Source organism: Streptomyces sp. 130 (assembly GCF_007096885.1).
GTDB lineage: Bacteria > Actinomycetota > Actinomycetes > Streptomycetales > Streptomycetaceae > Streptomyces.
The window spans coordinates 1-57,671 of sequence record NZ_VJNO01000018.1; the positions used below are offsets into that span (position 1 = coordinate 1).

General features: G+C 69.8%; 46 protein-coding genes and 1 pseudogene (1 of these 47 running past the window's edge). 22 read left to right on the forward strand and 25 right to left on the reverse strand.

Annotated elements, in window-relative coordinates; genetic code table 11:
• The 4 genes from FKN01_RS17210 to FKN01_RS17225 form a co-directional block, all read left to right on the forward strand.
• Positions 1–1,635 (forward strand): thioesterase domain-containing protein (locus FKN01_RS17210; protein ID WP_143621397.1); only part of this gene is annotated, 1,635 nt, incomplete at its 5' end.
• Positions 1,636–1,708: 73 nt separating this feature from the next.
• Positions 1,709–2,641 (forward strand): proline iminopeptidase-family hydrolase, encoded by a 933-nt coding sequence (locus tag FKN01_RS17215; RefSeq protein WP_143621399.1) that lies wholly within the window; start codon positions 1,709–1,711, stop codon positions 2,639–2,641.
• Positions 2,642–2,795: 154 nt separating this feature from the next.
• The gene (locus tag FKN01_RS17220; protein WP_143621402.1) at positions 2,796–3,239 is read left to right on the forward strand and encodes a cold-shock protein; all 444 of its coding nucleotides are present in this window, start codon (positions 2,796–2,798) and stop codon (positions 3,237–3,239) included.
• A gap of 433 nt (positions 3,240–3,672) precedes the next feature.
• The gene (locus FKN01_RS17225) at positions 3,673–4,299 is read left to right on the forward strand and encodes a TetR/AcrR family transcriptional regulator (protein WP_143621405.1); all 627 of its coding nucleotides are present in this window, start codon (positions 3,673–3,675) and stop codon (positions 4,297–4,299) included.
• Positions 4,300–4,333: 34 nt separating this feature from the next.
• Here the strand turns inward: FKN01_RS17225 and FKN01_RS17230 are convergent, their stop codons facing one another.
• The 5 genes from FKN01_RS17230 to FKN01_RS17255 form a co-directional block, all read right to left on the reverse strand.
• Complete coding sequence (locus FKN01_RS17230; RefSeq protein WP_260696923.1) at positions 4,334–5,188, reverse strand: hypothetical protein; 855 nt, start codon at positions 5,186–5,188, stop codon at positions 4,334–4,336.
• Between the two features lie 467 nt (positions 5,189–5,655).
• On the reverse strand, positions 5,656–6,321 hold the full coding sequence (locus tag FKN01_RS17235) for a 4'-phosphopantetheinyl transferase (protein WP_143621411.1): 666 nt from the start codon (positions 6,319–6,321) through the stop codon (positions 5,656–5,658).
• Positions 6,318–7,166 carry a metallophosphoesterase gene (locus FKN01_RS17240; RefSeq protein ID WP_143621414.1) on the reverse strand — a complete coding sequence of 283 codons (849 nt, stop codon included), beginning with the start codon at positions 7,164–7,166 and terminating at the stop codon, positions 6,318–6,320. The genes FKN01_RS17235 and FKN01_RS17240 overlap by 4 nt, the downstream gene beginning before the upstream one ends.
• Positions 7,167–7,254: 88 nt before the next feature.
• Positions 7,255–9,963: an AAA family ATPase gene (locus tag FKN01_RS17245; RefSeq protein WP_143621416.1), complete on the reverse strand. Its 2,709-nt coding sequence runs from the start codon at positions 9,961–9,963 to the stop codon at positions 7,255–7,257.
• A gap of 503 nt (positions 9,964–10,466) precedes the next feature.
• On the reverse strand, positions 10,467–11,126 hold the full coding sequence (locus tag FKN01_RS17255; protein ID WP_185992872.1) for a TetR family transcriptional regulator: 660 nt from the start codon (positions 11,124–11,126) through the stop codon (positions 10,467–10,469).
• Positions 11,127–11,302: 176 nt separating this feature from the next.
• Between FKN01_RS17255 and FKN01_RS17260 the strand changes: the two genes are divergently transcribed.
• The 3 genes from FKN01_RS17260 to FKN01_RS17270 all read left to right on the forward strand — a co-directional run bounded on the left by FKN01_RS17260 (position 11,303) and on the right by FKN01_RS17270 (position 13,753).
• Complete coding sequence (locus tag FKN01_RS17260) at positions 11,303–12,106, forward strand: SDR family NAD(P)-dependent oxidoreductase (protein WP_143621421.1); 804 nt, start codon at positions 11,303–11,305, stop codon at positions 12,104–12,106.
• A gap of 37 nt (positions 12,107–12,143) precedes the next feature.
• Positions 12,144–12,923, forward strand: coding sequence for a glucose 1-dehydrogenase (locus tag FKN01_RS17265; RefSeq protein ID WP_143621424.1), 780 nt, complete (start codon positions 12,144–12,146; stop codon positions 12,921–12,923).
• A 305-nt stretch (positions 12,924–13,228) separates the two neighbouring features.
• Positions 13,229–13,753 carry a hypothetical protein gene (locus tag FKN01_RS17270; protein ID WP_143621427.1) on the forward strand — a complete coding sequence of 175 codons (525 nt, stop codon included), beginning with the start codon at positions 13,229–13,231 and terminating at the stop codon, positions 13,751–13,753.
• 436 nt (positions 13,754–14,189) lie between these two features.
• On the opposite strand, the pseudogene FKN01_RS33230 reads toward FKN01_RS17270, so the two are convergent.
• Positions 14,190–14,297 (reverse strand): annotated as a pseudogene (locus FKN01_RS33230) (DUF4440 domain-containing protein); the annotation flags it as partial.
• A 95-nt stretch (positions 14,298–14,392) separates the two neighbouring features.
• On the opposite strand from FKN01_RS33230, the gene FKN01_RS32570 reads away from it, so the two are divergent.
• The 3 genes from FKN01_RS32570 to FKN01_RS17290 all read left to right on the forward strand — a co-directional run bounded on the left by FKN01_RS32570 (position 14,393) and on the right by FKN01_RS17290 (position 16,624).
• Positions 14,393–14,563, forward strand: a complete 171-nt coding sequence (locus FKN01_RS32570) for a hypothetical protein (protein ID WP_185992873.1) — start codon at positions 14,393–14,395, stop codon at positions 14,561–14,563.
• Between the two features lie 257 nt (positions 14,564–14,820).
• Positions 14,821–15,162, forward strand: a complete 342-nt coding sequence (locus tag FKN01_RS17285; protein WP_143621430.1) for a hypothetical protein — start codon at positions 14,821–14,823, stop codon at positions 15,160–15,162.
• Between the two features lie 511 nt (positions 15,163–15,673).
• A complete protein-coding gene (locus FKN01_RS17290) occupies positions 15,674–16,624 on the forward strand; it encodes an immunity 49 family protein (protein ID WP_143621433.1) in 951 nt (316 codons plus the stop codon).
• Between the two features lie 172 nt (positions 16,625–16,796).
• Here the strand turns inward: FKN01_RS17290 and FKN01_RS17295 are convergent, their stop codons facing one another.
• From FKN01_RS17295 to FKN01_RS17305, 3 genes are all read right to left on the reverse strand, one after another.
• Positions 16,797–17,366 (reverse strand): hypothetical protein, encoded by a 570-nt coding sequence (locus FKN01_RS17295; RefSeq protein ID WP_143621435.1) that lies wholly within the window; start codon positions 17,364–17,366, stop codon positions 16,797–16,799.
• Positions 17,367–17,661: 295 nt separating this feature from the next.
• The gene (locus FKN01_RS17300; protein ID WP_143621438.1) at positions 17,662–20,034 is read right to left on the reverse strand and encodes a glycoside hydrolase family 65 protein; all 2,373 of its coding nucleotides are present in this window, start codon (positions 20,032–20,034) and stop codon (positions 17,662–17,664) included.
• The gene (locus FKN01_RS17305) at positions 20,031–20,771 is read right to left on the reverse strand and encodes a beta-phosphoglucomutase family hydrolase (protein WP_143621441.1); all 741 of its coding nucleotides are present in this window, start codon (positions 20,769–20,771) and stop codon (positions 20,031–20,033) included. The genes FKN01_RS17300 and FKN01_RS17305 overlap by 4 nt, the downstream gene beginning before the upstream one ends.
• A gap of 233 nt (positions 20,772–21,004) precedes the next feature.
• Here FKN01_RS17305 and FKN01_RS17310 point away from each other — a divergent pair, with 233 nt between their 5' ends.
• The 3 genes from FKN01_RS17310 to FKN01_RS17320 all read left to right on the forward strand — a co-directional run bounded on the left by FKN01_RS17310 (position 21,005) and on the right by FKN01_RS17320 (position 23,778).
• The gene (locus tag FKN01_RS17310; protein ID WP_143621444.1) at positions 21,005–22,108 is read left to right on the forward strand and encodes a P1 family peptidase; all 1,104 of its coding nucleotides are present in this window, start codon (positions 21,005–21,007) and stop codon (positions 22,106–22,108) included.
• Positions 22,109–22,328: 220 nt separating this feature from the next.
• Complete coding sequence (locus FKN01_RS17315; RefSeq protein WP_143621447.1) at positions 22,329–22,712, forward strand: hypothetical protein; 384 nt, start codon at positions 22,329–22,331, stop codon at positions 22,710–22,712.
• A 565-nt stretch (positions 22,713–23,277) separates the two neighbouring features.
• Positions 23,278–23,778, forward strand: coding sequence for a metallophosphoesterase (locus tag FKN01_RS17320; RefSeq protein ID WP_143621638.1), 501 nt, complete (start codon positions 23,278–23,280; stop codon positions 23,776–23,778).
• Between the two features lie 261 nt (positions 23,779–24,039).
• Here FKN01_RS17320 and FKN01_RS17325 read toward each other — a convergent pair whose 3' ends face one another.
• Positions 24,040–25,788, reverse strand: coding sequence for a choice-of-anchor P family protein (locus tag FKN01_RS17325; protein ID WP_185992874.1), 1,749 nt, complete (start codon positions 25,786–25,788; stop codon positions 24,040–24,042).
• Between the two features lie 625 nt (positions 25,789–26,413).
• Here FKN01_RS17325 and FKN01_RS17330 point away from each other — a divergent pair.
• The gene (locus FKN01_RS17330) at positions 26,414–26,617 is read left to right on the forward strand and encodes a hypothetical protein (RefSeq protein ID WP_260696924.1); all 204 of its coding nucleotides are present in this window, start codon (positions 26,414–26,416) and stop codon (positions 26,615–26,617) included.
• 151 nt (positions 26,618–26,768) lie between these two features.
• Here FKN01_RS17330 and FKN01_RS17335 read toward each other — a convergent pair whose 3' ends face one another.
• Complete coding sequence (locus FKN01_RS17335) at positions 26,769–28,148, reverse strand: Fic family protein (RefSeq protein WP_143621454.1); 1,380 nt, start codon at positions 28,146–28,148, stop codon at positions 26,769–26,771.
• 782 nt (positions 28,149–28,930) lie between these two features.
• Between FKN01_RS17335 and FKN01_RS17340 the strand changes: the two genes are divergently transcribed.
• From FKN01_RS17340 to FKN01_RS17350, 3 genes are all read left to right on the forward strand, one after another.
• Positions 28,931–29,794 (forward strand): oxaloacetate decarboxylase, encoded by an 864-nt coding sequence (locus FKN01_RS17340; RefSeq protein ID WP_143621456.1) that lies wholly within the window; start codon positions 28,931–28,933, stop codon positions 29,792–29,794.
• Positions 29,791–30,108, forward strand: a complete 318-nt coding sequence (locus FKN01_RS17345) for a hypothetical protein (protein ID WP_260696925.1) — start codon at positions 29,791–29,793, stop codon at positions 30,106–30,108. The genes FKN01_RS17340 and FKN01_RS17345 overlap by 4 nt, the downstream gene beginning before the upstream one ends.
• 125 nt (positions 30,109–30,233) lie before the next feature.
• Complete coding sequence (locus FKN01_RS17350) at positions 30,234–31,217, forward strand: bile acid:sodium symporter family protein (protein WP_260696937.1); 984 nt, start codon at positions 30,234–30,236, stop codon at positions 31,215–31,217.
• Between the two features lie 41 nt (positions 31,218–31,258).
• Here the strand turns inward: FKN01_RS17350 and FKN01_RS32840 are convergent, their stop codons facing one another.
• Both FKN01_RS32840 and FKN01_RS17355 read right to left on the reverse strand, forming a co-directional pair.
• Positions 31,259–31,444, reverse strand: a complete 186-nt coding sequence (locus FKN01_RS32840) for a DUF6221 family protein (protein ID WP_313906156.1) — start codon at positions 31,442–31,444, stop codon at positions 31,259–31,261.
• A gap of 104 nt (positions 31,445–31,548) precedes the next feature.
• The gene (locus FKN01_RS17355; protein ID WP_143621459.1) at positions 31,549–33,078 is read right to left on the reverse strand and encodes a UDP-N-acetylglucosamine 1-carboxyvinyltransferase; all 1,530 of its coding nucleotides are present in this window, start codon (positions 33,076–33,078) and stop codon (positions 31,549–31,551) included.
• 148 nt (positions 33,079–33,226) lie between these two features.
• Between FKN01_RS17355 and FKN01_RS17360 the strand changes: the two genes are divergently transcribed.
• Positions 33,227–33,904: an MOSC domain-containing protein gene (locus FKN01_RS17360; protein WP_143621461.1), complete on the forward strand. Its 678-nt coding sequence runs from the start codon at positions 33,227–33,229 to the stop codon at positions 33,902–33,904.
• A 197-nt stretch (positions 33,905–34,101) separates the two neighbouring features.
• Entirely contained in the window at positions 34,102–36,816 is a 2,715-nt protein-coding gene (gene acnA / locus FKN01_RS17365; RefSeq protein WP_143621463.1) for an aconitate hydratase AcnA, read from the forward strand.
• Between the two features lie 200 nt (positions 36,817–37,016).
• Here acnA and FKN01_RS33580 read toward each other — a convergent pair whose 3' ends face one another.
• From FKN01_RS33580 to FKN01_RS17395, 6 genes are all read right to left on the reverse strand, one after another.
• Positions 37,017–41,042 (reverse strand): polymorphic toxin-type HINT domain-containing protein, encoded by a 4,026-nt coding sequence (locus FKN01_RS33580; RefSeq protein WP_143621466.1) that lies wholly within the window; start codon positions 41,040–41,042, stop codon positions 37,017–37,019.
• A gap of 166 nt (positions 41,043–41,208) precedes the next feature.
• Entirely contained in the window at positions 41,209–41,943 is a 735-nt protein-coding gene (locus FKN01_RS32575) for a DUF6193 family natural product biosynthesis protein (RefSeq protein WP_185992876.1), read from the reverse strand.
• A 154-nt stretch (positions 41,944–42,097) separates the two neighbouring features.
• The gene (locus FKN01_RS17380) at positions 42,098–43,681 is read right to left on the reverse strand and encodes a trypsin-like serine protease (RefSeq protein ID WP_143621472.1); all 1,584 of its coding nucleotides are present in this window, start codon (positions 43,679–43,681) and stop codon (positions 42,098–42,100) included.
• A 34-nt stretch (positions 43,682–43,715) separates the two neighbouring features.
• Positions 43,716–44,210 (reverse strand): hypothetical protein, encoded by a 495-nt coding sequence (locus FKN01_RS33250; RefSeq protein WP_260696926.1) that lies wholly within the window; start codon positions 44,208–44,210, stop codon positions 43,716–43,718.
• 288 nt (positions 44,211–44,498) lie between these two features.
• A complete protein-coding gene (locus tag FKN01_RS17390) occupies positions 44,499–45,407 on the reverse strand; it encodes a VCBS repeat-containing protein (protein ID WP_143621475.1) in 909 nt (302 codons plus the stop codon).
• A 142-nt stretch (positions 45,408–45,549) separates the two neighbouring features.
• Positions 45,550–46,404, reverse strand: coding sequence for a VCBS repeat-containing protein (locus FKN01_RS17395; RefSeq protein WP_260696927.1), 855 nt, complete (start codon positions 46,402–46,404; stop codon positions 45,550–45,552).
• A gap of 268 nt (positions 46,405–46,672) precedes the next feature.
• On the opposite strand from FKN01_RS17395, the gene FKN01_RS17400 reads away from it, so the two are divergent.
• Positions 46,673–46,933: a GlsB/YeaQ/YmgE family stress response membrane protein gene (locus tag FKN01_RS17400; protein WP_073966161.1), complete on the forward strand. Its 261-nt coding sequence runs from the start codon at positions 46,673–46,675 to the stop codon at positions 46,931–46,933.
• A gap of 76 nt (positions 46,934–47,009) precedes the next feature.
• Here the strand turns inward: FKN01_RS17400 and FKN01_RS17405 are convergent, their stop codons facing one another.
• From FKN01_RS17405 to FKN01_RS17420, 4 genes are read right to left on the reverse strand one after another with little or no spacing between them, the layout of a single operon-like run.
• Positions 47,010–48,389, reverse strand: coding sequence for a GH1 family beta-glucosidase (locus FKN01_RS17405; protein ID WP_143621480.1), 1,380 nt, complete (start codon positions 48,387–48,389; stop codon positions 47,010–47,012).
• 8 nt (positions 48,390–48,397) lie between these two features.
• The gene (locus FKN01_RS17410; protein WP_143621483.1) at positions 48,398–49,252 is read right to left on the reverse strand and encodes a carbohydrate ABC transporter permease; all 855 of its coding nucleotides are present in this window, start codon (positions 49,250–49,252) and stop codon (positions 48,398–48,400) included.
• 5 nt (positions 49,253–49,257) lie between these two features.
• The gene (locus FKN01_RS17415; protein ID WP_143621486.1) at positions 49,258–50,205 is read right to left on the reverse strand and encodes a carbohydrate ABC transporter permease; all 948 of its coding nucleotides are present in this window, start codon (positions 50,203–50,205) and stop codon (positions 49,258–49,260) included.
• Positions 50,206–50,217: 12 nt separating this feature from the next.
• Positions 50,218–51,447 carry a sugar ABC transporter substrate-binding protein gene (locus tag FKN01_RS17420; protein ID WP_143621488.1) on the reverse strand — a complete coding sequence of 410 codons (1,230 nt, stop codon included), beginning with the start codon at positions 51,445–51,447 and terminating at the stop codon, positions 50,218–50,220.
• Between the two features lie 270 nt (positions 51,448–51,717).
• On the opposite strand from FKN01_RS17420, the gene yicI reads away from it, so the two are divergent.
• The gene (gene yicI, locus FKN01_RS17425; protein WP_143621491.1) at positions 51,718–53,967 is read left to right on the forward strand and encodes an alpha-xylosidase; all 2,250 of its coding nucleotides are present in this window, start codon (positions 51,718–51,720) and stop codon (positions 53,965–53,967) included.
• Here the strand turns inward: yicI and FKN01_RS17430 are convergent.
• Entirely contained in the window at positions 53,936–54,349 is a 414-nt protein-coding gene (locus FKN01_RS17430; protein WP_260696928.1) for a S9 family peptidase, read from the reverse strand. The two genes, yicI and FKN01_RS17430, sit on opposite strands and share 32 nt — an antisense overlap.
• A 107-nt stretch (positions 54,350–54,456) precedes the next feature.
• On the opposite strand from FKN01_RS17430, the gene FKN01_RS17440 reads away from it, so the two are divergent.
• Positions 54,457–55,104 (forward strand): histidine phosphatase family protein, encoded by a 648-nt coding sequence (locus FKN01_RS17440; protein WP_143621497.1) that lies wholly within the window; start codon positions 54,457–54,459, stop codon positions 55,102–55,104.
• Between the two features lie 277 nt (positions 55,105–55,381).
• Here the strand turns inward: FKN01_RS17440 and FKN01_RS17445 are convergent, their stop codons facing one another.
• Positions 55,382–57,671, reverse strand: partial view of a GH92 family glycosyl hydrolase gene (locus FKN01_RS17445; protein WP_260696929.1) — the 3' portion only. 1,556 nt of this gene lie beyond the right edge of the window; the window shows 2,290 of its 3,846 coding nt (coding positions 1,557–3,846); the start codon falls outside the window, past its right edge; it ends in the stop codon at positions 55,382–55,384.

Genomic DNA, 57,671 nt, shown 5'->3' on the forward strand with positions numbered 1-57,671 from the left:
CTGGCGGCGGGGCAGGCGAACTATGCGGCGGCGAATGTGTTCCTGGACGCGCTCGCGGTGCAGCGCCGGGCGGAGGGTTTGCCGGCCACCTCACTCGCGTACGGGTTGTGGGCGGGTGCGGGGATGGGGCAGTGGCTGGGTGAGGCGGATCTGGAGCGGATGAGGCGGCAGGGGCTTCCGGCGTTGCAGCCGGATCAGGGCCTGGCGTTGTTCGACGCGGGTCTGGCGTCCGGGCGGGCGGCTCTGGTCCCGCTGCCGATCGACGTCACCGCGCTGCGGGCCCGTACCGACACCATCCCCGCACTCCTCCGCGACCTCGCACCCACCACCACCAAACGACGCAGCTCTGTCTCCAAGACCGACGCGACGTCTCTCCGGCTGCGGTTCGCGCAGGCCGATGAGGCCGGGCAGGAAGCGCTCCTCATGGAACTCGTCCTGGAGCGGGCAGCCACGCTCCTCGGGCACAGCAGCGCCGACGCCCTCGACGCACAACGCGACTTCCTGGAATCCGGATTCGACTCGCTGAGTGCGATGGAGCTCCGCAACGCACTGATGAAGGACACCGGGCTGAGGCTGCCCCCCATGGTGGTCTTCGACAGCAAGAGCCCGACGGAGCTCGCCCGGCTGCTGCGTACCGAGCTCCTGGCGGCCGGCCCCCTCGCGACCGGCGACAGCGCCGGACCAGGGGCATCAGCGGGTTCATCCGAGGGACTCGGCGGGACGCAGAGCGCGACCGGCACCGGTGATGCCCCGGCTGCCCCCGTCGACAGACAGCCGGAGACGCTCCGCGACATGTTCCACGCCGCCGTCGTCTCCGGCCGGGCGGACAAGGGATTCGCGCTCCTCCAGGCTGCCGCTGACGTGCGGCCGGGCTTCGGCTCGGTGGACGAGATCGACCGGCTCCCCGCGGCCGTCCGTCTCGCGGACGCCTCCGAGGGCCCGCATCTCATCTGCCTCAGCACCCCCATGGCCACCGGCGGTGTCCACCAGCACGCGCGACTGGTATCCCACTTCGGAGGCCGCCACAAGATATCCGCGCTGCCAGTCCCCGGATTCCTCGCCGGCGAGAGTCTGCCCACGTCCTCCGACGCGGCGGTTCAGGCCCTCGCCCGCAGCGTCCTGGACACGGCGGACGGGGAGCCGTTCGTACTGCTCGGCTACTCCTCCGGAGGCACCCTCGCCTACGCCACCGCCGGCCATCTGGAGCGGGAATGCGGGGTGCGCCCGGCGGGCGTCATCCTGTTGGACACGTTCAAGGTGCACGACGGAGGCAGCGAGGGCGTGCCCCTCGACGGCCTCGCACTCGGCATGTTCGACAAGGAGGCCGTCTTCGGACGGTTCGACAGCAGCAGGCTCTCCGCGATGGGGCGTTGGGTGGAACTGGTCCCGCAGCTCCCGCTCCATCCGGTCGAGGCCCCCGTGCTCTTCGTCCAGTGCACGCAGTCCTTCGTCCCGGACGGGGACGACATGTCCCCCGACCTGGTCAGCGGCCGGGCCGAGCCCTGGGAGGCGGCCCACACCCTGCGGACTGTCCGCGCCAACCACTTCACCCTCGTCGAGGATTGCGCCGATCAGACGGCGCAGGTCATCGACGCGTGGCTGGCATCGCGGGAATCGGCGCCTGCCTCCGAGTGACTGACCGGGTGCGGCCGTATCCAGACGGTCCGGACCGAATCGAAGCGATCGAAGCGAAGCGAGGCGAATTGACGTGACCGTGGCACCCAGCGCCAAGGGAACCCTGCCGTTCGGCGAATACGAGACCTGGTACCGGGTGACGGGCGACCTCCGCTCCGACCGGCCCACGCTCGTCGTCGTGCACGGAGGTCCGGGATCCACCCACGACTATCTGCAGAACCTCTCCGACCTGGCCGAGGACGGCTGGTCCGTCGTGCACTACGACCAGATCGGAAACGGCGGATCGACGCATCTGCCCGACCGGGGAGCGGACTTCTGGACGGTGGACCTGTTCGCCGCCGAACTCGACAACCTGCTCACAGGTCTCGGCATCGCCGACAACTACGTACTGTTCGGGCAGTCTTGGGGCGGCATGCTCATCACGCACCACGCCGCCGCACGCCCCACCGGTCTGCGCGGGCTCGTCATCGCCAACTCGCCCGCCTCCTATCCGCTCTGGCTCCAGGAGGCCAAGGTCCTCCGGGACCAGTTGCCGCCCGGTGTCAACGAAACGCTGCTCCGGCACGAGGCCGCCGGCACCACCGAGACGGACGAATACCACATGGCCATGCGCACGTTCTACGAGCGACACGTGTGCCGGCTCAAGCCGTGGCCCCGCGACTATCTGGCCTCGTTCTACGAGGTGTACAACGACCCCACCGTGTACTACGCGATGAACGGCCCCAGCGAGTTCCACGTGAACGGGACGCTGCGCGACTGGTCGGTCATCGACCTCTGCCCCGAAGTCGCCGTGCCCACGCTCCTGATATCCGGCCGCCACGACGAAGCCACCCCCGCGACCGTCCAGCCGTTCCAGGACCTCATTCCGGGAGCGCGCTGGGAGGTGTTCGAGGAGTCCAGCCACCTTCCGCACCTCGAGGAGCCGGAACACTTCCGTCAGGTCATGCGGACGTTCCTCGACGAGGTGGACCCGCCGGTGCGACAGCCGGGCACCGACGAAGCGTAGGTCCTGGATGCGCCTCCGGAGGGCGATGGCATCTGGGAGGCTGGTGGGCAGGTAGTGGCGAGGAGCGTCCGGAGTGGGTTGGTGAGGTCCGGGCGGCCTGCTGCGACAGGGTTGTCCCGGACACGGGTCCGGGACTCGTTGAGAGGTTTCTGCGATGGTCATTGGTCGTGTGGTGCGTTTCGACAGCGCGAAGGGTTACGGGTTCATCACCCCTGACCATGGAGGTGAGGACGTCTTCCTGCATGTGAACGACCTCCGCATGGCAGAGGAGACGCTCCGGCCCGGCCTGATGGTCGAGTTCGAGATCGAGCAGGGTGACCGGGGTCTGAAGGCGTCGTCCGTGCGGCTGGCCCCCGGCAGTGGCGTCGCTGCCCCGCCGGTGGCGCAGGCCGTCTTCACGCAGCGCTCCGAGCCGTTGACCAGGCAGGCCACGGACGGCGACGACGTGTTGTGTGACGTGCTCAACGCGGAGGAGTACGTACGGGAGGTCACGGAGACGCTGCTGAAATCGGCCCCCGAGCTCACCGCGGCACACATCCTCCAAGTGCGCCAGGGAATGCTGCAGTTGGCCAGGGCCCACGGCTGGATCGAGAGCTGAACGGTTGGCCAACCCCGTGGGCCCGGACCTCGGTGCCGGGCCCACGGGCCCCCGGGCCGTCGATCGGATGACCGGGGACGCCGCCTCCGGCACGCCGGCCCTGCCCAGGCGCCGCCAGGACGTGACCGCCGCCATGGGTGAGCACCACGCGGGCCGGAGCTCACCGATTCACATGGTTGCGCCGCGGTTCCGGCACCGGCCCGGCGTGATGGGCGCGGTCGGGTAGAATTCGCGGTGGAGCACCGGTCGTCTTCCGCGACGACAGCGTCCGTGCGCCGACGCTGACCATGCGCCGGTGCTCACCAGGACAGGCGCGGTCTCCGCCCCCGGTGAACTCCGACCGGCCGGGTCCTCCCGCAGTCTCCGCCTCCGCCTCCGGCGCCTTACACGTACGTCTTACACGTCCGTCTGCATGCCGGGTAGGCTTTCTGTCATGGGACATCGTGAGGATCTGCTCGAAGGTGCCAAACGCTGCCTGTTGGAGAAGGGATACGCCCGGACGACGGCACGTGACATCGTGGCCGCCTCCGGGACCAACCTCGCCTCCATCGGCTACCACTACGGCTCCAAGGAGGCCCTGCTCAACCTCGCCTTCATCAAGGTGACGGAGGACTGGGGCGACCTGCTGACCAATCAGTCCGAGAGTGACCTCGGCGGCGAGGACGGCGCCCAGGCCCCGCTCGACCAGTTCCTCAAGACCTGGGAACGAGTGATCGGCAGCTACGAGCGGACCCGGTCGGTATGGCAGCTCCAGATGGAGGTCATCTCCAGGATCGACACCGACCCCGAACTGCAGAAGGCTCTGGTCGGCCCGCAGCGCGAGGGCCGGAACGGCCTCGCGGAGAACATGCTGGGCATCGATCCCGAGAAGGAACCCGAGAGGGCGCGGGTGGCCGGGCTGTTCTGTCAGGCACTGCTCGCAGGGGTCATGGTCCAGTGGATGATGGACCGCGCCTCGGCGCCGTCGGCGCAGGATCTGACGGAAGGGCTGAAAGCGGTTCTCGCGGGGCGGGAGGGCTCCACGGGCCCGAATGACGGGTCGGGGCGGGACTGCTCGTAGCGGGCGGGACCGCTCGCAGCGAGCGTCCTGTTCGCTACGCGGGTGGGTTACCGGGAGTCTCTGCGGAGGGCATCGGACCGTCCGCGTCCCGGGGGTTCTCCGACGAGGCGGAATCGCTCCCCGCCCGGGGCACTTCGACAGGTTCGTCGACCAGCCCCGCCCGGGTCAGAACGACCCCGGCCTGGAAACGGCTGATGGCGCCCTGTTCATCCATGATCTGAGCAATATGCCTACGGCAAGTGCGGACCGATATGCCGAGCCGGCGGGCCACCATTTCATCCTTATGACCCATTGCCATAAGGTGAACAATCGATTTCTTGAGCGCATCGATCGTGTGGGTGGTGTCCTTCGTGTCTGGAATGAGCGGGCATGCGGTGTTCCACAGGTTTTCAAAAGCGGCGCAGGCGAACGCCACCATTGCCGGGTCCCGCACCGCGACCGTCCCCGTCGTGTCGTCGTCCCCGGAGAAGTCCGGGGAGTGGGGCAGGACGAGCGTTTCGCGGTCGAAGGCGACGAGCGGATCGATCAGCTCGGCGCTGGTCCTGATCTCGGCCCCGTGCTGGGTCAGCTCTCGCACCAGTGCCCGGGTGACCAGGTCGCCCCTTATGGCGTGCTGGTAGATGAGCCGTGCCCGCACCCCGCGGGCCAGCAGGTCCAGGGTGATGGTCCGGGCGGCTGGGAACGACCGGCAGGGGCGGGCGCCGCTGGGCAGGACCAGGAGGAACTCGCGCCGGCAGCGGGCGCTCATCTCGCTGACCAGTGTGTGCAAGGCCGTGACGCCCGAGGAGCCGGCTGCCGTCGAGGCTGGGGCCGCCGAGCCGTGCGTACACCCGTCGAGGCCGAACGGCGACTCGCCGCCGTCGGTACGTGGCGCGCCGCCACCGTCCATCGGTGCGCGCTTCCCGACGGAGTGGGACCCTCTGGCTGCCGGCATTCGCTGCTCCCCCTTGCGCCCGCAGGTCGTTTCAGGCGTCAACTCTAAGATATCCAAAGATGGAGCATAAATTCGCTCATGAGTGATCTGAGAGTGGAGCCGTGCGGGAGAGGGAATCGGCAAGCTTCGAAATGGCGTCGGAAATGAACACAGGGATACCGGCGGAGGTGGTTTCCGGTGTTGTCGGTCCGGAAAAGCCGCCTCGGCCGGGATTCGCGGTCGGCAAATCTGATTCTGCTTGCCCGGTCATGGATCGTAGTCGAAGGGATTGGTCACCGAGTTTCATTTACTGAATTAATGCACGTCATTTACTTCACCTTTACTTGGGTTGCGTTGTGGCGCACTTTGGGTGTTTCCTCCGGAAACGGGCAGGGGAGTGCCTCGGCGGTTGCTCGGGGCGGACGGCTGCCGGCCGGGCCGCCTCAGCCCGGCAGGACGACCGCGGTGAGGACGAAGCCGCGCCCCGCGGTCCAGCGCCCCGAGAACGTTCCGTGACGGCGTCCGGCGACTACCGGCCCGGGTGTCAGGAGCCGCGCGGAGAACGTGCCCGCCCCGAGGTCGAACTGGAGCTCCGCCTCTGTGAAGTCGAGCTCGCGACGGGTCAGCGGATACCAGGTCTTGAACACCGACTCCTTGGCGCTGAACAGCAGCCGGTCCCAGTGCACGTCGGGGCGTTGACGTGCGAGTGTGGCGATGGCGGCCCTCTCGCGCGGCAGGGCGACGACCTCCAGGACGCCTTCGGGCAGGGGCTCGTTCGGCTCCGCGTCGATGCCCAGGGACGCGGCGACCTCAAAGCGGGCGACCGCCGCCGCACGGAAGCCGGTGCAGTGGGTCATGCTGCCGGTCACACCGGCCGGCCACTCGACGGCGCCCCGCTGCCCCGGTACCAGGGGTACCGGAGGCAGGCCGAGCCTGCCCAGCGCGCGGCGTGCGCACAGCCGGACGGTGGTGAACTCGGCGCGGCGGCGCGGCACCGACTGGGCGATCTTGGCCTCCTCCGCCGGGAAGAGCCCATGGCCGTCCAGGGTCGACAGGTCACCGAACACGCTCACGGCGGCCACCTCCGGAGGCAGCACGGAGTCGATCATGCCGGACGCTCCGACGCGGGGTCCGGCAGGATCTGACGCAGCGGCGCCCGGGGCGGCCGGGAGCGCCACTCCCGCGGGTACCCGATCGACACCTCTTCGAAGCGGACGCTGTCGTGCCAGGTGACCCGGGGGATGTGGAGGTGGCCGTAGACGACGACGGCCGCCCGGAAGCGGAGATGCCAGTCGGCCGTCAGCTGTGTGCCGCACCACTGGGCGAACTCGGGATACCTGAGGATGCGCGTGGGGTCCCGCACCAGCGGATAGTGGTTGACCAGGACGGTGCGGTGCGCCGGATCGATGGCCGAGAGCCGCTCCTCGGTGAAGGCGACCCGGGCGCGGCACCAGGCATCGCGCGACGGGTACGGGTCGGGGTGGAGCAGGTACTCGTCCGTGCACACCACCCCCGACTGATGGGCCACCCGCAAGGACTCCTCCTTCGTACGGGTCCCGGGAGCGCGGAAGGAGTAGTCGTACAGCACGAACAACGGGGCGACGGTGACGGGTCCCTCGTCGCCCTGCCAGACCGGATACGGATCCTCCGGCGTCGACACGCCCAGCTCCCGGCAGAGTGCGACCAGGGATTCGTAGCGGGCCACGCCGCGCAGAGTGACAGGGTCGGCGGGATGGGTCCAGAGTTCGTGGTTGCCGGGGGCCCAGACGACCCGGCGGAACCGCCCCGAGAGCAGCTTCAGCGCCCACGCGATGTCCTCGAACTTCTCGCCGACGTCCCCGGCGATGAGCAGCCAGTCCTCGTCGGACTCCGGCCTGACCGACTCGGTGATGCGCCGGTTCTCCGCATGGCTGACGTGCTGGTCGCTGAGCGCGAACAGCTTTCCGTGAGGCACGGAGGTCAGTCCTTCCCTAGGAGCGAACGTGTGTGACCGGACCTGCCCGGCCGCTCGGGCCGGGCAGGTCCGGCAGGACCGTTCGGCCTCATCGGACCGCTTCGGCCGTCGAGACCGCGAGGTGGAGGTCCACGGGAAGATCCTGTCGGCGCGTGATGTTGAGCTTGCGGTAGACGCGCGTCAGGTGCTGCTCGACCGTGCTGACGGTGATGTGCAGCTTCAGGGATATCTCCCGGTTGGTGTACCCGCTCGCCGCGAGCGTGGCCACCCGGCGCTCGGAGTCGCTCAGCTTCGTGTCGAGATCCGAGCAGAACTCCTCCGGGGCGCCGCGTCTGCGCATCCGGTCCTCAGGGCCGAGTTCCGGGCTGAACTCCTCGCACAGCGCCTCCGCGCCGCACTCCCGCGCCAGGTTCCACGCCTTGCGGATCACCGCGTCCGCCCGGGCGGGCTCGGAGAGCGCCCGCAGGGCGCGGCTCAGCTCGGCGAGCGTACGCGCCAGCTCCACCCGGTCGCCGGACCGGCCGAGCTCGTCGGCGGACTGGTTGAGCAGGGCGAGCCGCTGGCGCGGGTCCGAAGTCATCGCGCGTAGACGCAGGCTGATTCCGCGCACCCACGGCCGGCGCGCGTCCGGATCGGCGAACTGCTGGTCCACGAGAGCCCGGGCCCGCTGCGTCTCACCGAGCCGGAACAGTACGTCGGCCGCGTCCGTCCGCCAGGGGAGCACCGCCGGCCGGTCCAGGCCCCAGCTCGCGGCGAGCCGCCCCGCTTCGAGGAAGTCGCCCAGTGCGGCGTGCAGTTGATGGGTCGCCATGAGGTAATGGCCGCGTGCGCGCAGATAGGAGAGTCCGTGTGTGCTCTTGAACAGGGTGCCGGCGACGGGCTGGTGAAGCTGACGGGCGGCAGCCGCGTGGTCGCCCATGAGGGTGCGTGCGCGGATCAGGGTGGCGGCCGGGCTTCCGACGAACGCGCTGCTGCTCTGCTCCGGCAGGCAGTCCAGTGCCCTTCGGGCGTAGTCCTCGGCGGCGGACAGATCGCTCAGGCGCAGCAGCACTGCCGCGAGAGCCGAGGAGAACAGCGCCTGCCAGGCGGGGGCCTTCTGCCGCTCGGCCTCGGCGATCAGCTCGCGGCAGCAGGCGGCGCCTCGTTCGGGGTCACCGAAGTAGGTGAGGGACCTCAGGGCGCGCATCACCGGTTCGAGCGTGTCGTCGGTGAGGACGACCGTACGCAGGAAGCGTTCGGCGGCCGACGTCTCCGCGCTGCTCCCGGCCTCCTGCTCGGGTGCCCCTCCGCCCGGCCCTCGGGAATTCCCGCCCCGGACCCCGGGCGTGTCCGCGGTCCGGTCCGGACGGCTTTCGAATCCGGTCCGGTCCCGGCTCCCCGCGCTGCCCGCCACGGTCTCCCGGAGAATCCTGGACGTCACCTCGCCCGCCTCGGCGACCCGGCCCTGGCAGGTGAGGAGTCCGGCCAGCGGGGCCAGGTGCTCGGCGGCCAGGCGGCCGGCGCGCAGCAGCGCGAGCGGGGCGGACAGGTGCTTCTCCGCCCGCCCGGGGTTGACCCGCCAGGTGACGGCCGCGAGCCGGGTCTTGATGTCGACCCGCTGCTGCTCGTCACCGCTCAGTTCATGGGCGAGTTCGAGTGCCTGGGTGGCCCGGGTGAGATCGCTCTGTGTCAGCAGTTCCTCGGTGGCCTCCCGCAGTACGTCCACCGTCCAGGGGAAGACGGTGAGCGAGCCGCCCAGTCGCGCGGCGTCGAGCAGGTGCCCGGCGACACTCGTGACGGATTCGCCCTCCAGGTGGAGGAGTTCGGCGGTACGCAGGTGCAGGCCGGCGAGCACCTTGGCCGGAACCTGGTCCAGGACGGCCGTCTGGGTGTGCGGGTGCGGAAAGCGGTGTCCTCTGAGGATGCCGGAGGCGGACAGGGAGGCGACCGACTGTGCCGCGCTGAAGGCCGGGACGCCCAGGAGCGTGCCCGCCCGCTCCGGCGTGTAGGCATCGCCCAGCACGGCCAGCGCCGCGCCCACGTCCAGCATGCGGGGGCCGCTGTGGCGCAGGCAGGTCAGCACCGCCTGTCCGAAAAGTCCGCCCTGCTCGGGGCGGAAGCCATCGGCGGTGGCGGGCGCGGAGCGGTGTTCCTCCAAGAGGGCGCGCAGCAGCAACGGGTTGCCCCCGCTGATGGCGTGCAACTCGCCCGAGACCGCCTCGCCCGATGCGGGGCCGGGGGCGGAGGCCGCGACGCGTCGGCAGCCCTCGGGGGTGAGCCGCCGCAGCCGGATGCGCCGTACGTTGCGGCTGCGCAGCAGCTCCGTACCGAAGGAGGCGTCCTGGGTGCCCTGGTGCAGGGGCATCGTGAGCGCCAGCAGCATCCGGGTGGAGCGGCTGTGCCGGACGATGTGCAGCAGGTAGCTCAGGGAGGCGCTGTCCGCGTGGTGCACGTCGTCGACGGTGATCACGACCGGCCTCGTGGCGCTCAGCCCCTCCAACGCCGCCTGGAACCCGCGCATCGCGCTCACCTGCGGTGCCCCGTCCGGTGGCGCGGAGACCTCGGGGAAGGCGCCGGCCGGTGCGTCCCCGGTCAACTGCCGCATCAGCCCCAGGGGGAGATCCCGCTCGGTCGGTGAACCGAACGCCCGCAGGACCAGATCGTCCTCGTCGGCCCATTCGGTGAGGGAGTCGATGAGCTCGCTCTTGCCGCATCCTGCGGCACCCTCGATGACGACTACGCGGGCCGCGCCGCCCCGGCACTCATCGAGCGCAGTGCGCAATGTGCATATTTCAAGGTCTCTTTCGACATAGTCCATGATGTCCCCCGAGGTGAGCTAAGTCGTTGCTTGTACCGGCATCGGGAAAATGCCCTGGTGCTACGTGCGGCGTATATGGAACGCGTGTGCGTACGTTGCACGCCATGAGTGTGGCGCACGCTCAGCTCATCCTCTAGTGGTCACAAGCTGCACCCTCGGCGAGGCGACCGCCGACGGCCCGGAGACCCGGACACACCGCCGCACCCCGTCCCGCCCCGCTCCGTAGCGGGTCAGGCGGGGTGCGGCGGCATCCTGGTACCCAATGTCCCGGAAAGGACCCGCGAGCTCCCTGAACGCCGCGCCGTCGTACGCGTACTCCATCCTCCCCACGAAGCCGTCCCGCTGCGCGCAGCTCTCTGCCGGCATCCCGTCCACACCCGTGACGACGCGCACATCCGGCCGCGCGAAACCGCGGCCAGGGGTGGCCGGCGGATCGCCGACTCGGACGGACGAGCGCCGCCGGTCACCGCTGTGACCGGCCCTTGCCCGCCCCGCCCCCCTGATCAGTGCCGCGGGGAGGCGTCATCCTCGTCCTCCGCCGTGACCGTGCCGCTCAAGAGGCGCCGCAGGCAGCACACAGCCAGGTCGGCGGGGGAGCCGGGGCCCTCGGTCGCTGCCTCGGTGCCGGACCAGACCTCCAGGGCGATCCGGATGGCGTCGGTGGCCGCGGCGGCGACCAGGCGCACGTCCAGCAGGTCGCGGCGGCCGTCCGCCAGCCGGGCGACGACCGGGACGAGCAACTCCTCCGACTCCTGGTTCACGCGGTACCAGACGGCGCGCAACGCGGGGTCGTCCGCCGCGGCGCGCAGCAGGCCCCGTGTGCGCAGGAGCGCCTCCCTGGCCTGGGGGTCCGGCGCGGCCAGCGCCTGTTCGACCGCGTCGCGCAGGGCCGGTCCCAGCGCGGTGCCCGGCGGCTTGTCGGCCAGCAGCGCGCGCCAATGGCCCGCGCCGACCGTGAGCAGTGGGCCGACGGCGTCCTGCTTGGAGCGGAAGTACCGGTAGAAGGTCCGCAGCGCGACCCCCGCCCGCCGGGCGATGTCCTCCGCCGTCGTGGCCTCCGGGCCCCGGGTGGCGAAGAGCTCGGCCGCCGCGTGCGCGATGTCGAGCTGCGTGGCGGCCTTCCGGCGTTCGGTCAGCGACGTGGGTGGCGGTTCGGTACTCACCCCAGAAGCGTACGGCCTGCGATCGCCCGGAGGCACGTCGTGACGCGATGGCAAAACGTGCCACTTGGGCGTACAGTGACATGGAAGGCAAGGGCGCCGCGGGCCGGGACAGGCCGAGGCGGGCGCCGGATAAGGGCCGGGCCGACGTCGTCGGCGGGCCGAGTAGGAGAGCGCACATGACCCACGAGAACCACTCCCTCCGCTACGACGGCCGTCGCGCCCTGGTCACCGGCGGCGGCTCGGGCATAGGCCAGGCCACCGTGCTGCGCCTGCTCGCGGAGGGCGGCACCGTCGTCGCGGCGGACGTCAGCGAGACGGGCCTGAAGGACACCCTGGACAAGGCCGGCGCCCACGCGGACCGGCTCACCACGCTCGTCGTCGACATCGCGGACGAGACATCGGTGCGCGAGGGCGTCCGGGCCGCGACCGACGCGCTCGGCGGGCTGGACGTCCTCGTCAACGCGGCCGGCATCCTGCGCTCCTCGCACACCGAGGAGACCAGCCTGGCGGACTTCACCCGTGTCCTGACGGTGAACCTCGTCGGCACGTTCCTGGTGATCCGCGAGGCGATCCCGGCGCTCCTGAAGGGCGAGGGCGCGGCCGTCGTCAACTTCAGCTCGACCTCGGCGGCCTTCGCGCACCCCTACATGGCGGCGTACGCCGCGAGCAAGGGCGGCATCCAGTCGATGACCCATGCGCTGGCCTCCGAGTACGCGAGCCGCGGCATCCGCTTCACCGCCGTGCAGCCCGGCTCCATCTCCTCCGGCATGACGGACGGCAGCGGGGCCAGTGGCCAGAGTGTCGGCCCTGGTCTGCCCGAGGACGCCGACATGAGCCTGTTCGCGAAGCTCTCCCCGGCGCTCGGCCAAGGATTCGCCGGTCCGGAGACGGTGGCGTCGGTCGTCGCGATGCTGGCGTCGGAGGACGGCCGGTTCATCACCGGTACCGAGGTCCGCGTCGACGGCGGCACCCACTTCTGATCCTGCGATCCCGCCCGCCCTTGGAAGGAAGCACACCATGCACGAGTCCCCCCATCACGACCTGACCGGCAAGAACCTGATCATCACCGGCGGCGCCCGGGGCCTGGGCGCGGAGGCTGCCCGGCAGGCGGTGGCCGCCGGGGCCCACGTCCTGATCACTGACGTCCTGGACGAGGACGGCGAGCGCACGGCCCGCGAACTCGGCGCCCGCGCCCGCTTCATGCACCACGACGTGACCTCGCAGGAGGAGTGGCGGCGGGCCGCCGACTTCGCCGTCACCGAGTTCGGGTCGCTGCACGGCCTGGTGAACAACGCCGGCATCTCGACCGGCAGCCTGCTGGAATCCGAGTCCGTCGAGCACTTCCGCAAGGTGCTCGACATCAACCTCACGGGCGTCTTCATCGGCATGAAGACCGTGATTCCCGCACTGAAGGAGGCCGGCGGCGGATCGATAGTCAACATCTCGTCCGCGGCGGGCCTGATGGGCCTCGCCCTCACGGCCGGCTACGGCGCCTCCAAGTGGGGCGTCCGCGGGCTCACGAAGATCGGCGCCGTGGAACTGGGCACCGCCCGCATCCGCGTGAACTCCGTCCACCCCGGGATGACGTACACCCCGATGACCGCGGCCACCGGCATCGAGCGGGGCGAGGGCAAGTACCCCAACACGCCGATGGGCCGGGTCGGCGAGGCCGACGAGATCGCCGGCGCCGTGGTTTTCCTGCTCTCGGACGCCGCGTCCTACGTCACGGGGGCTGAACTCGCAGTCGACGGCGGCTGGACCACGGGTCCGACCGTCGCGTACGTCATGGGGCAGTGAGCACGGACACCGGACGAGCACCGCACGGCCACGGCCACGGCCAGGGCCAGGGTGCGCCCGGTCATCGCCGTCCTGTGCGCGGCATGGGCCGCGCACCCGGAAGACCGCGAATTGAACGGCGTCGTCGACGAGTTCGTCACCCAGGACGAGGACTTCGCCTCATGTGGCCGCAGCGGCAGGTCGTGTCAGCGGTCGCGGCCGGAAGTCGCTGCGTCATCCGGTCGCCGATCCATGAGACAGGCCCCGAGGTGATGAGATCGCTGTGTCAGGGACGCCGCGGTCGTACCTGTGCTACCTATCTGGACATGAACACGTCTGGCAGAGGCGGCAGTTCGAGTACGTTCCACGAGTGGATCAACACGGTGGGTGTGGTACTCGCTGTCGGGCTATCCCTTTTCTCTCTGTACCGCGATCAGACGCAGCGGGCCGACGATGAAGTGCGGGAGGCGATGAAGGTCAGCCTCTACTGGACTGGGACCGGGGAGGCGCCTACAGGGGTGTTGGTGGAGAACCAGCAGTCGCTCCGCATATTGGATGTGGTGGTCCGGCTAGAGGTGGGCGACGCGACCGTGCAGCACGTCCGGTTCGGCGAGGTGCATTCATGCACGCAGGACTCGTTCTCGTTCGGCGCCCACCAACCACAGGTGCGCACGGACGCGTTGTTCGTGCTCCAGTTCCGCGACGCGGCGGGCCATTGGTGGCAGATGAAGCCGGGCGCGGTCCTGGACCGGATTGACTCCGACGAGGCATCCCAGCCGGGCGGGGACGACCTCGTCACGGCATGGGGCCTCAAGCGCGAGACCGGCCCAGCCAGCGGTTGTGACCAGTGACCTGAGTCGGAGACCTGCCGTTGTCGGTCACTGAGGCCCGTTGTCGGTCACTGAGGCGCAGCGGGCGTGCTGGAGGGCGGGTTTCCGCCGCATGACGGCGCGGGCCGGACGGCCCCGGGCTCACGCAGGTCGAGGGAGCCGCCCCGGGCGTACCCCACGTCGCCGGACCCGAAAGGTGCCCCACCCGGTACGTACCGACCGGCCGGGCCCCTCGTTGAAGACGATGCGCGGCGGCCCACCGGTACCCGAGGGGTGCGGGGCAGCGTAAGCGTCTCGCGGCACAGCCGACCGCTGTCCGTCACACCGTGGCTGTGACGCAGCATCCACATGTACACGCGCCCGCCGACGACCAACCGCCGGGGCTTCCTCGGGCCTCGGAGCACGCAACTGAGCGTACGGGGATGCCGGCCCCGGCCCGCCGCGGCGACCGCGAACGTCAGCGACTGGGCGGGACGGACTCCGGCTGGACCAGCAGCCGCAGCCAGCTCCCGTCCGCCTGGCGCCTGACGACCTGAGCCCGCGCGCCGGCCCCGTCCTTGGGCGGCCTTCGCGGACAGCCCGGCGATGCGAGGCCGGGAGGCCGCCTGAGTATCCGGTGAGGGGGTACAGGGAATGCACTTTCGATGAGAGGGGTCCTTCATGCTCGGCATAGTCGCGGCAGTGCTGTTCTTCATCTCGTTCCTGATCAACGCGGCGGATCTCAGCACCAACGATGTGTTCTCCTCGACGAACGTGATGCTGCTGGGGCTCACGGCGCTGGCCCTGCACGTGGCGGGCGTGGGCAACGGCTGGGCATCCCGCAGGCGGTGACCTCCCTCCGGGTTCTGTGAGAGGCCGTCACAGAACCCGGAAGGCTCGCTGCCGGAACAGAGAGTTCACACGGTGTCAACTCCGGGCGGTATCACCCGATTGGAACGTTTCTTCCGGCCGTAAGGGTCGTTGGGGAGTCTGCAATCCCTTAACGGTCACGAGTGAACAACGCACCGCCGTCGCTGTACAGCCCAGGCTCCCTCTGCCGTTTCTGCACGCTGGGAGCCGACGGCCGGCGTGGTTGCAGGAGGTATGGAATGCGCTCTCTGCTGGAGAGCTTCTTCGACGCGATGGACGAGCTGCACGTCGACTTCAGCCGACGCCTGGAGGACATCGAACGGGAGGCCTGGCCCGCCCCGGTTCCGAACGCGGGCCCCGAGGACGGGCACACTTCGCACTGGGACAAGTTCGAGGAGATTCGGTACCCGCTCGGGCTGCGACCGCTCTGGACCGACGAGCACCCGTCGGCCGAGCCCGTCAAGGCCTCGGTAGTGAAGGCGCTTTGCGGCCCCGTCGCTCCGGTCTTCGATGCGCCACCGCCCGCAGAAACGATCGTCCGCGTCATGAAGAGGCAGGCAGGAACGATCCGCCGCGCCTAGACCAGACGGTCAGCTTTCCCGTCCGTCATGAGGAATACAGAGACTTTGACGAAGCTCATTGCAACGGTTCTGTTCACCACGGCATTTGTTCTGGGTACGGCGATGACCGCCCCCTCGGATCTGACCGATTCCGCCGCCCACTTCCTGAAGGGCGAGGCCCCGTAAGCCAGTGACGGAAGGGCGGCCCGCGGCGGGTGCTGCCGGGCCGCACCGGCTCGGCAGGACCCGTGCCCACGACCGTGGCAGGCTGCGGCTCAACTACCGTGCCAACTAGGCGAGTACGGGTGCGCGGCGGCCCACGCCCCGCCGCCCGCACTTCGTCGCCCACGGCGGCCGGCTGCGTGACCGCTTCCCCGCCGCCCTCCCCGGCTTGACCGCCTCCCACCTCGTGGAGGGCCGCGGCCACCGGCCCACCCGCGCCACCGGGCCCGGCAGCGGCACCCGACAGCACTGTCAGTGCCCGTTGGTAGCGTGCGCCGTCCAGCCGTGAAACACACGAAAGGACGGCAACGTGCGAGACGTGGCAGTGCATCAGGTCGGCGAGCAGCGGTTGGCCGAGGCGCTCGACGACATCGACGGGCGGACGTACAAGCGGTGGCACTCGCTGCGGTACGACAGCATCTCGCCGGCGCTGATCCGGGCCATGGCGGACGAACTGCTCGACCACGTCGCGGCACGGACGGTGACGGAGCCGGGGCTCGACGCCGCGGCCCGCACGGTCGCCGTCACCGCCGCGGAGTGCGTGCACGGAGTGCTGAGCATCATGTGCTTCCCGGACGGGGACCAGGAACTCCGGTTCCCCCTCATCGGGGAGCGGATCAGCACCGACCCGTACGACGACGAGTTCGGCGACGGGCCCGTCACCTTCCAGGACGTGGTCAAGGAGGCGCCCACCGCGCGGACATGGCTCGACATGTTCGACGTGTGCGTCGTCAGCGGGCACGTGTGGGACTGGGAGCGCGTCACCGGTCTCCTGCTGCGTGACGACTACGCGCCCGCCATACGCGACGGTGCGCCGTACAACCGGTACGCCTCCGTCTCCGCTCCCGCCGACCTCGCCGCCATGGATGCCCTGTGCCCCTACCTCACCGAGGCGGCCGGGCATCTGCCCCGTGACTGGCCCACGGTTCCGCTGCGCAAGCCGGACGCCGGGGAGCGGGCGGTGGCCGCCCGGCGGCTCGACGAGGCCGGCGACGCGCTGAGCGCGGATCAGCGGCTGCTCCGCGTACTCCTCGACGACGACCAGCAGGCCTTTGAGGACGCCCTCGCCGCCCGGCTGGTCACGTACCGGGAGAGCATCGAGGCCGATGCGGCCGACCCCGCGCCCCGGTCCCTCCTTCCCCTCGGCGTCCTCGCGACGGCCTGCCTCGCGGTCCAGGTGCACGGATGGGAACTCGGTGTCCGCTCCGGCTACCTGCCGTACGGCCTGCTCGCGAAGCCGACGCCGGGCCAGGTGGACTGACCACGAGCGTTGCCGACGTCAGGCGTGCGGGGCCGATGGCAGGCGGCAGGGGGCAACTCCGTCGCCGGCGTGGCGGCGCTGGACCCCTTCACCACGCTCACCGGGCTGTCGGTGTTCTGAACCCGACAGGCTGGAGGCGGGCCCGAGACTCCGAGGCTCTCGTCCTTGCGCGCTACAGCGCTGCCGACTGCCGGACGCGTGTCGTCTGGAGCTCGGCAAGATCGGCGTAGGGCACGGTCTGCGGAAGATCCTCGCTCGTGACACGGACCAGCGTTGCGCCGAGGCGGGTGACGATCATGGTGTCCGGTCCGGTGAACGCATCGGTCTCGTCCGTCTCCAGCCGCACGTCCAACGGGCGCGCCCTGCTGCCGGCCTTGCCGCGCTCCGCGGCGGCCAGCCCGTCCATCGCCGATTCGGCGTCGCCGGGCGTGCCGAAGGCGTAGATACGGAAGACGACCTGACCGCCGGAAGCCGGTTGCCGGATGAAAGACGTGCCCAGAGCGACGAGTCCCTCGCACTGGGTGCCCGAGTCCTCCCGGCAGGTCTTCAGGGACTCCTGCGGCAGGCCGATCTCGGCGCCGAATCCTTCCCACCCGTCCGGAGCGCTGTCCGTGTCGATCAGCGCTTGGCGCACTTGCTCCTGGGTCAGTACGACCGGTGTCTCCGCTCCCCGGGCTCCGCCGGCGGCCCGCTCGTCCACCGGGCCCGCGTCGGCGGACGCCGTGCCGTCGGCAGGGGCCACGGATTGCCCGCCACCACCGCAAGCGGTGAGCCCCGCCAGCATCACCGCACCGACCGCCGACCCCCAAGTCCTCCGGAACACCTGCAACCCCCTTGCCAAGTCCATTCCGCACCCACCGGCCGCCCTGCGCACCGGGAGCGGTTGCGGAAACCCTACTGAAGGGGCGGCTGGGCGGCCGACCGGCCCATCGAGCTTCGTTGCCGCGAAGAGGCAGCCGCTTGGGAACGGGGTGGCTGGGCTCACCGGACCGCTCGCGCAGCTGTCCGGTGAGCCCGACCGGTGGCCCGCCCCACCTCTACTCGGGGACCGGCCGGTCGGTGGTGCCGGGGCTGCGGTGCAGGGGCTGTTTGGGCGTGGGCCGCCGCTTCGGCGGGGAGATCGCGAGGGTGACGGGCCCCTCGCCGTTCACGTGCACCTCCCTACCGTGGTGGTGGATCGTCAGGGATTCGCCGAGCAGCAGCGAGTACGTCGCCTTGTCCGGCTTGATCTCCACCTGGAGGCACCGGCCGCGGAACTGGAGCCGGAAGGCCAGACGGCTGAACTTCTCGGGCAGCCGGGGCGCGAAGCGCAGGCTGTCGCCGTCCCGTCGGGTGCCGCCGAATCCGGCGACCAGTGCCATCCACGTACCGGCCAGGGAGGCGATGTGCAGTCCGTCGCGGGTGTTGTGCTCCAGGTCGGCCAGGTCCATCAGCGCGGCCTCGGCGGTGTAGTCGTAAGCAAGTCGCAGATGCCCGGTCCGGGCGGCGACGACGGCCTGGCAGCACGCCGACAGGGAGGAGTCCCGTACGGTCAGCGGCTCGTAGTAGGCGAAGTTCGCGGCCAGCTGGTCGTCGTCGCAATGGGCTTCGAACCAGCTGCCGCACGTGTACATGGCCAGCACGAGGTCGGACTGCTTGATCACCTGCTTGCGGTAGATGTCGAAGTAGGGGAAATGCAGCATCAGCGGGTACTGGTCGGCGCGTGTGCGCGCGAAATCCCAGCGCTGGTGATGGGTGAAACCGGCGTGCTGCTCGTGCACGCCGATCTCCTCGTTGTACGGGATGTGCACCGCATCGGCGGCGTCTCTCCAGGCGGCGCTCTCCTCCTCGTCCACACCCAGTCGGGCGGCCTCTTCCGGATGGCGTTCGCACACGTCGGCCGCGGCGAGGAGGTTGGAGCGGGCCATGAGGTTGGTGTACGTGTTGTCGTCCACCACGGCGCTGTACTCGTCCGGCCCCGTGACGCCGTCGATGTGGAACACGCCGTGCGGGTCGTGATGGCCCAGGGAGCGCCACAACCGTGCCGTTTCCACCAGGAGTTCCAGGGCGGTCTCGCGTTCGAAGTCGGCGTCGCCGGTCACCGCCGTGTGGCGCACCGCTGCGTGCGCGATGTCGGCGGCCACGTGGAAGGCGGCGGTGCCGGCCGGCCAGTAGGCGGAGCCCTCCGAGCCGTCGATGGTCCGCCACGGGAACGCGGCACCGTCCAGTCCGAGCTGGACGGCCCGGTCCCGGGCGGCGGGCAGGGTGGCCTGCCGCCAGCGCAACGCCTCGGCGACCGCCTTGGGCTCGGTGTAGGAGAGGAGGGGCAGCACGAACATCTCGGTGTCCCAGAAGGCGTGGCCGTCGTACCCGGAACCGGTCAGCCCCTTGGCCGGGATCGCCCGTTGTTCGGCGCGGGCACCGGCCTGGAGCACATGGAAGAGGGCGAAGCGGACGGCCTGCTGGATCTCCCCGTCGCCGTGCACCTCGACATCGGCACGGGCCCAGAAGTCATCGAGGTACGCCCGCTGCTGAGCCACCAGTTCGTCCCAGCCACCATGCGCGGCGGCAGCCAGCGCGGCCTCGACCTGATCGCTCATCGCCGGCCGGGAACGGGCCCCCGACCAGCCGTGGGCGACGGTCTTCTGCACCCGCAGCCGCTGTCCCGGCTCCAGGACGGAGGTGATGGTCAGGCGGGCGACGTCCGTGTTGCTCTCGCTGCTGGTGGTGACGTTCCCGGGGGCGTCCACGACGTGGTCGGCGGCCACCGCGACCCTGAGGCCGCTTCGCCGGGTGCGGTGGACCAGACGCAGCCGCGACCCGACGGCCTGGTCCTCCTCCGGCTCCAGCGGGGACTGCAACGCCTTGGCCGTCCGCGGGTCGCCGTCGGCCGAGGGCAGGCTCTCGTTGGTGACCAGCTCCGACTGGATGACCACCCTCGTCCGGCTGTCGACGGGCTCCACCTCGTACTGCACGGCGGCGATGGCACGCTGGGTGAGGGAGACGAGGCGGGTGGAACGCACCCGGACGGTCCTGCCCGCCGGGGACGTCCACTCACAGCTCCGCTCCAGCACACCGCGCCTGAAGTCCAGGGTGCGCTCGTGCTTGCGGAGCCGCCCGTAGCGCAGGTCGAAGGGCTCGTCGTCCACCAGCAGCCGCAGCAGCTTGCCATTGGTGACGTTGATGACGGTCTGGCCCGACTCGGGGTATCCGTAGCCCGCCTCGGCGTAGGGCAGCGGGTGCAGTTCGTACACCCCGTTGAGATAGCTGCCGGGCAGGCCGTGCGGTTCCCCCTCGTCGAGGTTGCCGCGCCAGCCGACATGTCCGTTGGACAGGGCGAAGACCGACTCGCTCTGGGCCAGGAGATCGAGGTCGAGAGCCGTCTCGCGCACCCGCCAGGGTTCCACCGTGTACGTCCGGTTGGTGATCACGCGCTGCCTCCGAGTTCGGCGAGGTCCTTCACGACGAGGTCGGCGCCGTGGGCGTACAGGGCGTCGGTCTGTCCGACGCGGTCGACGCCGACGACGAAGCCGAAGTGCCCGGACCTGCCCGCGTCCATGCCTGCCAGCGCGTCCTCGAAGACGGCGGCCCGGGACGGCTCCACACCGAGATCCCGGGCGGCGGCCAGGAAGGTGTCGGCGTGAGGTTTGCCCGGCAGATTCCGTTCCCTGGCCACCACGCCGTCGATCCGTACGTCGAACAGCCGCTCGGCGGCGATGGAGTGCAGCACATCGCGGGTGTTGGCGCTGGAGGAGACGATCGCCGTGGCGAGCCCGGCTGCGCGGACCGCGTCGATGTAGCGCAGCGTGCCCTCGTACGGCTCCACACCGTCGGTACGGATCTTCTCCAGGAGGAGCTCGTTCTTACGGTTGCCGACACCGTTGACACTCCGCGTGTCCGGCGGATCGTCCGGGGCGCCCTCGGGCAGTTCGATGCCTCGGGAGGCCAGGAAGGAGCGGACGCCGTCGGCCCGGGGGCGGCCGTCGACGAACTGGTCGTAGTCGGAATCGGAGAAGGGGCGGAAGTCCGCTCCGTCCCGCTCGCGCAGGAAGGCGTCGAAGGTCGCCTTCCAGGCGGCGGCGTGCACCACCGCAGTCCTGGTGACCACCCCGTCGAGATCGAAGAGACAGGCCTGGATGCCTTCGGGAAGTCCGAGCTGTGTCGTCATGAACCCACAGTTCCCCGCCGAGGCGGGTCGGATCGGGTGACACGCTGTGAGGTGCGTCGCCCGCCCGCCGTACACGGAGCCGTCGGCGGACGCGGCGCCTGAAGACGCGGCGGACGCGGCGCCTGAAGACCACCCAGCAGCGGACCACCGCACGCCCTGCCTCCACCCGCATGCCGTCACCCACGGCTACCTGATTCGTTGGCATCTCGGCCGCGCATGGTTAGCATCCCGGGATGACGCGAGCCAGGGATCTCGGGATCGGGGCCCAGTGGGGACCCAGTGGGACGTACAACGCGATCACCGACGTGCCCGGAGTACGTGTGGGCCACAAGACACTCATCCGGGGCGACAGCCTGCGCACCGGCATCACCGTCGTCGTGCCCAGGCCGGGAACGGCGATGTGGCAGGACCCGGCGTTCGCCGCGTCGCACACTCTGAACGGGAACGGCGAGTTCACGGGCCTGGAGTGGATTCGCGAGGGCGGGTTGCTGGAGACGCCGATCGCCATCACCAACACCCACAGCGTCGGTATCGTCCGTGACGCCCTGGTGGCCCATCAGACGGCGCAGCGCGGCCCGGACGAGGAGTACTGGGCGCTCCCCGTGGTCGCGGAGACCTGGGACGGCCGCCTCAACGACGTCAACGGACAGCATGTGACAGCGCAGGACCTCTTCGACGCGATCGACGCGGCTGCGGGCGGGCCCGTCGAGGAGGGGAACGTCGGCGGGGGCACCGGCATGATCGCCCACGGGTTCAAGGCAGGCATCGGCACCGCCTCACGCGTCGTCGACGACGGCGAAGGCGCCTACACGGTCGGCGTACTGGTCCAGGCGAATCACGGCACGCGGGACCGTTTCAGCGTCGACGGGATTCCGATCGGCCCCGAGACCGCGGACATCCCCCTCCCAGGAGTGCCCGGCACGGCCCCCGGCCCCGGGCGGCTCCCCGACGGCTCCGGCAGCATCATAGGCGTGGTCGCCACCGACGCACCGCTGCTCCCCACCCAGTGCCGGCGCCTGGCACAGCGGGCCGGTCTCGGGGTCGGCCGGCTCGGCGGCGCGGGAGAGCACTGGAGCGGGGACATCTTTCTGGCCTTCGCCACCGGCAACTCCGGCCTGGCCGGTGCCTACGGCGCATCCGACGTCGCGGAGATCGCGATCCGGATGCTGCCCAACCGCCGGATCAGCCAGTTGTTCGCCGCGGTCGTGGATGCCACCGAGGAAGCGATACTGAACGCGATCCTGGCCGCACGCACCATGGTCGGACGCGACGGATTCGTCGCGCCCGCGCTGCCCGCCGACAGGCTCCGCTCCATCCTCACGGCCGCCGGTCGGTGACCTCCACAGGCCACAACGCCCGTCCCCGTCGCGGACGCCCGCCGCGGTGGAGACTCCGGATCGATCGGGTAGGGGTTCCTGCTTTTCGCCGTGCAAGGGCGCACCGAGCCACCCATGGGTCCGCTCGGCTGGTAGGAATGGGGCATCTCCGGGCAAGGGTGTCAGCGTGAACGATGAACACGATGGGGTCCCGGACGCCGCGCATCGGCGACCCGAGGGAATGAGCGACAAGACAGTCGAGGCGCTGGGAGCGCTGTCGAAGGCACTGGAAACCACCGAACGGGCCCGGGGCGCACTCTATGAGTTCCACCAGCTGACAGGCACCGCCGACTTCCAGGTCGGCGACGCGGTACGCCTGCTGCGGGAAGCCGGCCACGGCGAGGAAGCCGACCTGATCGAGCAGGAGGTTCTCGGCCGCAACGTCATCCCGGGCCACTGGACCTTCCAGATCATCGAGGCGTACAACCGGACCTACTACCACCACTTCACCGCCCTGGAACAGCGCCTGGTCCACGAGCTCGCCCAGGGACGTTCCCACATCCACGAAGCCGAACTCAAAGGACGCCGCCGCTCTACGCACGCCACCACCGACACCACCTCATAACCGGCGCTGTGCCCGGGCCCGAGGCGCTTGCGACGGCCGGGGAGGAGCAAGCGGCCCGGCGCCGTCATCCCCGACTGAAGATGCAGGAACCCACCGCGGTATCAGACCCGCGGTGGAGGTTCGGAGCGGGGCGCCCCGGTCGTTGCGAGCAGGGTCTCGACAAGGCGTGCACTATCGGGGCACTGTTCGCTGCCGCCCACAGGAGGCCGTACTCGACCAGCGGGGCGTCATGGAAGGGTAGTAGACGACGTCAGGGCGCGAGTAGTAGTGGGCCGCGCGGGCGGAGACGTAGCGGCTGGCGGATGCGTGAACTGTTCGGCCCTCCATTCGGGCTGGGCGGCGCGCGCTTCATCGGAAACACGCTGGTTTCGGACGGATGCAGGAGAGGAAGTCCTGATGTGCCGCGCATCGGGCCGCGTACGCGAGGACGGGGCCCTCGCGCGCATGACCGAGGAGAACAGACCGAGCCGGTGCTCCCCACTCCCTGGACACCGGCAAGCGGCGTACCCGAGGAAACGGCTGGCAGATGGACGACGACACAACCGTGATGCCCCCGCGTGCTCCCTTGCGGCTCGTGCTCGTCTCGGACACACATGTACCCCGGCGCGCCAGGCACCTTCCCGACGCGCTGCTGGACGCGATGGACCGTGCCGATGTCGTGGTCCATGCGGGGGACTGGGTCGACGTCGCCACGCTCGATCTGCTTGAGCGCCGAGCCCGGCGCCTGGTCGGCGTCTACGGAAACAATGACGGCCCGGAACTGCGGGCCAGGCTGCCGGAGATGGCCCGCGTCCGCCTGGGAGGCGTACGTTTCGGCGTCGTCCACGAGACGGGAGCGGCCCCGGGCCGGGAGGCGCGTTGTGCCGCGCTCTACCCGGACCTGGACGTCCTGGTCTTCGGCCACAGTCACATCCCCTGGGACACCGAAGCCCCGGGCGGTTTGCGCCTGCTGAATCCCGGGTCGCCGACGGATCGCAGACGGCAGCCGTACTGCACCTATATGACGTGCACAGTCATGGACGGCGCCCTCACCGACGTCACCCTGCACCGCCTTCCCCGACGCTGAGAGCGACAGGGCAGGCCGGTGCGGGGCCCGGGGAGTCATGCAGTCGGCCTGTTCCTGGCCAACGGCGCCAGGGCGATCCGCAGCGATGCCCCGCCCATGCCTTCGCGGGAAAACTGCGGCCCGCCCCGCCGCCCCCCAGCGGCCAAGGCGGGCCGAGAACCGTAGGCAGCCGGGCGGGGAGGCAGCCGGTGTCCGCCGCGATGGCCGCGACACGGGCCGCCCGCGCGCAGGCCTGGCCGTGGTGGTGTACGCGCTTGGGGGTCAGGGTGAGGGGCAGGGGCCCGGGGTCCGGGTGAGGGAGGCGCGGGCGCCGCCGACGACGATGTCGGTGCCGTTGGACAGCCGGACGTGCAGGGCGTTGACTACGAGACCGCGCCCGTCGCCGTAGACCCGCTGCTCGTTGAGGATGACCGTGCCGAGCTGCGGGAGGGTGATGACGGTGTTCGGTGCCGGGTGGGCCGCGACCGTGGTGTTGCCCACGCGGGTCCCGGTGAGGGTGGTCGTGCCGGTGACGGTGATCGTGTCCAGCGCCGTGGGTGCGGTCGCGGTGGCCGTGGCGGTTGCCGTGCCTATGCTGACCAGACCTCCGAGGAAGTGTGCTCCGTTGACGGTGGCGGTTGAGCTGGCCGTACGGGCGCTGCCGGCGCCTGCGGTGCCCGCCGCATGGGTCGTGGCAGAGGTGAGTGAGCCGGTGGAGGAGCCGATATGGGTGTTGCCGAGCTGGGCGTCATCGGTGGCCGGGTCTTCCGTACAGGTGACGTCCGAAGGGGCCAGCGATGCGGCGGGGGCAGCTGTGACGGCCTGGGCGTGCGCGTCCATGAGCAGCGCGACGAACGTCACCGACGTGCAGCCGGGTGGATCGATGCCGTGCCGGGCGGTCGTCGCCGTGGCGCACAGGGTGTACGTGCCGCTGCGGGCCGAGGACACCCGGACCGTGATGGTGCAGGACTCCTGACCGGCGGCGAGGTCGCCGCCGGAGGTGAGACCGTGTCCGTCAGGGGCGACGGAGACCGTGCCGGAGGGACAGTTGGTGGTGGCGGAGCCGGGGTCGGCGACGAGTCCGGGCGGTAGCTGCTCGGTGAAGGACCAGCCGCGCTTCGCCGCCTTCTCGGTGGTGTTGGTGACGGTGAAGGTCAGCGTCGTCGGGTCGCCGGCGCCTACCGGGTCGGGATCGAAGGCCGTGCTGAGCTGCGGGGTGGCGTCCAGGATCCGGAGGTTGTCGATCGCGCCGTCGTTGCCGGTACCGCTGGCCTGAGCGTTGACCATGCGGACACCGGCCGAGGTCCCCGAGAAGAGCACGGCGTCGTCGCCCGCGTAGGTGCCGACGTGCGTACCGTTTGCGGTGACCGTACCGGCGTCGGCGCACGTGTCGATGGGGTCGGTGAACGCCGGGACGACCCGCTCTCCGTCGAGTAGGGAGAACTCCAGCAGCGGATGCTCGGCGAAGCAGTTGACGGCCGCCGCGTCCACCGAGAAGGTCAGGAAGCGGCCGGTCGACGCCACCGGAATGGGCTGCACCGTCTCCAGTTGCGTCTTCCCGGCTCCCGGATCCCCCGCGGTGTACGCGGTGACGGCGTGGTTGCCGATCGGGTCGCCCCCGGACCACTCGGCCAGCGCCGACGCCATGGCCTGCTGAGAGGGCCAGGACGTCCCGCAGCCGCTGCCGGCCGGAGCGGTGGCGGGGTCGGCCGCCGAGACCAGCCAGCCGTTGCAGGCAGTGAGCCAGGCCGGGTCGGCCGTGTACGTCTCGGCGAGTGGCGCGGCCCCGACGTACGCGGTCAGCGGGCGGGGAGCGCCGGGCGCGTTCTCGAACCCCTCCTCGAAGAGCACGGTCGCCGCTTGGGGCGCCGGCGCGGAGACGGCTGAAGCCTTCGGGGGCGCAGGTACGTCCGTCGCGGCGGCCGCGGGCAGTGCGGTGGCCAATGCCGCCGCGCACGCCAGGCCCGATGCCACGGCGGCACGCAGAAGCGGTACGGCCCGGCGCGGCCGGTCCGGTAAGTGTCTGTGCACGTCTTCCCCTCCTCGACCCGCGGACCGCAACCGCGGTCCGCGGCACGTCCGTTGTCGGGCAGCGCGGACCGCCCGACGGCGCGACCGGCCCCGAAAGACGATGCCCGGCCGCGAAACGGTAGCCAGTCTGGCCGCCGCGCCCGGACCCGGCAGCGGCGCATACAGGAGAGCAGAGCGGCGCACGCCGGGCGCATGCGTCCTCAGCGTTCCGGCAGAAGGAGACTTCGCACGCTGAGGTGGCGGTCCTGCCGGAAGCGGAGCGTGGCGACGAAGAGTATGCCGTGGTGGCCGAGGCTGATCGGCATCCCGATCACGGTGGCCGAGGTACAGGAGCTGGCCCGGAACCTGCGCCGCCCACCCCATTTCGTGTAGCGCCGACTAACTACCGTTGCGGGATGCGACCTTGATGCCCCTCTCCCCGGACGTGAAGCCGGACTCCGTGAGCAGCGGACCTGCGGAAAGGAGCTCAGCCCATGAACGTCATCGGGTCGGCCGTGGCACTGACCGTCGACGACCCGGCTCTGTCGACCCGGTTCTTCGTGAGCCCGGTTCGAGCCGGGCACGGACTGGAGCTATTCCAACTGCGGGCCCGGACGGCGGCAAGGCCATCACCCACAACGGCGGAATGGCAGGCCACGCGGCGTTGATGTACAGCACCCCGGACGGCGCGAAGACCCTGACCGCGGCGCTCAACTATGTGGACGATGCCTCGATGTCCATGGCCCAGGCCTTCCAGCAGGCGACCCAGACACTCGTACAGGAAGTGTTCGGCGACAGCGACAGCGACACCGCCAGGGCCACGACGAGCCCGACCCCGGCCGTCGGGTAACCGCTGCTTCCGGCGTCCGTCTCCGGGGCGTCCTCAAGCAGGTGGTCTGACCCGGCCGTGGCTGCCGCGGCAGCCCACGGGAACGATCCCCTTCCAGAGCTCCCACGTCCTGCGAAAGGCAGACGACCAACCCACGACCCCGCTGCACAGGTCATAGATCAAGCTGGGAGTCTCCGGAGGCGGTGTTGCGTCGGGTCGCCGCGAGGTGGGTGTCGATGTATCGCGTGAGGGTGAGCGCGTCCTGCGGCTCGTCGGCCTGGAAGGTGACGCGGCGCAGCAGGCTGACTCCATCGAGTGTGACGCCTTCGCGGGCGAGGACGAAGACGAGGGTGAGGAAGGCGGATCGGGCATTGCCGTCGTCGAAGGGGTGGAAGAAGCAGACGTCGAGATAGGCACGTGCGGCCCGGGCCGTGAGGGAAAGGGGGCGCCCGACGTCCTGCGCGCTCTGAGCCAGGCAGACGTCGAAGCGGGCCCGGGTGTCCGGACCGATTCCGTAGCGTTCCCTGCCGCCCTTGGCGAAGGCCGGCAAATGGCGGAACGGCGGCGTCGGTGTGCCCATGACGTGCTGCTGCCAGCGCTGGATCAGCTTGAAGTCGAGCACGGCGCCGCGCGCCGCGTCGGCCCGCAGCAGTTTCAGGGCGGCAAGCAGGCCCCGGGCGCGGGCGGGATCCACGGCACCGTCGAAGGCTCGGATGTCCTGCGCCGCGCCATCGTTCGACGGTGCCACCGGCTCGTCCCGCCCGCCTTCCGGAACCTCCTGCCAGGGCACGGACTCGCGCACCGCGAGCCAGCGCTCAAGGTGGTCCGGCGCAGGCCCAGCGGACCGTGCGCCGTCGTCCGGCCACAGCGAGAGCGCGAGGCGCTCCGCGACATCGTCGACGAGCAGGGGGTCGGGGCCGGTCCAACTCTTGAACCGACCGCCGATCGCCTCGTCGACCAGTTCCCTCGCGAGGTCGGGCCGCACGCCCCAACGGCTCAGGAACCAGGTGAGCACTTGATGGCAGTGCCCGTGCCAGCCACTGCCGCACCCGGTACGGTCGGTCACCTGCAGTATCAGGTTTCGGGCGGCGCGCTCCCACAGGATCCGCTGGTCCTCGATCTCGGTCAGGTTCAAGGGGTATGCGTCGAACCACCTGGCGAGACTCTCCAGCCACTCACGCCACTCGCACAGAGCCGCGACGACACGGGCGAGCGTCTCCTGCTCGGTGGTGATCGAGTCCCGTGGGCAGCACCAGTTCCCGACCGGCCCCCCATCGAAGTCCCCTTCATCGTGCGCCCAGCGCCAGCCCAGGGTCCAGCGGCCGTAGTGCTCGACGAGGGCCTGCGACATGGCGTCGGCCCAAAGCGTTCCCTCCTTCCGGCTCCAGGCACTCATCACCGGGTCACCGAAGGGGGCGGCGGGGCGGCTGGGGACCCTCTGGGCGGGGCCGAGCGAACGCACCACCTTCCGAGCCGACGCGCTGTCGAAGTGATGACGGGCGGGATCCACCTCGTCCCAGGTCAGAACAGAAGGGGCCAGCTGCACAATCACCGCGCAAGCCTGTCACGCCGCCCCGGCTGTCGTGCAAACGGATTACCGCAGGGCCCGGAAGAATGCGAGCAAGGGGCCCCGCAGGACAACTGCGGCGCTGAAAGCGCCAAGTGACGTGCTCGGGTGCCGGCAGGTCCCGCACGGACGGGAGGGGCCGGGCGGGTTCGGCGCGGCCGGTTCAGAGGTGCTCGGGGAGCCGGGCCGCGGTGACGGCCACCCGGCGGTGGCCGAGGACGGCAGGTGGGCCGTGACGTCGGTGAAGCCGTGGCCGACGGCCCGGTCGACGGCGCGGTGGGTCCCAGAGTCGTGGTCAGCACGACCCAGCCGAGCGGCCATCCGATCGCACCGACGTCCGCCGGCAGTAAGGCCGACAGGGGGAACAGCCGCACTCCGGAGGCGAGACGAGCGCGCACGGTCACGGCCGTCCCCCGGCCGCCTCGCACACTCACCGAAAGAATGCGGAAGCGTTTCCTTTCTTGATGTAAAAAGGTCGGGCTTCAATTATTGAACGGGATTGTAATTTTTTAGCAGCGTTCGCGAAAGCCCCATTCAAGCCAAGGCCAAAAAAATGCCTTGCGGGCAAATGGGAGGCAAAGCTAAGGTTTTCGCGAAGGCGCAGATGTCCTTGATGTGCCTTTCCCGGTCGTGCGGAAAAGTCATCACAACCTTGACTTCTCATCCGACTATCCACCCTCCTTGCGCCACGAAGGACGCCTTCGTGGCGCATGCGCAAAGCCCCAGGCGTGAAGCCGGGGCCATCACCCCCCCCACGGAGAACTGTCATGACGTACGGCAATGTCCTGCGGCAGGAGATCAGCGCGTCCGGAACGACGCCACTCATCGGCATCTACGACATGTATTCCGCATCCATCGCAGCACAGCACTACAACGGCTTTTTCGTCTCCGGGTTCGGATTCGCGGCGTCGTACTACGGCCTGCCGGACATCGGCTTCATCGCGTGGCCCGACATGGTCGCATTCGCCGAGCGGCTGCGCGGGGCATTTCCGCGCCAGCACCTCCTCGTGGACATCGACGACGGCTACGTCGACCCCGAGGTGGCCTGCCACGTGGTGCAGCGCCTGGAAAGGATCGGGGCCTCCGGGGTGATCCTGGAGGACCAGAAGCGGCCCCGCCGGTGCGGTCACGCGGACGGCAAGCAAGTACTGCCCCTCGAGGAGTACCTGGAGAAGCTGGAGCTCGTCCTCGCCTCCCGCACCGACATGGTCGTGGTCGCGCGTACCGATGCCACGGAAGAGGCCGACATCCTGCGCCGGGCGCAGGCCCTCGCCGAGACCGACGCGGACGTGGTCCTGGTGGACGGAGTCCGCAGCGTCGACTGGATCAAGCGCATCCGCCGGGTGATCGGCGACAAGCCGCTCCTGTTCAACCAGATCGCCGGCGGGAAGTCCCCCCGCCTGTCCCTCTCGGAACTCACGGAACTCGGGGTGGACGTGGCGATCTACAGCACCCCCTGCCTCTTCGCCGCGCACCGTGCGGTGGACACGGCGCTGGCGGAGCTGCAATTCGCGGACGGACGGCTGCCCGCCGCCGACGACACCGGCGAGATCGGGGTACGCGAGTCGACAAAGCTGCTGGAGAAGAACATCAGCCGGCACCACGACACGCGAGAGGCTCTCTCCGCATGACCGGTCCGGTCGGCACCACGCCTTCACGTCCCGTCCGGGAGCCGCGCCACCGTTCGGCTCCCGGCCCGGGCGCCGCCGCCGCGGTGGCCCTCGCCGCGGCGTTCCTGGTCACCGCGAGTCCCCCGGCCGCGGCCGGAGACCTCAACCTGTCGGTCATCGACAACTCCGAGGCCGACTCCTGGCTGGAGATCGACCGCACAGCCAACACCAACCACGGCAGCGGCACCTCCGGCAGCGACCACGACGGCAGTGCGGTGGACCTCATGGACACCCTGATCAACCCCGACAACACCGACGACGACTCAAAGGACTGAGGGTGACCGACAACCGGAGGCAGGGCATCCCCGACAGCCCTGCCCCGCCCGACCCGCCCCACGCGCCGCCACAGAACTCGGGGCCGCCACCGCGCTCGCGATGGCCCCGATTCGTCGACCCCTACGTGGCGGCACTCGCCGCCACCGTCACGCTGGCCGCGCTGCTTCCGGCCTCCGGATCGGCCGAGAGGGTCGCCCGCACCGCGTCACAGGCGGCGATCATCCTCCTCTTCTTCCTCTACGGCCTACGGCTCTCCACGAAGGAGACCTTGGCGGGCATGCGCCGCGTCCGCCTCCACACACTGATCCTCCTCTCGACCTTCGTCCTTTTCCCCGCCCTGGGGCTGGCCGTTCTGTGGCTCGCCCCCGACACACTGACCGCCCAGCTCGGCGCGGGGATTCTCTTCCTGTGCGTCGTCCCCTCCACGGTCCAGTCGTCGGTGGCGCTGACCTCCACCGCCCGAGGCGACATCGCCGCCGCCATCTGCGCCGGCACCTATTCCAGTGTGATCGGGCTCGCGGTCACCCCGCTGCTCGCCGCCTGGCTGATCGGGTCGCAGACCAGTATCTCGGCGGACGGAGCGCTTCGCATCGGTGCGCAGCTGCTCGCCCCATTCCTCGCCGGGCAGCTACTGCGCCCCAGGCTGCAGGCCTTTGTGAGCCGGAACAAGCGGCTTCTCGGCCCGGTGGACCGCGGTTCCATTCTCCTGGTCGTCTACGTGGCGTTCAGCGAGGGGATGAACCAGGGTGTCTGGAGCAGCGTCACTCCGGGCACGCTGCTGGGTCTGCTTGCCGTCCTTGCGCTGCTGCTGGTGGTGGCACTGACCTGCACCCACGCGGCTGCCCGCTTCGCGGGTTTGGACCGTCCCTCGCGCATCGCCGTCGTATTCTGCGGATCCCAGAAGAGCCTGGCCAACGGGTTGCCCATGGCCTCCGTGCTCTTCGCGGGGCAGGCCGCGGTGGCTGTCTTGCCCCTGATGCTCTACCACCAGATGCAACTCACGGTCTGTGCGGTCCTCGCAGCCCGATGGTCGGGATCGGCGGCGCCGGCCGAACAACAATGCGCGCAGGCATCCGGATCTACGTCCTCCGTGACCGCCGGCGGCTAGGGACTGTCTGCTGGAAAGGCCATGGGCGCCATCGGAAATGGCTATGGGCGCCATTCCTGCTGGTAGGCGGGATGCTCGGGGTATGACTGGCCAAGGACTCGCAGCGCGCATGCCAGGCCGGCCGAGCGGGAGTCCGAGGCGCCCATCGCTCTGTAGTCCTTGGCCAGTTGCTCGACCAGATCGAGCATAGGGAGGTGGATGTCACTCGCAAATGACCAGTAGCTCATCGCGGTTCAAAGTCCCAGAGGATCCCCCCAGATGCCACCGCTGCCTTGCCGACCTGCATGAGCGCAGGTCGGCAAGGCAGCGGTGGCGTGGATTCCAGGACCGCTCAGATGTCCCGGAAGATCTCGATCTGCGCTCCCACCGAGTTCAGCCGCTCCGCGAGCTCCTCGTAGCCGCGGTTGATCACGTACACGTTGCGCAGCACCGACGTGCCCTCGGCCGCCATCATCGCGAGGAGGACGACCACCGCCGGGCGGAGGGCCGGGGGGCACATCATTTCGGCGGCGCGCCAGCGGGTGGGGCCCTCGACCAGGACGCGGTGGGGGTCCAGGAGCTGGAGGCGGCCGCCGAGGCGGTTGAGGTCGGTGAGGTAGATCGCGCGGTTGTCGTAGACCCAGTCGTGGATCAGGGTCTGGCCGTGGGCCGAGGCCGCGATGGCCGCGAAGAAGGGGACGTTGTCGATGTTGAGGCCGGGGAAGGGCATCGGGTGGATCTTGTCGATCGGCGCCTCCAGTTTGGAGGGGCGGACCGTCAGGTCGACCAGGCGGGTGCGGCCGTTGTCGGCGGCGTACTCCGCGGTGCGGTCGCAGTCGACGCCCATCTCCTCCAGGACCGCGAGCTCGATCTCCAGGAACTCGATGGGCACCCGGCGGATCGTCAGCTCGGACTCCGTGACGACGGCGGCGGCCAGCAGGCTCATCGCCTCGACCGGGTCCTCGGAGGGCGAGTAGTCCACGTCCACGTCGATCTCGGGCACACCGTGCACCGTGAGGGTCGTCGTGCCGATGCCGTCCACGCGTACGCCCAGTGCCTCCAGGAAGAAGCAGAGGTCCTGGACCATGTAGTTGGAGGAGGCGTTCCGGATGACCGTGGTGCCGTCGTGGCGGGCGGCGGCCAGCAGGGCGTTCTCGGTCACCGTGTCGCCGCGCTCGGTCAGCACGATGGGGCGGCCGGGGGTGACGGAGTGGTCCACCCGGGCGTGGTAGATGCCCTCGGTGGCGGCGATGTCCAGGCCGAACCGGCGCAGCGCGATCATGTGCGGCTCGATCGTCCGCGTACCGAGGTCGCAGCCGCCCGCGTACGGCAGCTTGAACGCGTCCATGCGGTGCAGCAGCGGGCCGAGGAACATGATGATGGAGCGCGTGCGGCGGGCGGCGTCCGCGTCGATCGCGTCCATGTCGAGCCGGGCCGGCGGCACGATCTCCAGGTCGGTGCCGTCGTTGATCCAGCGGGCGCGCACGCCGATGGAGTTGAGGACTTCGAGGAGGCGGTAGACCTCCTCGATGCGGGCCACGCGGCGCAGCACCGTACGGCCCTTGTTGAGCAGCGACGCGCACAGCAGGGCCACGCACGCGTTCTTGCTGGTCTTGACGTCGATGGCGCCGGAGAGCCGGCGCCCGCCGACCACGCGCAGATGCATGGGGCCGGCGTAGCCGAGTGAGACGATTTCGCTGTCGAGCGCTTCACCGATGCGGGCGATCATCTCAAGGCTGATGTTTTGATTGCCGCGCTCGATGCGGTTCACCGCGCTCTGGCTGGTGCCGAGCGCCTCGGCGAGCTGGCTCTGCGTCCAGCCCCGGTGCTGACGGGCGTCACGGATGAGCTTGCCGATACGTACGAGGTAGTCATCTGACATGCCGAAAGGCTATCTCAGATATGAGATTGCACTCGCCTGGGGGTGTGCCGTTCGGGTGAGAGTGGTGTGGCGGGTGGGGCGAAGGAGTGGAGGCCGAGGCCCGAAACTCCCTCGCGTCCGCGACCCGCCGCTCCTAGGGTCCCGCCTCATGTACGCACTTTCCGTCAACATCGGCCGTCCTCGCCCCAACCCCTGGAAGGGGATCAGTGCGACGGGCATCGACAAGCGGCCCGTCGACGGGCCCGTCGCGGTGACCGCCCCGGGGCCCAAGGGCACCGGCGCCGTCGGCCTGGCCGGCGACCGCGCCTACGACGTGCGGCACCACGGCGGCGCCGACCAGGCCGTCTACGCCTACGCGCGCGAGGACCTGGACGGCTGGGAGGCCGAGTTCGGCCGGCCGCTCGCCAACGGGGTGTTCGGCGAGAACCTGACCACCCTCGGCGTGGACGTCAACGGTGCCCTGATCGGGGAGCGGTGGCGGATCGGGTCCGACGTCGTCCTGGAGGTGTCGTGTGCGCGTATCCCGTGCGCGACGTTCCAGGGCTGGCTGGAGCGGGACGGCTGGATCAAGCGGTTCACCCGGGCGGCCCTGCCCGGCGCGTACCTCCGGGTGATCGAGCCCGGCGAGATCCGCTCCGGCGACCGGGTGGAGATCGTGCACCGGCCCGCCCACGAGGTGACCGTCGCGCTGGAGTTCCGGGCCATGACCCTGGAGCCGGAGCTGCTGCCGCTCCTCGCGGTGGCGGACGCGCTGCCCGAGGAGGGCAAGGAGCTGATCCGCCGCCGCACGGGCGCCACGCCGCCCGCGGGGGGCGCCCGGACATGACCCGTCCGCGGTCATGTACTAGAGTTATCTCGACATCGAGATATATGCCGAAGGCGCACAGCGGGCCGCCCCGGTAAGGGTTACCTAACTAAGCCTTACCTTAGCGGATGGTCCGGTGGTCCGAGGCGGCACCACGCGGCGCCCGCCGTGGTGAGGCGCGGCGCGGAGTTACGCGCACATTGATGAAGGAGACTGTCGTGTCGGCGAACAGCTTCGACGCCCGCAGCACGCTGCGCGTGGGCGACGAGTCGTACGAGATCTTCAGGCTGGACAAGGTCGAGGGCTCCGCGCGCCTCCCTTACAGCCTGAAGGTCCTGCTGGAGAACCTGCTCCGCACGGAGGACGGCGCGAACATCACCGCCGACCACATCCGCGCGCTCGGCGGCTGGGACTCCCAGGCGCAGCCCAGCCAGGAGATCCAGTTCACGCCGGCCCGCGTGATCATGCAGGACTTCACCGGTGTGCCCTGCGTCGTGGACCTCGCCACCATGCGTGAGGCCGTCAAGGAGCTCGGCGGCGACCCGGAGCGGATCAACCCGCTCGCCCCGGCCGAGCTGGTCATCGACCACTCCGTCATCGCCGACAAGTTCGGCACGAAGGACGCCTTCGGCCAGAACGTCGAGCTGGAGTACGGCCGCAACAAGGAGCGCTACCAGTTCCTGCGCTGGGGCCAGACCGCGTTCAGCGAGTTCAAGGTCGTCCCGCCGGGCACCGGCATCGTCCACCAGGTCAACATCGAGCACCTGGCCCGTACGGTCATGGTCCGGGGCGGCCAGGCGTACCCCGACACCCTCGTCGGCACCGACTCGCACACCACCATGGTCAACGGCCTCGGCGTGCTGGGCTGGGGCGTCGGCGGCATCGAGGCCGAGGCCGCGATGCTCGGCCAGCCGGTCTCCATGCTCATCCCGCGCGTCGTCGGCTTCAAGCTGACCGGCGAGCTCCCGGCCGGCACCACCGCCACCGACCTCGTGCTGACCATCACCGAGATGCTCCGCAAGCACGGCGTCGTCGGCAAGTTCGTGGAGTTCTACGGTGAGGGCGTCGCCGCCACCTCGCTCGCCAACCGCGCCACCATCGGCAACATGTCGCCGGAGTTCGGCTCCACCGCCGCGATCTTCCCGATCGACGAGGAGACCCTCAACTACCTGCGCCTGACCGGCCGCGACGCCCAGCAGGTCGCCCTGGTCGAGGCGTACGCCAAGGAGCAGGGCCTCTGGCTGGACCCGGCCGCCGAGCCGGACTTCTCCGAGAAGCTGGAGCTCGACCTCTCCACGGTCGTCCCGTCCATCGCCGGCCCGAAGCGCCCGCAGGACCGCATCGTCCTCGCCGAGGCCAAGGCGCAGTTCGCCCAGGACGTCCGCAACTACGTGGACTGCGTGGACGAGGCGGGCAAGGAGTCCTTCCCGGCCTCCGACTCCCCGGCCATCGCCGCCTCCGGCCCGACGAACCCGGTCACCGTCACCGCCCCCGACGGCTCCACGTACGAGCTGGACCACGGCGCCGTCACCGTCGCCGCGATCACCTCCTGCACCAACACCTCGAACCCGTACGTCATGGTCGCCGCGGCGCTCGTGGCGAAGAAGGCGGTCGAGAAGGGCCTGACCCGCAAGCCGTGGGTCAAGACCACCCTCGCCCCGGGCTCGAAGGTCGTCACCGACTACTTCGACAAGGCGGGCCTGACCCCGTACCTCGACAAGGTCGGCTTCAACCTCGTCGGCTACGGCTGCACCACCTGCATCGGCAACTCCGGCCCGCTGCCGGAGGAGGTCTCCAAGGCGGTCAACGAGCACGACCTGGCCGTGACCTCGGTGCTCTCCGGCAACCGCAACTTCGAGGGCCGGATCAACCCCGACGTCAAGATGAACTACCTGGCGTCCCCGCCGCTGGTCGTCGCGTACGCCATCGCCGGCTCGATGAAGGTGGACATCACCAAGGACGCGCTCGGCGTCGACCAGGACGGCAACCCCGTCCACCTGGCCGACATCTGGCCCTCCGAGGCCGAGGTCAACGACGTCGTGGCGAACGCCATCGGCGAGGACATGTTCAACAAGTCCTACCAGGACGTCTTCGCGGGCGACGCCCAGTGGCAGGCGCTGTCCATCCCGACCGGCAACACCTTCGAGTGGGACGCCGAGTCCACCTACGTGCGCAAGCCCCCGTACTTCGAGGGCATGACCATGGAGACCTCGCCGGTCGAGGACATCACCGGCGCCCGGGTCCTGGCCAAGCTGGGCGACTCGGTCACCACCGACCACATCTCCCCGGCCGGTGCGATCAAGGCCGACACCCCGGCCGGCCAGTACCTCACGGAGCACGGCATCGAGCGCCGTGACTTCAACTCCTACGGCTCGCGCCGTGGCAACCACGAGGTCATGATCCGCGGCACGTTCGCCAACATCCGCCTGCGCAACCAGATCGCGCCGGGCACCGAGGGCGGCTTCACCCGCGACTTCACGCAGGACGGCGGGCCGGTCTCGTACATCTACGACGCCTCCCAGAACTACCAGGCCGCCGGCACCCCGCTGGTCATCCTGGCCGGCAAGGAGTACGGCTCCGGCTCGTCCCGCGACTGGGCGGCCAAGGGCACCGCGCTCCTCGGCGTCAAGGCCGTCATCGCCGAGTCCTACGAGCGCATCCACCGCTCGAACCTCATCGGCATGGGCGTCCTGCCGCTCCAGTTCCCGGAGGGCCAGACCGCCGAGACCCTGGGCCTGACCGGCGAGGAGACCTTCTCCATCACCGGCGTCACCGAACTGAACGACGGCACGACCCCGCGTACGGTCAAGGTCACCACCGACACCGGCGTCGAGTTCGACGGCGTCGTCCGCATCGACACCCCCGGTGAGGCGGACTACTACCGCAACGGCGGCATCCTGCAGTACGTGCTCCGCAGCCTGATCCGCAAGTAGGGCCTGCGCCAGTACGGCGAGAGGGCCGCGTCCCCGGTGACGGGGAACGCTGTCGGCCATGTGGGCCCTGCCTCTGTGCCCCGTCGAGTACCGGCTCGGCGGGGCACAGTGCTGACCTTTCTCCACGGCCCGGAAACCAGGCGACGCCCGGGCCCGCCGGGGCCCGGGCGCCGCGTCCTGTCAGGAGCGGAGTGCCTCGCTCAGGGGCGGTCGATGTTCACCTTCTGGCCGTTGTCGCCGTAGAAGGTCACGTGATCCCAGTCGAGATTGCCCCGCTTGTTGTGCTTCACGAGCGTGGCCATCTCCCACTCGGTCGACCTCCAGTTGCTCCCCTGGCCGTTCTTCACGGCCAGATCGAACTTCTCCTGGTACGTGCCGCCGGGCGGATCGAAGCCCTTGAGACTCACCGCGATCTTTCCGTTGTTCCGCATCACGCTCTCCACCTCACTCATCCAGACGGTGTAGGGCGTGCCGTCGGGCATGGTCGCCTCGACTCGCCGAAGATCGGGATCCATGAAGTTGTAGCCGTCCAGACGGGCCGTTTCGTCGCCGATGTACTGGGTCACCCCGAGGACCAGGACCTTGCACTCGGAGTTGTGGACCAGAACGGGAGTACGTCCGGCGAGGACGTAGAAGGAATGCAGCCCCTGGACGGTGAGGCTGTAGGTGACGGTCTGCTGCACATACGGGCGGTTGGCCAGCACGGTGGCGGTGGCGCCGGTGTCCGTGCGGAGGGTGTCACCGGCCCGCAGATCACCCGCGGGGACCCAGGTCCCCAGGCTGGGGCTCCAGAAGGGGTGCTCGTGGGTGGCCGAGAGATCGGAAACTCCTCCGGTGGGCCCTCGGACGGAGAGCGCGGCCAGGTACTTGTCGTCGTCCGGCGTGACGATCCGCTGGGTGACCGGACGAGCCTCGGTCGCACCGGTGGCTGGGTCGGTGGCCCGGACCAGGTCACCGGCCCGGACCTTCTCGATCGGACGGCTGTGTCCGTCGGCCATGAGCACCCGGGTGCCGGGAAGGAAGCACATGGTGCAGCCACGTTCCAGCGCCTTCAGTGCCTGATACGCGAGGCCCAAGGAGCGGAACTTGGAGTTCATCGTCGTGTCGCGGGCGAGTTCCCAGCACGCTTCGAGGTCACCCTTGCGGGCGCAGTTCTCCAGTTGAGTGAGGCCGGTGATGGCGAGCGCGGTCTCGGTGAGCTGCTTCATGCTGGCTTCGAACGCCGGAGCCATGGAGAGCAATTTGCAGTAGATCTCGTGGTGCACGCACCACCGCACGGGGTTCTCGCGGGCCTCGCAGCCCAGGATTCCGCACCGGTAGAGCTCGGAGGGCGTCAGCCCGCCGTTCTCCGCCCTCTCCTTCGCCAGGACGGCCGCGCGGCGTCGTGCTTCCTCCTCCTCGCGGTGCTTTTCGATGCTGACCACGAAGGCTTCGCTCGCCAGGGCGAGGGCCTCGTCGGCGCTCTTTCCGGCGCGGGTGGCCGCGGCCTCAGCCTGGGCGCGGGCGGCCCATGCCTCTCCGGCGGAGGTCTGGGCGAGTTCGGCGGACACGGACGCGTCGCTGGCCGACACGGCGGCGTTGTGTGCGGCGGTGTCGGCCCGGTCGGCCGCGGCGCGGGCGGACTTCGCAGACGCGGCGGCCTGCGCGGCGGAGGCTTCGGCGTCGTCGGCGTACCCGTCGGCCTCCTTCGCGTAGTCGGAGGCCAGGTCGGCGGAGTCCTGGGCTTTGTCCGCCCAGTCCTGCGCCTGCTCCGACGCCTTGCGCGCGAGGGCGGCGGTGGCCTGAGCCGTCGCGGCGTCGCGCTGTGCGATCGCCGCCACCTGTGATGCTTCGGCCACCAACTGCTGGACCTGCAGCTGGTGGGTCAGCGACAGCATGTCCTTGCGCTCGGCCGTGAACCGACCGGACTTCACGAACCGGTGCAGCAGGTCGGCGGGCCCTTCCAGCGCGACGCGCGCGGCGGAGCTCACCTCCGGGTCGCCGCTCCCGGCCAGCTGAGCGGCGGTCACCCGGTCGTCCTGCTCCTGGGCCTCGGCGAGGGTCGTGGTCAGGAAGGTGCGGAAGCCGTCGGTCGTACCGGCGTTCAGTGCCTGGCGCGCCTTGTCCTGCACGTTGGGGCCACCCGAGTCGGCCGCCTGCGCGACCGCCACCCGGAAGGCCTCTCGGCCGGCTTCGTACTGGCCCTGCCGCAGGAACGCGCTGACTGCGGCCGCGTCACCGTCGAGCGCCGTCTCGGCCGCGTCCCGCACTTCCTTGACGGAGCTCTCCTCGGCGAGGCGTTCCACGTCCGATCGGTCGTCCTGCGCCTGGGCCTCGGCCCGGCCGGTGCGCACGTACGCGACGACTCCGAGCGTGTCGCTGCCCAGTGCCTGCTGCGCGGCCTCGCGCAGCCAGGGCTTGCCGATCTTCATGTCGAGCAGCGCGAGCTCGCGGCCCCGCTGCGCGATCTCCTCGTCGGAGGTACCGCTCTGGGCCTGCCGCGCCAAGTCCTCGGCCGTGCCCCGGGCCTCGTCCGCTTCTTCGGCGGCCTTGGCGCGCTGTTTCCGGTCCGCCTCGTCCCGGGCCTTGAGGTCGCGGGCGTTCTCGATACCGGCGTTGGTACGGCCGAGGAGATCCTCTTTCTCGATCTCGCGGGCCAGCGTGTAGACGGTCTGAGCCTGCTTGGACGCCTGCGTGGCGGCGTCCGCCGCCGCAGTGGCGGCGTCCGCGTGGGCCGTGGACTTCGCAGCCGCGGTGGCCGCGTCGACGGCGCTGTCCGCCGCTTCCAGCGCGGCCTTGGCCGCGTTCCGGGCGTGCTCGGCCGCGGAGCGCGCCGCGTCACGTGCCTGGCCGGCCGCCGTGGCGGCCTTCTGGGCGAGGGACTCGGCCTGGCCGGCGGCCCGTGAGGCCTCAGCGGCCTGGCGGTGCGCCGAGGCGGCGGCGGCGCGGGCCGTGGCCGCAGCGGCGCTGCTGGACCCGGCATAACCGCTCGCCAGAATCGCCGCGTCGGCGGCTGCGGCGGCGTTGGCCCCCGCCCCCGCGGCGGACCTAGCGGCCTGGCCCGCGGCGGTGGCGGCCTTCACGGCCTGGTCCGAGGCGTCCGCGGCCCGGTCGGCGTCCTTGGCCGCCTTGTTGGCCGTGGCGGCCGCCTTTCTGGCCGCGTCAGCCTTGGTCGCGTCGGTCGCGGCGGCGGCAGCCGCGTTGCGTGCCGCGGAGGCCGCGTTGGCGGCGTTGACCGCCGCAGCCGCTGCCTTGGTGGAGGCCGTGGCCGCCGTCCGCGCGGACTGCTCGGCCGAATTGGCAGCCGAGATGGCCCGCTGTGCGGCCTTCGCCGCGCCGGACGCGGCGCTCGCCGCACGGTTGGCGGCGCTTGCCGCGTCAGCTGAGTCCTGCCCCGTTGCCGCAGCCTCCGCGGCCGCCTCCTGAGCGGCCTTCTTGGCCTGTGCCGCGGCTTCGACGGCTTCCGCCGAGGCGTCCTTGGCCTTTGCGGTTTCCGAAGCGGAGAGCTTGCCGGCCTTCTCCGCCTGGTCGGCGAGTTCCGCGACGCTCGCGTACTCCTCGTCCCGGTTGCGGGCGACGAACTGCCCGACGTCCAGGAACTCAGAGACGTCGTCGGCCGTGCCGTTCATCGCGAGACGTCCGGCAGCCCGTACGTTGGTACCACCGGTGGAGATGATCTGAGCCAACTCGACCCGTCGATCCTGCTCCTGAGCCTCGGCCAGGCCGGTCTGGAGAAACGCCTGAAGATCGTCCTCCGTCCCGGCGAGGGCGGCACGGCCGCGCTCCGCCACCTCCGGGCCGCCGGCGTCGATCGCCCGGGCGACCATGACGCGCTGGTCCTGCTGGAGGGGTTCCCGCCAGCCCGACTCCAGGAAGTGGATGAGGTCCCGCTCGTCTCCGGAGAGCGCGGTGCGGACGGCGGCGAGAAGGTTCTCCCCGCCCATGCCCGCCAGTTGGGCGGCCTCGACGCGGTAGTCCTGAAGCTGCCGGTCTTCGTAGGTCTGCAGGAACGCCAGGACGTCCTGGGTACTGCCCACCAGAGCCGGCTCGGCGGCCGACCGCACCTCGGGGCCGCCGGCCGCCCAGACGTCCACCGCTTGCTGACGGAGGGAACGGGAGATCGGGACGACCGTGTCCTCAACCGTGTCCTCCGCCGCTGCCGGGTGGACGGAAAGCACTCCGGCCAGGACCGCGAGTGCCAGGGAGCCCGCGATGCGTCTGCGTAGCCCGGAAATTCCGGGCCGCATTCTCTTCACTATTCTCTTCCACCTTCAGGAAATTGGCCCGTTCGGGTCTTTTTCCGCTCATGAACTCCTGATATGTACGCCGGAGATCATAGGCCGAATGGGTGGCAAAGAAAACAGGGAAAGATTCGCGCGCAATAGCCGGGCCGGTTCTTTTCTCAGGGTTTCGTCATTCGCGGTCGTGTGGGAAATCGAACCCTGCGGTGGCCGGACCCACGGAGTCCGGAAGGTGCGCCAGGGCGAGCGCCACCGCCTGCGCCGCGGTGGCGGTCTGTCCGTGCACGCCGGTGTTCGGGTACCGCAGCACCAGGTAGGGTCCACCGCCGTAGTGCGGAGCGATCGCCACCTCGCACCGGTAGGGGCTCCCGGTGCGGGAACTGAAGGCGACCGTCCAGTGGCTGGTGAAGGGGAAGAGCGACCGCAGCCGGGGCTCCGCGTGCGCAGCCTCCAGCACAGCGGCGAACTCGGGGAATTCGGGCGTGGCCGCCGCCTTGTCGCGCAGCATCTCCCACTGGGCGGCCACCGCTGCGGCGGGGCCTCGCTCGTGTGCCTCGGCGACGGGGTCGAACTGCAGGAAGGGGAATGCCTCCCGCATCCGCGGCACGGCCGTGCCAGCCCCCCAGGCGGCGCAGACCGCCACGACCTCCCCGAGGTCCTCAGTCACCCCGGTGACGATGTTGACGCCGCCGGACCGTCCGACGACCTGGAACGCACGTCCTTCGATCCGAGTGAAGACCTCCAGTGGAGACCGTCCGGGTGTATCGGAGGCGACGGTGACCGATTCGGAATTCTGCTCCGGATTCTGAATGACGGTGATGGGGGTGTGTGATGTCGCTGCGCTTTCCTGAAGGGCGGCCGCGAGTCCGCCCGCCCTGATCACATCTGGATAAAAATCGGAGTTCATTCGGACAGTGTCGCATCAACCGTATGCGCCGACGCACCGACTTTCCCCGCGGATCTGGTAGCAACGTACCAAGGGTCCGGTCGTACCGCCCCGGAGAGAACGGTACGACCGGAAACCGGCGGCCGGGAGACCGCCGAGCCCAGTTGACAGGAGGTCAGGAACCAGCTGGCCACAGGGTGCTGCCGCTGGATAGAGCCCCCTTGCCGTCCCCCAGGTAGAGCTGGAAATCACGCAGAGCCCATACCTCCGGTGACGTGGTTATGTGCCAGTTTCCGGTGAGATCGCCCTTGCCGTCGCCGTTGAATTCGCCGCCGGCGATCGTGTCCATGGCGGTCCAGTCGGCGTTCGTCGACATCGAGCGGGCCTTGTCGAAGGACGAACTGGCATTGCCGGTGTAGAGGTCGAGGCCACGGGTGGTGCTTACCGCGGCGATGTCGTCACGGCCGTCCCCGTTGTAGTCCGCCGTGGTGAAATGCGTCTTGCCGCCCCAGGTGCTGTCGGGCCACATGGACTGCTTGGCGCCGGTCAGGACGCCGTCGGGGCCCGAAGCGTAGGCGTACAGGGAGCCACCGCCGGAGACCCCTATCAGACCATCGCGCCCTGAATCGTCCACCTTGTAGCGAGCGATGTGCTTGAAGGTCTTCCACGAGGTGTCGTGCCACATCGGCACCCGGGCACGCAGGGTGCCGTCAGCGGTGCCGGCATAGAAGTAGAGCTGTCCGTCGCTCCACATCGCCGCGATGTCACCGTTGCCGTCGCCGTTGAAATCACCGCCGACGATCTTGGTGGCGTTCGCCCACGACTCGTCCTTCCAGAGGGGGCGGCCGTACTCAAGTGTGCCGTCGGCTCCGGTGTACAGAGCGTGCAGGCGACCATCGAGCAACACGGCGGCGACATCCGTCCGTCCGTCCCCGTTGAAGTCGGCGGTGGTATACGTCTGGGAAGTCAGTCGCGCGACGTTGGTCATGCGGATGGACCGTATCCAGGCGCTGACGTTGTCCACCCGAGTGTCAACCGCGCCATCTCGAGTCTCGTCGGAGTTGAAACAGCCCGCGCCCCAGGAGCGAGAGTGAATTCCCACCAATTCAGGTTGTCCATCGTTCCTCAGACGGAACGTCGGCCCCCCTGTGTCCCCCTTGCAGATGCCGACGGACTCAGGGGCCGTGCCGACGAGGGAAAGCGAGGTGGTATCGACAGCGGAAAGCACGGGCGTGGCGGTATGGGCTGCATCCGTCACCCACTCTGTCTTCGTGCGCCCGTAGCCCGTTACCCGGACCTTTTCACCCGCTGAGACCGGCGTGGAAGCGACTGCGATAGGTTCAGCTTCAAAGACGGGTCGTATTTGGTGCGGCAATGGCGTGAGGAGACGGACCATCGCCAGGTCGCGGCTCGGATGGGGAACGAGCGATTTGGCATACACTGCATAGGGCGATACGGGGGGTCCTCCCGCCATGACTACAGTGCTGAATGTATCTAGCTCCCCTGCCGGAACCGTTCCGTCCGCACCGGCGAAGCAACTGGCGGCCGTCAGGACCCATACAGGGTCGACCAGGGCGCCGGAACAGCTCCGCTTCCCGTTGTCGATGTCGATGTCGAGTTTGACGGTGAAGGCGTACTGGCCCGTTTCGACTGCGTCGCCAGCAACCGCACCGGCGGGATCGGCAGAGAGGAAGCTCGCCGTGGCTGCGATGGCGACGAGGCAGACCGTCCAAGAGCTTCGCAGACTTTTTTTGCGCATGATCTTTCCTTCAGTTCCTTTCACGAGGGCGTGATCAGCCGGTGACGCGTATCTCCACAAGTACCGACCGGGCACCCCCGACAGTGCCTTCGCCGACGGACTTCCAGCCCCCCTCGGCCACGTCGATCGTCTGGGTCTGACCGTTTGCGGTCAGGTCCGCGCTGATGGGGTGGTCTGCGGCTTCCAGGGCGAAAACCCGGGGGAGCGTCAGCGTGAGGTATCCCGTCGCGCCGGTGGCGCGGAAGCAGTAGAGACCGTCGCGTCCCACGGTCGTGTCCTTGACGGTCGAGACCCTGATCTGATCGACCGTGTAGTCGCATTCTGCGAGCAGGATGTGACCGTCCCCCTTCTTCAGCTCAATTCCTTTGGAAGCCAATATGGAATCCGCGCCGGGGTAAGCGAAATCTTCGATTGCGGACGGCGGAGTCTCGTCGGAAGTCGTATACCCGGCCGGCTCGTTCGCGAACGCCAGCGGTATGGCTGCCACCGCCAGCAATGTTCCTGCGGCTGCAGCGATCAGAGTCTTCAAGGATCGGTAAGTCACGCCAGTCCCTTCCGGGCGCGAAGGGCACTTGATTCCCTGTCGCCGGGATGTGTGAGAGATGAAAAGAACTCGTGGAGCCTAGCGATCGCCAGGTGTTTCGTCAACGTTTCGTTTGGTGCGTTTCATCCTCAAATGCCCATAGCTTTTCAAGAATAAGAGGGGTGATTTTCTGCCAGATATGACCGGAGTGGGCTGTTGTTACGGCAAAGGGCCGTACCCCTGTCGTCAGGAATGCGGCCCTCTTGGATTGTGCGTGGAACGACTGACGAGAGGTCAGAAGAGGAACTTGTAGGCGTTCCAGCCGCTCGTGCCGATCAGCTTCTTGGCCTTGTACGGCGCCGAGGCGTTGCCGGTCCCGCTGTACAGGTACAGCTCGCCGCCCTTGCGGGCGATCAGGTCGGTCTTGCCGTCCTCGTTGATGTCACCCGTGGAGACCAGGCGGTCGTACTGGTTCCAGCCGCTGCCGATCTTGGTGCGCTTGGCGAACGGCGCCTTCTGGTTGCCGGTGCCCTTGTACAGCCACAGGACGCCGGACTTGTCGCGCGCGACGACGTCGTTCTTGCCGTCGCCGTTCAGGTCGCCGTTGCCGGCGATCGCGCTGTAGATGTTCCAGCCGTAACCGGCCTTGATGCGCTTGGTGATCGTGCCGTCGCCGTAGCCGAGGTAGACGTACAGGTCGCCCTTGGTGTCGACGGCGAGCATGTCACCGCCGGCGGCGCCGCCGATCTGGCCGGGGGAGACGATCTTGCTGTAGATGTTCCATCCGTAGCCGATCTTCACGGGCGTACCGTCGAACTCCATGTAGCCCATGTTCCCGTTTTCCTCACGGAACCAAAGGCCTTCGCTCCGACCGTTGTTCTGGTGGTCGACCTGCATGAGAGCGGAGACGCCGGTCCAGCCCTTGCCCGAGTACGCGCGGGCCGTGAGGCCGCCCTTGCCGTTGGCCCCGTACGAGTAGAGGATGCCTGCCGAGTTCGCACCGTAGAGCCGGAAGGCCGGGGTGGCAGCGGCGGCGGCAGCGGCGGGGGCCGTCGCGGGCTGGTTGGCCGAGGCGCTGAGCGAAGGCTGCGGGGCGTCGGCGGCCACGGCGGAGGTGCCGGTGGCGACGAGGGCGGCGGTGAGCGCCGCGGCTGCCGCGCGAGCGGCTATGCGGGTGTGGTGCCGGCCAGTGGTTTTGGCCACAAGTACTCCATGGATCGTGAAGTGGAAGCGGCCCGCCGCACGTTGGCGGCGGGCCACCGATTCATGGGAATCGTGTCACTGTTTCGTAAGCGAAACCTGCACGTTTCGTCATGACTGTGTAACCACTGTGTCCGTGACCGGCTCAGAAGAAGAGGCGGTACGAGTTCCAGCCCGAAGTGCCGATGAGGGCCTTCGACTTGAAGGGGGCGGCCGCGTCGCCGGTGCCCTCGTACAGGTACAGCTCGCCCTTGGAGTTGCGGGCGACGAGGTCGGTCCGGCCGTCCATGGTGAGGTCACCGGCGGCGAAGACGGTGTTGTACTGGTTCCAGCCGCTGCCGATCTTGGTGCGCTTGGCGTACGGGGCGTGCTGGTCGCCGGTGCCCTTGTACAGCCACAGGACGCCGGACTTGTCGCGCGCGACGAGGTCGTTCTTGCCGTCGCCGTCCAGGTCGCCGTTGCCCGCGATCTGGGTGTAGATGTCCCAGCCGTAACCGACCTTCAGGCGCTTGGTGACCTTGCCGTCGCCGTAGCCCAGGTACAGGTAGAGGTCGCCCTTGTTGTCGCGGGCGAGCAGGTCGCCGCCCTCGGCGCCGCCGAACTGGCCCACCGAGACGACGGTGTTGTAGATGTCCCAGCCGTAACCGACCTTCACCGCGTCGGAGTTGTCGGCGGAGTAGTACCAGATGTTGCCCGTGGTGCCGAGCTGCCAGCGGCCGTCCGCGAGGTTGTCCGCGTTGTGGTCGACCAGGCCGACGAAGGCGAGGCCCGTCATGCCGGTCTGGAGCTCGACGCGTGACGAGATGGTGCCGTCGCCCAGGGGTGCGTAGTGGTACGCGGTCCCCGAGCTGTCGATGCCCGTCAGGCCGTACATGGGGGCGTCGCCGACGTCGGCGGCGGAGGCGGCGGAGGCGCCGGTGACGACCAGGGCCGCGGTTATCGCGGCGGCGGCGAGACGGGCGGCAGCGCGTCCGGGCCGCAGGCCAGAGATCTTGGCCACGTAGTTCTCCATGGATGGTGGGGCGAGGCGTGACGCGCCGCGGGATACGGGGACACGCCACGGAATTGAGGATGATCCTTTCACGACTCCCTCACGTCTCCAAGGGTTTGTCGAAATGAGGTCAACCCAACGCCTTCGCCCCGGAATGCGGACACCGCACAGGGGCCGGACACGTTCGTCCGCGGCGGCATGCGTACACCGGTGTGGGCCGGGCAGGCGGAAGTCAGCTTCCCGAAACCAGTCGGACAGCGGTAGAAGAGGAGTTGTCGTGTCATTTCTGTGGGCCATCATCGCGGGACTCATCATCGGCCTGCTGGCCAAGCTGGTCGTGCCCGGCCGTCAGCCCATTCCCCTGTGGCTGACCGTCCTGCTCGGCATCGTCGGCGCCATCGCAGGCAACGCCCTCGCCACCGCCTTCGGGGTGCGTGACACCGGGGGCATCGACTGGATCCGCCACATCTTCCAGATCGGTGTGGCCGCCGTGCTCATCGCCTTCATCAGCCCGATGTGGGCCCGGCGACGCGCCTGACCAGTCCACCCGTACGACGAACGCCCTGTCCACCGCACACAGCGGTGGACAGGGCGTTCGTCGCGTCTCCGGGCTCTCAGCCCCGGTGCGCCGCGATCAGCGCCTGATACCAGCGGTAGCTGTCCTTCGGGGTGCGCTCCAGGGTGTCGTAGTCGACCCGGACGATACCGAACCGCTTCGCGTACCCGAGCGCCCACTCGAAGTTGTCCAGCAGCGACCACACGTAGTAGCCCCGGACGTCCACGCCCGCGTCCATCGCGGACCGCAGCGCCGTCAGATGCGTACGCAGGTACTCCACCCGGTCCGCGTCCCGCACCGCACCGTCCGGCTCCACGGTGTCGTGCTCCGCCGAGCCGTTCTCCGTGATGTGCACCGGCGGCAGCGCGTCCCCGTAGGTGTCCTTCAGCGCGGTCAGCAGATCGGTGAAGGACTCCGGGACGACCGGCCAGCCCATCGCCGTCCGCCGCACGTCCGGGTACTGCCCCTCGGCGTACCGGTTGTCCGTGGCGACCCGCAGCGCCGGGTCCGGCTCGCGGTACGGGGCGTCGGCCACCACGATCGGGCGGTAGTAGTTGATGCCCAGGAAGTCCAGGGGCTGGGAGATCAGGTCCAGGTCGCCGTCGCGCCGGAAGTCCTGTCCGGTGATCAGCTCGCCCCAGGTCTCCTCCTCGGTGGCCGGGTAGCGGCCCGCGAGGATCGGCTCCGTCCACACCAGGTTGTGCTGGGTGTCCGCGCGGACCACCGCCGCCCGGTCGGCGTCCGTCGGGGCGGCCGGGACGTTGCGGTCCAGGTTCAGCGTGATGCCCGCCTCGCGGACCCCCGCCGCCCGCAGCGCCTTCATCGCCAGGCCGTGGCCGACGAGCAGGTGGTGCGCTGCGGCCAGGGCACCGCGCCCCTCCTGCGCGCCGGGCGCGTGCCGGCCCACGGAGTAGCCGAGGAACGCGCTGCACCACGGCTCGTTGAGGGTGATCCAGCGCGGCACCCGGTCGGCCAGGTGCTCCGCCACGATCTCCGTGTACTCGCCGAACCGCTCGGCCGTCTCGCGTACGCGCCAGCCGCCCCGGTCCTCCAGCGCCTGCGGCAGGTCCCAGTGGTAGAGGGTGGCGGCCGGCTCGATGCCCGCCGCCAGGAGCTCGTCCACCAGCCGGGAGTAGAAGTCGAGGCCCTTCGGGTTCACCGCGCCGGAGCCCTCCGGCAGGATGCGCGACCAGGCGATCGAGAAGCGGTACGAATCGACCCCCAGCTCGCGCAGCAGCGCCACGTCCTCGCGGTAGCGGTGGTAGTGGTCGCAGGCCACGTCACCGGTGTCGCCGCCGTCCGTCCTGCCGGGCGTGTGGCTGTACGTGTCCCAGATGGACGGGCCGCGTCCGTCCTCCCGCGCGGCGCCCTCGATCTGGTACGACGCCGTGGCCGCGCCGAAGACGAAACCGGGCGGGAAGACCGGAAACTTATCCATGGATACCCCTACTTGACCGAGCCGCCGGTGATCCCGGCGGCGATGTACTTCTGCGACAGGACGAGCAGCACCGCCGCCGGGACCGCGGAGAGCACGGAAGCGGCCATCACCGAGCCCCAGTCGCCGACGTGGGCGCCGATGTACTGGTAGATGCCCAGCGTGATGGGCTTCACGTCGTCCGTGGTGTTCAGCGTCAGCGCGAACATGAAGTCGCTCCACGCGTACAGGAAGGAGAACAGCCCGGCCGTGATCAGCGAGTTGCGGCTCATCGGCAGCACGACCTGCACGAACGTCCGGAACCGCCCGGCCCCGTCGACCTCGGCGGCCTCGATGACCTCGCGCGGGATCGCCACCATGAACGACCGCATCAGCACGATCGCGAACGGGATGCCGAGCGAGGCGTCGGCCAGCATCAGACCGGCGTACGAGTTGACCAGGCCGAGATCCACGTACGCGCTGTACAGGGCGTTGGCGATGACGATGCCCGGCACCATCTGGGTGATCAGCGTGCCGAAGACGATCGTCCGGGTGCCGCGCAGCTTGAACTGCGCCAGCCCGTAGGCGGCGGGCGCCGAGATCGCCAGGCAGATGACGACCGCGCCGAGGGCCACCGCGAGCGAGGTCAGCAGATTGCCGCCCTGGTCGGTGAGCGCCGAGCGGAAGCCCGAGAGGTCCAGGCCGTGCGGGACGGGGTCGACCTCCAGCAGTCCGGACTCGGGCTGGAGCGCGGTGTTCACCATCCAGTACAGCGGGAACAGCATCACGCACAGCACCAGGATGCCGAAGACCATGGCGCCCCAGCGCCGCTTCGGCCGGCCGTTGTTCCGCGTGGGCGCGGCGGGGGTACGCACGGTGCTCGCCATGCCGGTCACTTCCCCTCGTTGCGGTTGGCCCGCAGGTAGAACACCGCGAAGACGGCGGAGATCAGGATAAGGATGTTGCCGACCACGGCACCGGCTCCGAAGTCCAGCTGGACGAAGGAGTTCTGGTACGTGAGGGTGCCGAGGGTCTGGGTGGAGTCGGCGGGTCCGCCGTCGGTGAGCGCCAGGATCAGGTCGAGGATCTTGACCGTCGACATGAAGCCGAGCACCAGGACCACGGTGATCACCGGCCGCAGCATCGGCAGCGTGATCGAGCGGAACGTCCGCCAGGCGGAGGCTCCGTCCAGCGAGGCCGCCTCGTACAGCTCCTTGGGGACCTCCTGGAGGCCGCCGTAGAGGATCACCATGTTGAACGGGATGCCGATCCAGATGTTCACCAGGATCACCGAGATCAGCGCCATGCTGGTGCTGGTCAGCCACGGGGTGTCGCCGCCGAGGCCGATGGTGCCGAGGAACGAGTTGAGGACGCCGGTGTCCTGGTCGAGGATGCGCCGCCAGACGACGCCCGAGACGACCATCGGCACCAGCCACGGCAGCAGGATGAGCGACCGCAGCACACCGTTCAGCGGGAAGCGGCGGTTGAAGAAGACGGCCAGGCCGAGGCCGATGCAGAACTGCCCGATGAGCGAGCCGATCGTGAACAGGATGGTGTGCCAGAGGGCCTTGCCGAAGAGCTCGTCGTTGAAGACCTTGCTCCAGTTGTCCGTTCCGTTGAACGGCGACTTCCCCGTGAAGAACGTGGACGGCGAGTAGTCCTGGAAGCTCATCACGATGTTGCGGACGAGCGGGTAGCCGAAGAACAGCGCCATGAAGATCACGGCGGGGGCGATGAAGCCCCACTGGGCGAGCCGCCTGCGGCGACGGATGCGGGCGGGGTTCGGCGGTTTCACGGTCTTCGTGGTCGCGAGCGCCGGGGCAGCGGTGGTGGTCGACATGGTTCGTATACCTCAGTTCCCGCTCGTCGCGCGCTTCTGGGCGCGGCTGAGCGCGGCCTCGCTCGACTCGCCGGTCAGGGCGGACTGGAACGCGCTCTGGAGCGCGAGGGAGACGGACGACCACCGCGCGCCGAGCTTGGCGGTGCGCGAGCGGGCCGTGGCGACCTGGTCGGCCAGGGCGTCCAGCTCGGGCACCTTCTTGCGCCACTCGGCGGCGGCCTTCTCGTTGGCCGGGACCATCCAGCTGTTCAGCGCGTAGGTGATCTCCTCCTGCTCGCCGGACATGCAGCCGATGATCTTCGCGGACATCTTCTCGCGCTTCTCGTCACCGGTGTTGGGCACGGTCAGTACGCCGCCGCCCAGCGGGCCCACCGAGTCGTCGCCGGCCTTCGGGACCGGGATCTCGGCGATGCCCCAGTTCAGCCCCTTCTTGGAGTTCAGGGTCTCCACCTGCCAGGGGCCGTTGATCATCATGGCCGCGTTGCCCGCCATGAACTGGTCGTTCACGTCGGCCTGGGTCCAGTTGACCGTCGACTTGGACAGCGAGCCGTCCTTGAGGAGGCTCTTCCAGTAGTCCAGCGCCCCGGCCACCTCGGGGCTGTCGAGCTTCGTCTCGTCGCCGCCGTTGGACCACATGAACGGCGTGAACTGGAAGACGCCGTCCTCCGCGCCGCCCGCGCTGAGCGCCAGTCCGTACCGCTTGCCTTGCGTGAGCTTCTTCGCGGTCTCGCGCATCTCGGCCCAGGTGGTGGGGACCTTCAGGCCCGCCTTGTCGAGGGTGTCCTTGTTGTAGAAGAGCGCCAGCGTGTTCACCGTGCGCGCGGCCCCGTAGTACGTCCCCCGGTACGAGCCGAAGTTCACGATCCCCTCGGGGATGTCCTCCGTGGTCAGGCCGAGGTCCTTCAGCGGGATCAGCCCGCCCGCCTCGGCGAACGTCGGCATCTCGGAGGCGTCCAGCTGGAGCACGTCGGGCAGCGACTTCGAGGACGCCATGCGCAGCGCCTTGGTCATCACCTGGGAGGCCGGGACGCTCTGCTGCTCGATGGTCACCCCCAGCTGCTTGCTGCACCGGGCCAGCGTCTCGGCGTCCCAGCGGTGGTACGACTCGTCGGTCGAGGAGTTCAGAACGGTGTACACGTCCGGGTCCCGCTGCTGGCCGCAGCCCGCCAGGACGGCACCGCCGATCAGCGCGGAGACGACGGTGAGCGGGACGGCGGCCCGTGGGGTGAAGCGGTTCGACATACAGCTGCCTCTTGTCGGCAAGGGCCCGGGCGGCTGCGCTGCCGTCCGACCGATTTGTTTGCTGCCAGTACTAATACGTCATGAGGTCGCCCGTTTTCTAGACCGTCCTGGTGACGTGCACGTCACACAGGGGCAACATGCCCGGTCGAAGGGGGTCCAGGTATCGGTGTTCAGGCGGATTCAAGGGTTCCGATCAGTGAATCGAAGCGCTTCGAAAATGATTTGTTTTGTGTACGATCAAAATCAGGACCCACAGGAACGGACCCCCCCATGAAGTTCACCGACGGCTTCTGGCAGATGCGAGACGGTGTGCACGCCTCGTACGCCACCGAACTCCGCGACCTCCGCCTCGACCCCGACCGCCTCACCGCCTACGCGGCGGTCCAGCGCGTGACCCGGCGCGGGGACACCCTGAACGCCCCGCTGATCACCGTGGAGGCGTACGCCCCCGCCGAAGGCGTCATCGGCGTCCGCGTCACCCATCTGGCGGGCAAGCGCCACCCGGGCCCCGACTTCGCCCTGCCCGGCGCCACCGGTGACCCCGCCGCCACCACCCGGAAGGAGGGCGGGGCCGCCGAGCTGACCAGCGGCCCGCTCACCCTCCGGCTCCCCGCCGACGGCTTCGGCCTGGAGTTCCGGGACGCGGACGGGCGCGTCCTGACCGCCGCCGGACGCAAGGGCACCGCCTTCGCCACGACCGGCGACGGCGCCCACCACATGTTCGCCCAGCTCGCGCTGGGCGTCGGCGAGACCATCCACGGGCTCGGCGAGCGGTTCACCCCGTACGTCAAGAACGGCCAGGTCGTCGACATGTGGCAGGCGGACGGCGGGACCAGCAGCGAGCAGGCGTACAAGAACGTCCCGTTCTACCTCTCCTCGCGCGGCTACGGCGTCTTCGTCAACCACCCCGGGAAGGTCTCCTTCGAGATCGGCTCCGAGGCCGTCGGCCAGGTGCAGTTCAGCGTCGAGGACCAGACGCTGGAGTACTTCGTCGTCGCCGGACCCACCCCCAAGGAGGTCCTGGCCCGCTACACCGCGCTCACCGGCCGCCCCGCCCTGCCCCCGGCCTGGTCCTTCGGCCTCTGGCTGACCACCTCGTTCACCACCGCGTACGACGAGGCGACCGTGACCTCGTTCGTGGACGGCATGGCCGAGCGGGGCATCCCGCTCTCCGTCTTCCACTTCGACTGCTTCTGGATGCGCGAGTACCAGTGGTGCGACTTCGAGTGGGACCCGGACGTCTTCCCCGATCCGGAGGGCATGCTCGCCCGCCTCAAGGACAAGGGCCTCAAGATCTGCGTCTGGATCAACCCGTACATCGCGCAGAAGAGCCCCCTGTACGCGGAGGGCGCCGACAAGGGCTACTTCGTGCGCACCCGCGAGGGCGACGTCTGGCAGTGGGACAAGTGGCAGGCCGGCATGGCGCTGGTGGACTTCACCAACCCCGAGGCCACCGCCTGGTTCCAGGCCAAGCTGCGCACCCTCCTCGGCCAGGGGGTCGACGGCTTCAAGACGGACTTCGGGGAGCGCATCCCCACCGATGTCGTCTGGCACGACGGCTCCGACCCGGAGCGCATGCACAACTACTACACGCACCTGTACAACAAGGCCGTCTTCGAGCTCCTGGAGCAGGAGCGCGGCCAGGGCGAGGCCGTCCTCTTCGCCCGTTCCGCCACGGCCGGCGGCCAGCAGTTCCCCGTGCACTGGGGCGGCGACTGCTGGTCCTCCTTCGAGGCGATGGCGGAGTCCCTGCGCGGCGGACTCTCGCTGAGCCTGTCCGGCTTCGGCTTCTGGAGCCATGACATCGGCGGCTTCGAGGGCACCCCGGACCCGGCGGTCTTCAAGCGCTGGCTCGCCTTCGGCCTGCTCTCCTCGCACAGCCGGCTGCACGGCTCCTCGTCGTACCGCGTGCCGTGGGAGTTCGGCGACGAGGCGGTCGACGTCGCCCGGCGCTTCACGGAGCTGAAGCACCGCCTCATGCCCTACCTGTACGGGGCCGCCGTCGAGGCCCACCGCACCGGCGTCCCCGTCATGCGCCCGATGCTCCTCGAATTCCCGGACGACCCGGCCGCCCGCACCGCGGACCGGCAGTACATGCTCGGCCCGGACCTCCTGGTCGCCCCGGTCTTCAGCGAGGACGGCGAGGTGGAGTACTACGTCCCCGAGGGCACCTGGACCCATCTGCTCACCGGCGAGACCGTCACCGGCCCGGCCTGGCACCGGGACACCTACGGCTTCGACAGCCTCCCGCTGCTGGTCCGCCCCGGCGCGGTCCTCCCGCTCGGCGCGGACGCCTCCCGGCCCGACGGCGACTGGACGGACGGCCTCCAGCTGCGCGTGTACGCCCCCGAGGGCACCGGCGACCTCCACCGCACGGTGACCGTCCCCGGCCTCACGGGCGAGCCGGCCGCCACGTACGAGGTGGTCCGCGACGGCGGCGCGCTCCGGGTCACGGCGGACACGGAGCGGCCGTACGAGACGGTGGTGGTCACGCCCGGGGCGAGCGTTCCCGCGATCTGACCCAGGCGGTGAACGCCTCGACCGCGTCCACCACCGCGTCGAAGCGGAGCGAGTGGTACAGGTCGAAGGCGTGGTGTCCGCCCCGCAGCTCGGCGTAGACGACCGGGCTCTCGGACGCGTCGCGCAGCCGCTCGGCGACCTCGCGGATGCCGGCCACCGGCACCCGCGGGTCCAGATCGCCGTGGACCATCAGCATGGGCGGCGCGTCCGGCCGGGCATGGCCCAGCGGGGACGACTCGGGGCCCTGGTCCCAGCCAGCCGGTACAGCAGCGGCAGCGACTGGCTGGGCCCCGGTCTGGCGCACCGCGGCGGAGCCGCCGCTCATCCGGGCGTTCGCCGAGGCGTCGTCCGACGCCGGACGGCTCAGGGACTGACGTCCCACGGGCGCGCCCGCCCTCCCGGCCCCGGCCGGAATGCGATCGTGGACCGGCGGGTTGGCGCCTGTACAGAACACGAGCGGTAACAGCACTGAGAGCGGATGGCCTTCACATGGGCGAGCTGATCCTGATCCGGCACGGCGAGACGGAGTGGTCCCGCAACGGGCGCCACACCAGCCACACCGATCTGCCCCTGACACCCCTCGGCGAACGCCAGGCCCGCGCCCTGGCCCCGCTGCTCGCCGACCGGTCCATCGCGCTCACCCTGGTCAGCCCCCTGGTCCGGGCCCGGCGCACCGCCGAACTCGCCGGGCTGGCCGCGCCCCGCATCACCCCCGAGCTGCGCGAGTGGGACTACGGCGGCTACGAGGGCATCACCACGGACGAGATCCGCCGCACCCGGCCCGACTGGAACCTCTGGACCGACGGTGTCGGCGCCGGCCCCGCGGCCCACCCCGGCGAGACCCCGGCAGAGGTGGGGGCCCGGGCCGACCGGGTGCTGGCCGAGGTCGCGGAGGCGGCCGGACGCGCCGGCGGCGACGACGTCGTGCTCGTCGCCCATTCCCACTTCCTGCGCGTCCTGACCGCCCGCTACCTGGGCCTGACCCCGGCCGAGGGCACGCTCTTCCAGCTGGCCACGGGCGCCGTGTCCCGGCTGGGCCGGGAACACGGCAACCCGGTCATCACCGCGTGGAACGTCGCATTGCCCCAGAGCCTCTTCCCGGCGGCGGCGGTCCCGGAGACACCGGAACGCACATGATCGCGGCGGCCCGGCCCGGCGGCCCCGCTCCGGGCCTTCGGCCATCGCGTCGAGCATCCCGTCCGGCGGCCCCCCGCTCCTCGGGTACGCCGGTCGCGCCGCACGGCCGCGGTCCGGCCGCAGCGCCTGGAATCGGCGGGGGTGGCGTCGCGGGGCAGGTCGCCCGGTCCGCGGTGTGCCGTGCGGGTGACCGGGCCCGCGCGGTCGGGGAGCCTGCCGCACGCATCACGGCCGGGCGGGACCGGAAGGCCCCGCCCGGCCGTGCCGCTCAGTGCGGTCAGGCGATCAGCTCCACCTCCGCGAGCGACGCCTCACCGTCGAACGCCAGCCGGTAGTGCGCGTACGAGCCGGGGGACTTCACGGAGAAGGCCCGTGTCTGCTTGTCCCAGGCGAAGGACTGGCCGGACCGCTCGTCGAGGTCCTTCCAGCTCTTGCCGTCCGACGAGCCCTGCAGCACCCAGCCCTTCGGCGCGGTCGCACGGGCGGCCGAGGTCAGCGTGTACTGGACGCCCTTCGCGGCGGACGGGACGGGCAGCTCGACCGTGGTGGCCGTGCCGGTGGTGGCCGAGGTGTCGTCGAACAGCGGGCCCTCGCCCTTCAGCACGTCCTTGCGCGGGGACGGCACCCGGTCGTCCTGGGTGATGGAGACCGGCGCGGCGTCCTTGCCGGTGCCCCAGGCGGACGGCTTCGGGCCCATGTCGAAGTCCAGCGTCCCGCCCTTGGCCAGCAGGCCGTGCGGCAGCGAGGTGGAGGTCCACTTCCTGCCGTTCACCCTCAGGCCCTGGACGTAGATGTTCTTCGCGCTGTTCTTCGGCGCCTTCACGACCAGCTTGCGGCCGTTCTCCAGGTGCACCGTCGCCCTGGTGAAGAGCGGTGAGCCGATCGCGTACTCGCCACTGCCCATCACCAGCGGGTAGAAGCCGAGCGAGGAGAAGAGGAACCAGGCCGACTGCTCGCCGTTGTCCTCGTCACCGTGGTAGCCCTGGCCGATCTCGCTGCCCGTGTACAGCCGGCCCAGGACCTCGCGGACCTTCTCCTGCGTCTTGTACGGCTGCGAGGCCGCGTCGTACATGTACGTGACGTGGTGGGCGACCTGGTTGCTGTGCCCGTACTGGCCCATCCGCACGTCACGGGCCTCGGTCATCTCGTGGATGACCCCGCCGTAGCTGCCAGCGAACTCCGGGGTGCCGGTCTCCGGGGTGGCGAAGTAGGTGTCCAGCTTCTCGGCCAGGCCGTCCCGGCCGCCGTACAGGTTGGCCAGGCCCCTGCTGTCCTGCGGAGCGGTGAAGGCGTAGCCCCAGCCGTTGGTCTCCGTGTAGTCGTAGCCCCAGACGCGCGGGTCGTACAGACCGGACGGCAGCCGCCAGTCGCCCTCGGCGTCCTTGCCCTGGAAGAAGCCGGCCTTGTCGTCGAACAGCTCCACGTAGTCGCGGGCCCGGTTCATGAAGTACTCGGACTCGTCCTTGTAGCGCTGCTCGTGCGTCTTCGCGTAGAGCGCCTCGCCCATCTTCGCGATGCCGTAGTCGTTGACGTAACCCTCCATCGACCAGGACATGCCCTCGTGGGTCGTGGTGTCGGCGTACCCCTTGAACGGGGACGTCTCCATCCCCTTGCGGCCCACGCCGGAGCTCGGCGGGACGACCGTCGCGTTCTTCACGGCCGCGTCGTACGCCGCCTCCGCGTCGAACTCCACGCCCTTGACGTACGCGTCGGCGAACGCCACGTCCGAGGACGTGCCGGTCATCAGGTCCGCGTAGCCCGGCGATGACCAGCGGGAGATCCAGCCGCCGTCCTTGTACTGCTGGACGAAGCCGTCGACCATCTCGCCGGCCCTCGAAGGAGTCAGCAGCGAGTACGCCGGCCAGGTCGTCCGGTAGGTGTCCCAGAAGCCGTTGTTGACGTACACCTTGCCGTCGACGATCTTCGCGCCGGTGTGCGTCGGGGTGTCCGGCCCGGTCTGCGGCGAGAAGGGGGAGGCGTACTTGTCCTTGCCGTCGACCTTCTCGGAGCCCGAGTTCGGGTAGAGGTAGAGCCGGTAGAGGCTGGAGTACAGCGTGGTCAGCTGGTCGGCGGTGGCGCCCTCGACCTCCACCTTGCCCAGCAGGCCGTCCCAGGCGTCCCGCGCCTCGTCCTCGACCCGCGCGAAGGAGCGCGAGGCGGGGATCTCGGCGGCCAGGTTCTTCTTCGCCTGGTCGACGCTGATCAGCGAGGTCGCCAGGCGCAGGTTCACCGTGCGGTCCCGGCCCGCGTCGAACCGCAGGTAGCCGGTGACGTCGTCACCGCCGCCGCCCGAGAGCTTGCCGCCCGCGGTGACCGGCGCGTCGAAGACGCCGTACACGAACAGGCGCGTCGCCCCGGTCGAGCCGCCGCTCTTCACGTCCGAGAAGCCGGTGAACGAGCTGGTCGCCGGGTCCAGGGTGAGCCCGCCGTCGTTGGAGACGTTGTCGAAGACGATGCTCGCGTCCTCGCCCGGATATGTGAACCGCATCCGCGCCGCGTGGTCGGCCGGCGTCATCTCGGCCTTGAGGCCGTTCTCGAACGTCACGCCGTAGTAATGCGGCCGGGCG

Excerpts from the sequence above, each read along its gene's own strand:
- FKN01_RS17220 (WP_143621402.1), top strand. The coding sequence starts at position 2,796 with ATGGTCATTGGTCGTGTGGTGCGTTTCGACAGCGCGAAGGGTTACGGG.
- FKN01_RS17225 (WP_143621405.1), top strand. The coding sequence starts at position 3,673 with ATGGGACATCGTGAGGATCTGCTCGAAGGTGCCAAACGCTGCCTGTTG.
- FKN01_RS17230 (WP_260696923.1), bottom strand. The coding sequence starts at position 5,188 with ATGGACGGTGGCGGCGCGCCACGTACCGACGGCGGCGAGTCGCCGTTC.
- FKN01_RS17235 (WP_143621411.1), bottom strand. The coding sequence starts at position 6,321 with ATGATCGACTCCGTGCTGCCTCCGGAGGTGGCCGCCGTGAGCGTGTTC.
- FKN01_RS17245 (WP_143621416.1), bottom strand. The coding sequence starts at position 9,963 with ATGGACTATGTCGAAAGAGACCTTGAAATATGCACATTGCGCACTGCG.
- FKN01_RS17260 (WP_143621421.1), top strand. The coding sequence starts at position 11,303 with ATGACCCACGAGAACCACTCCCTCCGCTACGACGGCCGTCGCGCCCTG.
- FKN01_RS17265 (WP_143621424.1), top strand. The coding sequence starts at position 12,144 with ATGCACGAGTCCCCCCATCACGACCTGACCGGCAAGAACCTGATCATC.
- FKN01_RS17270 (WP_143621427.1), top strand. The coding sequence starts at position 13,229 with ATGAACACGTCTGGCAGAGGCGGCAGTTCGAGTACGTTCCACGAGTGG.
- FKN01_RS32570 (WP_185992873.1), top strand. The coding sequence starts at position 14,393 with ATGCTCGGCATAGTCGCGGCAGTGCTGTTCTTCATCTCGTTCCTGATC.
- FKN01_RS17285 (WP_143621430.1), top strand. The coding sequence starts at position 14,821 with ATGCGCTCTCTGCTGGAGAGCTTCTTCGACGCGATGGACGAGCTGCAC.
- FKN01_RS17305 (WP_143621441.1), bottom strand. The coding sequence starts at position 20,771 with ATGACGACACAGCTCGGACTTCCCGAAGGCATCCAGGCCTGTCTCTTC.
- FKN01_RS17310 (WP_143621444.1), top strand. The coding sequence starts at position 21,005 with ATGACGCGAGCCAGGGATCTCGGGATCGGGGCCCAGTGGGGACCCAGT.
- FKN01_RS17315 (WP_143621447.1), top strand. The coding sequence starts at position 22,329 with ATGAGCGACAAGACAGTCGAGGCGCTGGGAGCGCTGTCGAAGGCACTG.
- FKN01_RS17330 (WP_260696924.1), top strand. The coding sequence starts at position 26,414 with ATGGCAGGCCACGCGGCGTTGATGTACAGCACCCCGGACGGCGCGAAG.
- FKN01_RS17340 (WP_143621456.1), top strand. The coding sequence starts at position 28,931 with ATGACGTACGGCAATGTCCTGCGGCAGGAGATCAGCGCGTCCGGAACG.
- FKN01_RS17345 (WP_260696925.1), top strand. The coding sequence starts at position 29,791 with ATGACCGGTCCGGTCGGCACCACGCCTTCACGTCCCGTCCGGGAGCCG.
- FKN01_RS32840 (WP_313906156.1), bottom strand. The coding sequence starts at position 31,444 with ATGAGCTACTGGTCATTTGCGAGTGACATCCACCTCCCTATGCTCGAT.
- FKN01_RS17355 (WP_143621459.1), bottom strand. The coding sequence starts at position 33,078 with ATGTCAGATGACTACCTCGTACGTATCGGCAAGCTCATCCGTGACGCC.
- FKN01_RS17360 (WP_143621461.1), top strand. The coding sequence starts at position 33,227 with ATGTACGCACTTTCCGTCAACATCGGCCGTCCTCGCCCCAACCCCTGG.
- FKN01_RS33580 (WP_143621466.1), bottom strand. The coding sequence starts at position 41,042 with ATGCGGCCCGGAATTTCCGGGCTACGCAGACGCATCGCGGGCTCCCTG.
- FKN01_RS32575 (WP_185992876.1), bottom strand. The coding sequence starts at position 41,943 with ATGAACTCCGATTTTTATCCAGATGTGATCAGGGCGGGCGGACTCGCG.
- FKN01_RS17380 (WP_143621472.1), bottom strand. The coding sequence starts at position 43,681 with ATGCGCAAAAAAAGTCTGCGAAGCTCTTGGACGGTCTGCCTCGTCGCC.
- FKN01_RS17405 (WP_143621480.1), bottom strand. The coding sequence starts at position 48,389 with ATGGATAAGTTTCCGGTCTTCCCGCCCGGTTTCGTCTTCGGCGCGGCC.
- FKN01_RS17410 (WP_143621483.1), bottom strand. The coding sequence starts at position 49,252 with ATGGCGAGCACCGTGCGTACCCCCGCCGCGCCCACGCGGAACAACGGC.
- FKN01_RS17415 (WP_143621486.1), bottom strand. The coding sequence starts at position 50,205 with ATGTCGACCACCACCGCTGCCCCGGCGCTCGCGACCACGAAGACCGTG.
- FKN01_RS17420 (WP_143621488.1), bottom strand. The coding sequence starts at position 51,447 with ATGTCGAACCGCTTCACCCCACGGGCCGCCGTCCCGCTCACCGTCGTC.
- yicI (WP_143621491.1), top strand. The coding sequence starts at position 51,718 with ATGAAGTTCACCGACGGCTTCTGGCAGATGCGAGACGGTGTGCACGCC.
- FKN01_RS17440 (WP_143621497.1), top strand. The coding sequence starts at position 54,457 with ATGGGCGAGCTGATCCTGATCCGGCACGGCGAGACGGAGTGGTCCCGC.